Source organism: Demequina sp. (genome assembly GCF_016278765.1).
In the GTDB taxonomy this organism is placed as follows: domain Bacteria; phylum Actinomycetota; class Actinomycetes; order Actinomycetales; family Demequinaceae; genus Demequina.
On record NZ_JADQBE010000010.1, the window covers coordinates 1 to 57,269 of the forward strand.

At 66.4% G+C, this 57,269-nt stretch carries 56 protein-coding genes and 2 tRNA genes (1 of these 58 running past the window's edge); 16 read left to right on the forward strand and 42 right to left on the reverse strand.

Annotated elements, in window-relative coordinates:
* On the forward strand, positions 1-232 hold a 232-nt coding region (locus QZZ29_RS01635), incomplete at its 5' end, for a glycerate kinase (RefSeq protein WP_291380894.1).
* Between the two features lie 140 nt (positions 233-372).
* Here the strand turns inward: QZZ29_RS01635 and QZZ29_RS01640 are convergent.
* The 16 genes from QZZ29_RS01640 to QZZ29_RS01715 all read right to left on the reverse strand — a co-directional run bounded on the left by QZZ29_RS01640 (position 373) and on the right by QZZ29_RS01715 (position 15,053).
* On the reverse strand, positions 373-2,256 hold the full coding sequence (locus QZZ29_RS01640) for an ABC transporter ATP-binding protein/permease (protein WP_291380896.1): 1,884 nt from the start codon (positions 2,254-2,256) through the stop codon (positions 373-375).
* Between the two features lie 2 nt (positions 2,257-2,258).
* Positions 2,259-3,338 carry a peptidoglycan-binding protein gene (locus QZZ29_RS01645; RefSeq protein ID WP_291380897.1) on the reverse strand — a complete coding sequence of 360 codons (1,080 nt, stop codon included), beginning with the start codon at positions 3,336-3,338 and terminating at the stop codon, positions 2,259-2,261.
* A gap of 3 nt (positions 3,339-3,341) precedes the next feature.
* Positions 3,342-4,244 carry a hypothetical protein gene (locus tag QZZ29_RS01650; protein ID WP_291380899.1) on the reverse strand — a complete coding sequence of 301 codons (903 nt, stop codon included), beginning with the start codon at positions 4,242-4,244 and terminating at the stop codon, positions 3,342-3,344.
* Positions 4,245-4,715: a peptidase inhibitor family I36 protein gene (locus QZZ29_RS01655; protein WP_291380900.1), complete on the reverse strand. Its 471-nt coding sequence runs from the start codon at positions 4,713-4,715 to the stop codon at positions 4,245-4,247.
* 272 nt (positions 4,716-4,987) lie between these two features.
* Positions 4,988-7,291, reverse strand: a complete 2,304-nt coding sequence (locus QZZ29_RS01660) for a heavy metal translocating P-type ATPase (protein ID WP_291380902.1) — start codon at positions 7,289-7,291, stop codon at positions 4,988-4,990.
* The gene (locus QZZ29_RS01665; protein ID WP_291380904.1) at positions 7,288-7,434 is read right to left on the reverse strand and encodes a hypothetical protein; all 147 of its coding nucleotides are present in this window, start codon (positions 7,432-7,434) and stop codon (positions 7,288-7,290) included. The genes QZZ29_RS01660 and QZZ29_RS01665 overlap by 4 nt, the downstream gene beginning before the upstream one ends.
* Positions 7,431-7,661, reverse strand: coding sequence for a cation transporter (locus QZZ29_RS01670; RefSeq protein WP_291380906.1), 231 nt, complete (start codon positions 7,659-7,661; stop codon positions 7,431-7,433). The genes QZZ29_RS01665 and QZZ29_RS01670 overlap by 4 nt, the downstream gene beginning before the upstream one ends.
* A gap of 660 nt (positions 7,662-8,321) precedes the next feature.
* A complete protein-coding gene (locus QZZ29_RS01675; RefSeq protein WP_291380908.1) occupies positions 8,322-8,510 on the reverse strand; it encodes a YHS domain-containing protein in 189 nt (62 codons plus the stop codon).
* Positions 8,511-8,760: 250 nt separating this feature from the next.
* Positions 8,761-9,726 carry a prolipoprotein diacylglyceryl transferase family protein gene (locus tag QZZ29_RS01680; RefSeq protein ID WP_291380909.1) on the reverse strand — a complete coding sequence of 322 codons (966 nt, stop codon included), beginning with the start codon at positions 9,724-9,726 and terminating at the stop codon, positions 8,761-8,763.
* A 727-nt stretch (positions 9,727-10,453) separates the two neighbouring features.
* Positions 10,454-10,864 carry a hypothetical protein gene (locus tag QZZ29_RS01685; protein WP_291380910.1) on the reverse strand — a complete coding sequence of 137 codons (411 nt, stop codon included), beginning with the start codon at positions 10,862-10,864 and terminating at the stop codon, positions 10,454-10,456.
* 325 nt (positions 10,865-11,189) lie between these two features.
* A complete protein-coding gene (locus QZZ29_RS01690; RefSeq protein ID WP_291380911.1) occupies positions 11,190-11,354 on the reverse strand; it encodes a hypothetical protein in 165 nt (54 codons plus the stop codon).
* Positions 11,354-12,484: an ATP-binding protein gene (locus QZZ29_RS01695; RefSeq protein WP_291380913.1), complete on the reverse strand. Its 1,131-nt coding sequence runs from the start codon at positions 12,482-12,484 to the stop codon at positions 11,354-11,356. Before QZZ29_RS01695 ends, QZZ29_RS01690 begins: the two co-directional genes overlap by 1 nt.
* Complete coding sequence (locus QZZ29_RS01700) at positions 12,481-13,224, reverse strand: response regulator transcription factor (protein ID WP_291380915.1); 744 nt, start codon at positions 13,222-13,224, stop codon at positions 12,481-12,483. The genes QZZ29_RS01695 and QZZ29_RS01700 overlap by 4 nt, the downstream gene beginning before the upstream one ends.
* Positions 13,221-13,895, reverse strand: coding sequence for a hypothetical protein (locus QZZ29_RS01705; protein WP_291380917.1), 675 nt, complete (start codon positions 13,893-13,895; stop codon positions 13,221-13,223). Before QZZ29_RS01705 ends, QZZ29_RS01700 begins: the two co-directional genes overlap by 4 nt.
* Positions 13,895-14,164, reverse strand: coding sequence for an SHOCT domain-containing protein (locus QZZ29_RS01710; protein WP_291380918.1), 270 nt, complete (start codon positions 14,162-14,164; stop codon positions 13,895-13,897). Before QZZ29_RS01710 ends, QZZ29_RS01705 begins: the two co-directional genes overlap by 1 nt.
* A 484-nt stretch (positions 14,165-14,648) precedes the next feature.
* Positions 14,649-15,053 carry a DUF302 domain-containing protein gene (locus tag QZZ29_RS01715; protein ID WP_291380920.1) on the reverse strand — a complete coding sequence of 135 codons (405 nt, stop codon included), beginning with the start codon at positions 15,051-15,053 and terminating at the stop codon, positions 14,649-14,651.
* 247 nt (positions 15,054-15,300) lie between these two features.
* Here QZZ29_RS01715 and valS point away from each other — a divergent pair, with 247 nt between their 5' ends.
* Entirely contained in the window at positions 15,301-18,051 is a 2,751-nt protein-coding gene (gene valS, locus QZZ29_RS01720; protein WP_291380922.1) for a valine--tRNA ligase, read from the forward strand.
* Here the strand turns inward: valS and QZZ29_RS01725 are convergent.
* From QZZ29_RS01725 to QZZ29_RS01765, 9 genes are all read right to left on the reverse strand, one after another.
* A complete protein-coding gene (locus QZZ29_RS01725) occupies positions 18,034-18,345 on the reverse strand; it encodes a hypothetical protein (protein WP_291380923.1) in 312 nt (103 codons plus the stop codon). The genes valS and QZZ29_RS01725 overlap by 18 nt on opposite strands.
* Positions 18,346-18,690: 345 nt before the next feature.
* Positions 18,691-20,100, reverse strand: a complete 1,410-nt coding sequence (locus QZZ29_RS01730) for an NADH-quinone oxidoreductase subunit N (protein WP_291380925.1) — start codon at positions 20,098-20,100, stop codon at positions 18,691-18,693.
* Between the two features lie 12 nt (positions 20,101-20,112).
* On the reverse strand, positions 20,113-21,603 hold the full coding sequence (locus QZZ29_RS01735; RefSeq protein ID WP_291380927.1) for an NADH-quinone oxidoreductase subunit M: 1,491 nt from the start codon (positions 21,601-21,603) through the stop codon (positions 20,113-20,115).
* A 3-nt stretch (positions 21,604-21,606) separates the two neighbouring features.
* A complete protein-coding gene (locus QZZ29_RS01740; RefSeq protein WP_291380929.1) occupies positions 21,607-23,460 on the reverse strand; it encodes a proton-conducting transporter membrane subunit in 1,854 nt (617 codons plus the stop codon).
* Positions 23,457-23,759, reverse strand: coding sequence for an NADH-quinone oxidoreductase subunit NuoK (gene nuoK / locus QZZ29_RS01745; protein WP_291380931.1), 303 nt, complete (start codon positions 23,757-23,759; stop codon positions 23,457-23,459). The genes QZZ29_RS01740 and nuoK overlap by 4 nt, the downstream gene beginning before the upstream one ends.
* Positions 23,756-24,319: an NADH-quinone oxidoreductase subunit J gene (locus QZZ29_RS01750; RefSeq protein ID WP_291380932.1), complete on the reverse strand. Its 564-nt coding sequence runs from the start codon at positions 24,317-24,319 to the stop codon at positions 23,756-23,758. The genes nuoK and QZZ29_RS01750 overlap by 4 nt, the downstream gene beginning before the upstream one ends.
* Before the next feature lie 2 nt (positions 24,320-24,321).
* On the reverse strand, positions 24,322-25,257 hold the full coding sequence (locus QZZ29_RS01755) for a complex I subunit 1 family protein (protein WP_291380934.1): 936 nt from the start codon (positions 25,255-25,257) through the stop codon (positions 24,322-24,324).
* Complete coding sequence (locus QZZ29_RS01760; RefSeq protein WP_291380935.1) at positions 25,250-26,608, reverse strand: hypothetical protein; 1,359 nt, start codon at positions 26,606-26,608, stop codon at positions 25,250-25,252. The genes QZZ29_RS01755 and QZZ29_RS01760 overlap by 8 nt, the downstream gene beginning before the upstream one ends.
* Positions 26,605-26,931, reverse strand: coding sequence for an NADH-quinone oxidoreductase subunit A (locus QZZ29_RS01765; RefSeq protein WP_291380937.1), 327 nt, complete (start codon positions 26,929-26,931; stop codon positions 26,605-26,607). The genes QZZ29_RS01760 and QZZ29_RS01765 overlap by 4 nt, the downstream gene beginning before the upstream one ends.
* Positions 26,932-27,643: 712 nt before the next feature.
* On the opposite strand from QZZ29_RS01765, the gene QZZ29_RS01770 reads away from it, so the two are divergent.
* Positions 27,644-27,964, forward strand: coding sequence for a hypothetical protein (locus QZZ29_RS01770; protein ID WP_291380939.1), 321 nt, complete (start codon positions 27,644-27,646; stop codon positions 27,962-27,964).
* Here QZZ29_RS01770 and clpX read toward each other — a convergent pair.
* From clpX to QZZ29_RS01805, 7 genes are all read right to left on the reverse strand, one after another.
* Positions 27,903-29,225, reverse strand: coding sequence for an ATP-dependent Clp protease ATP-binding subunit ClpX (gene clpX, locus QZZ29_RS01775; RefSeq protein WP_291380940.1), 1,323 nt, complete (start codon positions 29,223-29,225; stop codon positions 27,903-27,905). The two genes, QZZ29_RS01770 and clpX, sit on opposite strands and share 62 nt — an antisense overlap.
* Before the next feature lie 71 nt (positions 29,226-29,296).
* Positions 29,297-30,004, reverse strand: a complete 708-nt coding sequence (locus QZZ29_RS01780) for an ATP-dependent Clp protease proteolytic subunit (protein WP_291380976.1) — start codon at positions 30,002-30,004, stop codon at positions 29,297-29,299.
* 11 nt (positions 30,005-30,015) lie between these two features.
* Entirely contained in the window at positions 30,016-30,645 is a 630-nt protein-coding gene (locus tag QZZ29_RS01785) for an ATP-dependent Clp protease proteolytic subunit (RefSeq protein WP_291380941.1), read from the reverse strand.
* 152 nt (positions 30,646-30,797) lie between these two features.
* A complete protein-coding gene (tig, locus tag QZZ29_RS01790; RefSeq protein WP_291380943.1) occupies positions 30,798-32,123 on the reverse strand; it encodes a trigger factor in 1,326 nt (441 codons plus the stop codon).
* Positions 32,124-32,253: 130 nt separating this feature from the next.
* On the reverse strand, positions 32,254-32,985 hold the full coding sequence (locus tag QZZ29_RS01795; RefSeq protein ID WP_291380944.1) for a GNAT family N-acetyltransferase: 732 nt from the start codon (positions 32,983-32,985) through the stop codon (positions 32,254-32,256).
* 49 nt (positions 32,986-33,034) lie between these two features.
* Positions 33,035-33,664, reverse strand: a complete 630-nt coding sequence (locus QZZ29_RS01800; RefSeq protein ID WP_291380946.1) for a cation transporter — start codon at positions 33,662-33,664, stop codon at positions 33,035-33,037.
* A gap of 125 nt (positions 33,665-33,789) precedes the next feature.
* Positions 33,790-33,863, reverse strand: a tRNA-Pro gene (locus QZZ29_RS01805).
* Between the two features lie 77 nt (positions 33,864-33,940).
* Here QZZ29_RS01805 and QZZ29_RS01810 point away from each other — a divergent pair.
* Positions 33,941-34,014, forward strand: a tRNA-Gly gene (locus QZZ29_RS01810).
* Between the two features lie 23 nt (positions 34,015-34,037).
* Here the strand turns inward: QZZ29_RS01810 and QZZ29_RS01815 are convergent.
* Complete coding sequence (locus QZZ29_RS01815; protein ID WP_291380948.1) at positions 34,038-36,992, reverse strand: aminotransferase; 2,955 nt, start codon at positions 36,990-36,992, stop codon at positions 34,038-34,040.
* Between the two features lie 68 nt (positions 36,993-37,060).
* Positions 37,061-37,480: a DUF1761 domain-containing protein gene (locus QZZ29_RS01820; RefSeq protein WP_291380949.1), complete on the reverse strand. Its 420-nt coding sequence runs from the start codon at positions 37,478-37,480 to the stop codon at positions 37,061-37,063.
* A 398-nt stretch (positions 37,481-37,878) separates the two neighbouring features.
* On the opposite strand from QZZ29_RS01820, the gene cysK reads away from it, so the two are divergent.
* The 4 genes from cysK (at position 37,879) to QZZ29_RS01840 (ending at position 41,424) form a co-directional block, all read left to right on the forward strand.
* Positions 37,879-38,814: a cysteine synthase A gene (cysK, locus tag QZZ29_RS01825; RefSeq protein WP_291380950.1), complete on the forward strand. Its 936-nt coding sequence runs from the start codon at positions 37,879-37,881 to the stop codon at positions 38,812-38,814.
* Between the two features lie 39 nt (positions 38,815-38,853).
* On the forward strand, positions 38,854-39,489 hold the full coding sequence (gene cysE, locus QZZ29_RS01830) for a serine O-acetyltransferase (protein ID WP_291380951.1): 636 nt from the start codon (positions 38,854-38,856) through the stop codon (positions 39,487-39,489).
* A 102-nt stretch (positions 39,490-39,591) separates the two neighbouring features.
* Positions 39,592-40,092: a CoA-binding protein gene (locus QZZ29_RS01835; RefSeq protein ID WP_291380952.1), complete on the forward strand. Its 501-nt coding sequence runs from the start codon at positions 39,592-39,594 to the stop codon at positions 40,090-40,092.
* Between the two features lie 69 nt (positions 40,093-40,161).
* Positions 40,162-41,424: a GNAT family N-acetyltransferase gene (locus tag QZZ29_RS01840; protein ID WP_291380953.1), complete on the forward strand. Its 1,263-nt coding sequence runs from the start codon at positions 40,162-40,164 to the stop codon at positions 41,422-41,424.
* Between the two features lie 19 nt (positions 41,425-41,443).
* On the opposite strand, the gene QZZ29_RS01845 is transcribed toward QZZ29_RS01840, so the two are convergent.
* The gene (locus QZZ29_RS01845) at positions 41,444-41,896 is read right to left on the reverse strand and encodes a ribose-5-phosphate isomerase (protein WP_291380977.1); all 453 of its coding nucleotides are present in this window, start codon (positions 41,894-41,896) and stop codon (positions 41,444-41,446) included.
* Positions 41,897-42,058: 162 nt separating this feature from the next.
* Here QZZ29_RS01845 and QZZ29_RS01850 point away from each other — a divergent pair, with 162 nt between their 5' ends.
* A complete protein-coding gene (locus QZZ29_RS01850; protein WP_291380954.1) occupies positions 42,059-43,993 on the forward strand; it encodes a M13-type metalloendopeptidase in 1,935 nt (644 codons plus the stop codon).
* Position 43,994: 1 nt separating this feature from the next.
* Here the strand turns inward: QZZ29_RS01850 and QZZ29_RS01855 are convergent, their stop codons facing one another.
* On the reverse strand, positions 43,995-46,103 hold the full coding sequence (locus QZZ29_RS01855; protein WP_291380955.1) for a hypothetical protein: 2,109 nt from the start codon (positions 46,101-46,103) through the stop codon (positions 43,995-43,997).
* Positions 46,104-46,556: 453 nt separating this feature from the next.
* On the opposite strand from QZZ29_RS01855, the gene QZZ29_RS01860 reads away from it, so the two are divergent.
* Positions 46,557-47,021, forward strand: a complete 465-nt coding sequence (locus QZZ29_RS01860) for a tRNA (cytidine(34)-2'-O)-methyltransferase (RefSeq protein WP_291380978.1) — start codon at positions 46,557-46,559, stop codon at positions 47,019-47,021.
* A gap of 6 nt (positions 47,022-47,027) precedes the next feature.
* On the opposite strand, the gene QZZ29_RS01865 is transcribed toward QZZ29_RS01860, so the two are convergent.
* Positions 47,028-48,941 (reverse strand): ABC transporter ATP-binding protein, encoded by a 1,914-nt coding sequence (locus QZZ29_RS01865; RefSeq protein WP_291380956.1) that lies wholly within the window; start codon positions 48,939-48,941, stop codon positions 47,028-47,030.
* Positions 48,942-49,098: 157 nt separating this feature from the next.
* Positions 49,099-50,475, reverse strand: a complete 1,377-nt coding sequence (locus tag QZZ29_RS01870) for an MFS transporter (RefSeq protein WP_291380957.1) — start codon at positions 50,473-50,475, stop codon at positions 49,099-49,101.
* A 101-nt stretch (positions 50,476-50,576) separates the two neighbouring features.
* Here QZZ29_RS01870 and QZZ29_RS01875 point away from each other — a divergent pair, with 101 nt between their 5' ends.
* Entirely contained in the window at positions 50,577-51,290 is a 714-nt protein-coding gene (locus QZZ29_RS01875) for a spermidine synthase (RefSeq protein WP_291380958.1), read from the forward strand.
* Here QZZ29_RS01875 and QZZ29_RS01880 read toward each other — a convergent pair.
* Both QZZ29_RS01880 and QZZ29_RS01885 read right to left on the reverse strand, forming a co-directional pair.
* A complete protein-coding gene (locus QZZ29_RS01880) occupies positions 51,269-51,610 on the reverse strand; it encodes a ClbS/DfsB family four-helix bundle protein (protein ID WP_291380959.1) in 342 nt (113 codons plus the stop codon). The two genes, QZZ29_RS01875 and QZZ29_RS01880, sit on opposite strands and share 22 nt — an antisense overlap.
* A 116-nt stretch (positions 51,611-51,726) precedes the next feature.
* Positions 51,727-52,968: an MFS transporter gene (locus QZZ29_RS01885; protein WP_291380960.1), complete on the reverse strand. Its 1,242-nt coding sequence runs from the start codon at positions 52,966-52,968 to the stop codon at positions 51,727-51,729.
* A gap of 277 nt (positions 52,969-53,245) precedes the next feature.
* Here QZZ29_RS01885 and QZZ29_RS01890 point away from each other — a divergent pair, with 277 nt between their 5' ends.
* On the forward strand, positions 53,246-53,710 hold the full coding sequence (locus QZZ29_RS01890) for a MarR family winged helix-turn-helix transcriptional regulator (RefSeq protein WP_291380961.1): 465 nt from the start codon (positions 53,246-53,248) through the stop codon (positions 53,708-53,710).
* 38 nt (positions 53,711-53,748) lie between these two features.
* Positions 53,749-54,321: a dihydrofolate reductase family protein gene (locus QZZ29_RS01895; RefSeq protein ID WP_291380962.1), complete on the forward strand. Its 573-nt coding sequence runs from the start codon at positions 53,749-53,751 to the stop codon at positions 54,319-54,321.
* Between the two features lie 25 nt (positions 54,322-54,346).
* Here QZZ29_RS01895 and QZZ29_RS01900 read toward each other — a convergent pair whose 3' ends face one another.
* Both QZZ29_RS01900 and QZZ29_RS01905 read right to left on the reverse strand, forming a co-directional pair.
* The gene (locus tag QZZ29_RS01900) at positions 54,347-54,871 is read right to left on the reverse strand and encodes a hypothetical protein (protein WP_291380963.1); all 525 of its coding nucleotides are present in this window, start codon (positions 54,869-54,871) and stop codon (positions 54,347-54,349) included.
* A gap of 71 nt (positions 54,872-54,942) precedes the next feature.
* On the reverse strand, positions 54,943-55,656 hold the full coding sequence (locus QZZ29_RS01905; protein ID WP_291380964.1) for an MBL fold metallo-hydrolase: 714 nt from the start codon (positions 55,654-55,656) through the stop codon (positions 54,943-54,945).
* 101 nt (positions 55,657-55,757) lie between these two features.
* On the opposite strand from QZZ29_RS01905, the gene QZZ29_RS01910 reads away from it, so the two are divergent.
* The 3 genes from QZZ29_RS01910 to QZZ29_RS01920 form a co-directional block, all read left to right on the forward strand.
* The gene (locus tag QZZ29_RS01910) at positions 55,758-56,282 is read left to right on the forward strand and encodes a TetR/AcrR family transcriptional regulator (protein WP_291380965.1); all 525 of its coding nucleotides are present in this window, start codon (positions 55,758-55,760) and stop codon (positions 56,280-56,282) included.
* 124 nt (positions 56,283-56,406) lie between these two features.
* Complete coding sequence (locus tag QZZ29_RS01915) at positions 56,407-56,646, forward strand: hypothetical protein (protein WP_291380966.1); 240 nt, start codon at positions 56,407-56,409, stop codon at positions 56,644-56,646.
* A protein-coding gene (locus tag QZZ29_RS01920; protein WP_291380967.1) for a hypothetical protein crosses the window boundary here: on the forward strand, positions 56,643-57,269 show its 5' portion. The gene runs 360 nt beyond the window's last position; only the first 627 of its 987 coding nucleotides appear in the window; its start codon is at positions 56,643-56,645; its stop codon lies beyond the right edge, outside the window. Before QZZ29_RS01915 ends, QZZ29_RS01920 begins: the two co-directional genes overlap by 4 nt.

Here is a 57,269-nt window from a genome sequence, read left to right on the forward strand (position 1 = left end):
CGAGGGTCAGTTCGATGCGCAGTCGCTCGGCGGCAAGGTGGTGGGCCAGGTGTTGCGGCGCGCGGCGAGCGTCGGGTCGGAGGCCGCGGTGATCGCGGGTGTGCTCGCGGAGGATCCCCCTGTACAGGGCGTGGGCCTGGCGAATCTGGCCGGTTCCGTGGAGGCGTCGCTCGCCGAACCCGAGCACTGGTTGAGGAGGGCCGGACAGCACGTGGCGGCCTCAAGGTTCTGATGGTGGCTCCGACGGGCGTCGATCCCGTGACCTCACGATTAAGAATCAGGTGCTAGCACACTCTGCCATGTTCATGCAACGTAGGGCGTATTAGCAGGGGCAAACCTCTGCTGCGGCAGACCCTTCTGGCGCGCGAAGCGCTAGGCGCGCAGCGCCTCGTGCGGTTCGATTCGCATAGCGCGCCGAGCCGCGAATAGCCCGCCAATCGCGCCGATGACCGCGCCGAGTGCGACGGCAGCAGGCGCGAGACGCAAGTCGAAGACGGGCTGCCATCCATTCACCACGGAGATCACCAACAGCGCGGCGAGGCCCACCGAAAGCCCGATGAAGCCTCCCAGTACCCCAGTTACCATTGCTTCCGATGTGACGAGACCAGCAACGTGAATCGACCGGGCTCCAACGGCTCGTCGAAGACCAAACTCGCGCGTTCTTTCGCCGACCGAGAGGAGCATCGCGTTCGCCAGTCCGCCCAGTCCGCCCAAGAACGCGACAATTGTGACGACAGCAAGCGTCGTCGCAACGCTCGCCTCGATTTCGTCGCGGAGCTCTCGCGGGTCTACGGGCGCAACGACATATAACTCGTTTGGCTCATACGGGTTGATCGCAATTGGCGCTTCGCGTGCGACTTGCTGCGCCGCGCCGACCTCGGTCAGGAGCACCGCAGTAATGGTTGTGGGTGCGATGCCCGGGCGCTCGGAAGCGGCGATGACAACGGCGGCTAACATCTCGGGCACCCTAGGCGATGTGTGTACGACTCCCACCACAGAATAGGTGTCGCCATCGACCACTATCGTCGGTCGCGCACTGATCGGGCCAAGTTCGAGTTGCTGTGCGAGATTGGCGCCAACCAAAGCCTCGTGGGTACCCACGTGCTCGTCCAAGTCAGATGCCCAATCGACCTCGGCGCGCGCTGCAGTGAGCAGATCGCCCTGGATCGCGTATTGGCGCGCCACTACAGGGGCGCGACCGCGAGCAACTTCAACGGATGTTCCGCCGAAGTCAGAGACAATCCCGACGACATCAACACCGTTGAGGAACCCCAGCGACGATAGCGTCGTCGACAAGCCGTCTGAATCCATGGGCCCCGCGCTCGGGTCCGCCCACTGAACCGAGACATCTCGATTGGTTCGGGCATCGAAGGCATCCGAGACTTGGGCGCGCGCCGTCAGGCCAACCCCCAGCGTGCCGGTCGCTAGAGCGATGCCGATCGCTACGGCACCAGCCATTGCCACCGTGCGGCGTGGTCGCGCCGCGAGAGTACCCAAGGCGTCGGCAATCAGTGCCAGAATGCGAACCCTCGACGAGGTCCCAGGCGGAGCCTCCGGTGGCGATCCGTCAATACTGGCACGCCCCGACGAGTCCGAGTCCATACTAATCGAGCCGTCCTCCAATAGGACTCGCCGACCGGCAGCGCTAGCGACGGTTTCGGAATGGGTCACAAGAATCACCGTCGTCCCCTGGCGGTTCAACTCGGAGAGCGCCTCGACAAGTTGCTCACTATTGCGCGAGTCCAAGTTTCCGGTCGGCTCATCTGCAAGCAACACCGGGGCTCCCGTTGCCAAAGCCCGCGCAATAGCCACCCTCTGCCGTTCCCCGCCAGAGAGCAAGCCCGCTGGCTTTTCGCCCAGAGCTCCGATGCCGACGCGCTCCAACGCCTCTCGCGCGCGTTGTCCGCGCACTTCGGATTCAACCCCCCGATAGGCGAGTCCTAGTTCCACGCTCTCAATCGCCGGTCGGTCGTCCAGGAGGTGGAAGCCCTGGAAGACGAAACTGAATGTATCAGAGCGCAGGCGTGCTGCCTCATTGGGCGACAGCCCAGATGTCTCGTGACCGAAGACCCGATATTCGCCCGCGTCCGGTCGGTCGAGCAAGCCGAGGATGTTAACCAGTGTCGACTTTCCTGCACCCGATGGACCTTCGATGGCGACGAACTCGCCGAGGGACACGTCGAGCGACACCCCACGCAGTGCGGGAAGTTCGGACGCGTTGCCGTAGTGCCGCACCACGTTCCTCAACGACAACATGGCTATTGCCCGCCCACGATAACTATGTCGCCTTCGTCAAGCTGCCCGTCGATGGGCATCACTGCAGTACGCCCATTCAGTGAGCCCAATTCACGAACTGCGATTGCGACAAATCCTCCGTTGCCGTCAGCCCGATATACTAACTGCGAATCGAGCCCCTGACTCACTACCGCCGCTGTCGGAACCACGAGCGCATCGGATGCCACTAGTTGGGTTGCATACGTAGCCGTGCCCGCGACTCCCTTCCAGGCCGCAGGAACGTCGCCACCGACCAGTTTGACTTCCATCACCGCAAACGCGTCATCCGTCGCGGGGGATCTCAAACTCTGGATGGTCGCCGCGCGATTATCGCCATCGAAAGTGACGGTCACGTCGACGGCCGCGAAGTCCGCGTTTGCTACAGAGTCTGGAGCCTCTGCCAACACTATCAACGGACCCGACGCCAAGGTGAGGTGATCGTCCGCTGTGAGCGTCGCCCCGATTGCCGGGACTACTTCGACAACCGTGGGCGCCGCAGGAGCGACGACAAACTCCGACGTGGCAGGGGTCCCGTCTCCCTGCAACTCGTAGCCCAGTCTCGAGTAGAGTACCTTCACCGCACCGGCTGTGGCCGGACCATAGTCACCGTCAACGCGAATGGTGGAGCCGCACCGACGCAAAGCTCTCTGAAGCTGACTGACATCGGGGCCAGTATCACCGAGCGCAAGGTCCCGGTAGAACGGGAACTGTCCGACGATGACCACGAGTGGGCGACCGTCAATTTCAAGTGCCTCCGAGCACTCGCCCACCGAGTCTCCAGGAGACAAAGGACTCGCGGTCACGACGCCCGATCCCACCGCGAGCGGGATGTCAATGTCATCGGTCCTGGCGACCTGCACTCGGGCACCGCCACTTGTTGTCTGTACAAGGTCTTCGCGAATAACCGGTGCGGTGAGGACTGACGCAGAAGGCGCTGCGGCGTCTGCGGCGCGCTGGTCGGGGGACACGAAGAGCGTCGCACCAAACCAACCGACGGCAAGCATCGCAAGCGCGCTGATGGCGAAGACGGCGACCTTCGCCGCCATGCGTTTCGGATGACTCATGCGCTAGTCCGTTTGACCCAAACTGAGTAACTCTTCGACCCGCTGGCGGCGCTCCGCGAACTGCTGTTGCGAGCGAACGAGATCATCAACGTTCTCCCGTGCGAGTTTGACCTGTCGGTCCCATTCAGCGTTGTACAGAGCAACCCTGAAACCCGATGATACCCGGCAATCGAAATCGCCCACGGCTACGCTGATCTCGCGGGGCGAAACGTCAGGATTTTCCGTCGGAGACGGATTTCGTTCGACACCCAGCGAATCAGGCGGCATCTGTCGTGGATCGCCGGGAAGATCGGGTATCCCGAAGGGCAACATGCACTCCCGCCAGTCCTTGGCCGCCTTAACCACGGAGTCATCCTCCAAAGCAGCTTGCCAAGCCGTCTCCGCGATTCCCGCGACTCGATTGGCTTCACCGTCGAGTGGCGGCAGGACCTTGTACGTCGCCTCGATGCAGTTGTCGAGCACTGCTTGCTCAGCCGCGTCGATCATGTTCAATTTGGTCGAGTACGCGAGCCAGTCACCAAGAGTCTCCTCCGGAGAGGGCGCTTGATGATAGCCGAATTCCTCGACGAGTTTGCGGTTGAACAGGACCCGACCGACCGCGTTAATGTGCGGCCGAGTTACGGGGCCTGTGAGGTCACGCCAGGGGACTTCGAGGTCATAACCTGCGGCACGCATGCACTTGGCGTCAAGTTGAGCGGTGGCATACTCCTCGCGAATGCGATCGACCCATTGAACTTGGTATTGATCCATGGGCATGACCCATTGGTCGATGTTTTTTTCGGGGAGATCATCGCCTGCCGTCGGAGCGGAACCGCCGCACCCGGCAAGTCCGAGTGCGGCGGCCGTCCCGATCAGAAGCGCTCGAACGCCGCGCCGATGCGCATCGCGATCAGGATTCGCGTGCAATTAGCACCATCCCGTGAAGCAGCCAGAGTCGATCGAGTCGTTGAAGCCGCCAGGCGCACCCCCAGAACTATTGCTGAGGTCATTGTCACCGACCGTCTTGGAGAGGCCAAACGCTTGACCACCGAAGTTTTCGTTCTTGTACACGTAGATCGACTGCGAGTTGCCGTTGTTGTATAGCGACGAGACGTTGTCGTGGGCGTCCTTGTTCGTGGTGTAATTCAGGTAGTTGAAGTCCGTGTAGTACATGTAGAAGCGAACCTCGTTGTACGGGCTGCCGTCCGTCACGTAACTGTGGTCCTCCCAGAAGCACGCGTAGCCGGATGCACAACCTGCAGGCGCGGCGCTCGCTACGGCCGTCACGCCTACCGTTGCAGCGAGCGTGGTGCCGAGTATCGCAAGCAACCTAGTTCCCTTTCCCGTGAGTCGGCTCTTATCCGATCCCCTTTTCCTTTCTGCAATCTTCCAGATCACAATCGACGCCCCGAATGCGAAAAGCGCGCAGAATCCTCGGGACGCAAGGAGAGGTGATTCCCCCCCCCCTCTCGAATGTCAAATTACCGCAATTTCAGACACTCCGCAGCGCTCAGGTTACCCCATTTGTGGGGGCATTCTCGGCAGTATTGCGGGGGTCAAACGGCTGGAGCCAACCCCGGATTTCCGGGCACTTATGTTGGGATGATGAGTCTCAGGGAAGGAGTTCGGTATGCCCACTGGACGCCGCGCCGGGCGCCCACCCCACTCGATCAGCCGACCGGCAGTGCCTCCTGCGGCGCGTGCACTTGGTGCGTCTCGCCCGCTGGGTTGACTGTGGTCGAGATCGCGCGGAACCGGCGAAGACGCAAGCTGTTCGTGACCACGAACACTGAAGAAAAGGCCATCGCAGCGCCAGCGATCAGAGGGTTGAGCAACCCCGAGACCGCCAACGGGATCGCCGCGACGTTGTACGCGAACGCCCAGAACAGGTTGCCCTTGATGGTCTTGAGCGTCTGGCGCGACAACCGCACCGCATCCACTGCGACACGCAGGTCTCCACGGACGAGCGTCAGGTCACTGGCCTCGATAGCGACGTCGGATCCCGTACCCATGGCGATGCCGAGGTCCGACTGAGCCAAGGCTGCGGCATCGTTGACACCGTCACCGACCATCGCGACCACGCGTCCCGCCTCCTGCAGGTCCCGCACCACTCGGACCTTGTCCGCGGGCATCACCTCGGCGATGACCTCCTCGATTCCCACCTCGTCGGCGATCGTCCTGGCGGCGCGGGCGTTGTCACCGGTCAGGAGCACCGGACGCAGACCGAGCGCGATGAGTTCGCGTACCGCCTGGGCACTGGTGACCTTGAGCGTGTCGGCGACCACGACCAGCCCCCGCAGCTGCCCGTCCCAGCCGGCCGCGACGACGGTGCGTCCCGCCGACTCCGCCGCGTCCAGCGCGGCCGTGAGCGCCGGATCCGGAGCCACCGACCAGCGCTCTGCGAGCCAACCCATGCGGCCGACGACAACCTGTCGATCGCCGACGGTCCCCTCGACGCCCAGGCCCTGAAGGCTGGTGAACTCCGTGACCGGGGGCAGGGCGCCCAGCCGCTCCCGTGCGCCGCCAGCGATCGCTGCGGCGATGGGATGCTCGGACGCGTCCTCCAGTGCCCCGACCGTCCTCAGGAGCTCGTCGCCATCGATGCCGGGCGCGGCCACGACATCGACCAGGCGCATCGTGCCCGTCGTCACCGTTCCGGTCTTGTCCAGCACGATCGTGTCCACGCGCCGGGTCGACTCCAGGACGTGCGGGCCCTTGATCAGGACCCCGATCTGAGCACCCCGTCCCGTGCCCACCATGAGAGCGGTCGGCGTGGCCAGGCCGAGCGCGCACGGGCATGCGATGATCATCACCGCGACGGCCGCAGTGAAGGCCATCTCCGTTCCGACACCAGCGCCCAGCCAGAAGCCCAGTGTCGCCACGGACAGGGTAATGACGATCGGGACGAAGATCGCCGAGATGCGGTCGGCAAGCCGCTGCACCGGGGCCTTTCCGGTCTGCGCATCCTCGACCAATTTCGCCATCTGAGCCAGTTGGGTATCGGCGCCGACACGTGTCGCACGCACGACGAGCCTTCCTCCGGCGTTGACAGTTGCCCCGGTGACGGAGTCCCCTGGGCCGACCTCGACGGGGACCGGCTCGCCGGTCAGCATCGATGCGTCGACCGCGGACACCCCTTCGATGATCTGCCCGTCGGTGGCGATCTTCTCCCCGGGACGGACCACAAAGTCCTGGCCCACGACCAACTCGTCGATACCGATGCGGGTCTCGACGCCGTCCTTCAGGACCGCGACGTCCTTAGCGCCCATCTCCAACAATGCCCGTAGGGCCGCACTTGAGTTCTTCTTGGCCCGGGCCTCGAACCACCGGCCCAGAAGGATGAAGACCGTGACAGCCGACGCCACCTCCAAGTAGATCTCCGCCGAGCCGCCACCGCGCTCTGGCACGAGGCTGAACCCCATCCTCATCCCTGGATCGCCGGCCGCACCAAAGAAGAGCGCGTACAGGGACCACAGGAACGCGGCCAGGACACCGACGCTGATCAGCGTGTCCATCGTTGCCGCCGCGTGCCGCGCATTGGTCCACGCCGCCCGGTGGAAGGGCCACGCACCCCAGACCACCACGGGTGCTGCAAGGGTCAGTGCCAGCCACTGCCAGTTGTCGAACTGCAAGGCCTCGACCATAGACAGGATGAGCACCGGTGCGGTCAGAACCGCCGACACAATCAGGCGATGGCGCAGCGCCGACACTTCGTCGGCAGGGGCCTCAGCCTCGCCTGTTTCGGTCGTGCCCCCACCGACCTGCTCGCGCAAGCGCGCCGAGTAGCCGGTCGCCTCGACCGAGGCGATCGCCTGCTCCACCGTTGCGCCCTCCGGAAGGTCGACCTTCGCCCGCTCGGTGGCATAGTTCACGCTCGCCTCGACGCCCTCGATGCGGTTGAGTCGCTTCTCGATCCTGGCGGCGCAGGACGAGCACGTCATCCCGCCGATATCAAGCTCGATGATGTTGCTCATGAGACCTCTCCGATCTGGACCACAGTGCCGGTCCCTGAGCCTTCAGCAGTGATTGGCCCGGCCGCTGTCCCGATCGCGAGACCGAGGCCCAGTGCGACGACCAGTGCCACTGCGAAGAGCACCAGCCGCGTGACGTCCGTCACGCCACGACCCCCGTCAAGACGTATCCGGCCTCGTCGACGGCCGCGCTGACGGCATCCCGATCTGCGGGAGCCTGCCCGCTGACCCGAACCAAGGATGTCCCTTCCGGCACGAGCTCGACTTCGACCGCGTTGACGCCGTCGACCTGGCCGACTTCCGTCGAAACTGCAGCCACGCAGTGTTCGCATGTCATCCCCGTGACGGTGTAGGTAGTGGTGATCGTCTCCATGGTTGTCCTCCTCGATCCAGCGGCGCGCGACCACTCGGTCGGCGCGATCTCCACTCTAAACCTTCCAGTGCGCTGGAAGGTCAAGGTGGTCCTTGCCATCGTTGCGAATGGCCCCAGCTGATAGGCGGAAGCTCTCCATCTGGCCGGGTTCATCATCGGCATCCAGTTGGCCGAGATCACCGAGATGAACAACCTGCCGCGCATGATGTGACGGACGATCAACGCGTCGATGATCGTCGGACAGCGGCTGGCGTCCGTCGGCCCCGCGACGAACAGAAAAGGCGTTGCCACACGAGTCGCCGACGCAATCGACCCCCAATTCGTCTCGGTCGGTTGACGCGCTCCGAACACGAAGCGATCGTGACCATGTGTGTGCCCTTCCCGTCTGTTACCGAGCTACTCGGGTGCGGCCACACAGGTCCCGTCGTCACTGACGATGCACCTCGGCCCGCGAGCCCACTTCACCGCAATCCTTCCAGACAACTGGAAGGTAAGCCGTCTCTACGCACCGCTCTTGAGGTGAGGACCCGGGGCGTGGAGGATGCCTCCGACCTCGCTGGCCCCTGCTGGTCGCTAGCGCACGGTGGGAGCACGTCATGGACGCCCGAGAACGGGCACCCATAACGCGTCCCACTATCGACGTGCTCCGTTGGCTGAATTTCAGGCGGTGGCGTATTGCGCCGGGTCTGCGTCGAAGGCTGCCGCGCACCCCTTGGAGCAGAAGCTGACCGTCTTACCGTCGTGCTCGCGGCTTGCCGCGGCGGTGGCAGGGTCGACGCTCATCTTGCAGACCGGGTCGACCGTGGTGCCTGAGTGCGTGGAGTGGTCGTGATCGTGATTGTCATGCATTTCGTTCTCCTCATCGTCGTATTCGTTTGCACACTCGACCATCAGTGTGATGGTCAAGACTTTGGGGTCGACCTTAGCGACTGGTCGGGGTGTGAAGTGGCGTAACCGGGCCGACGCTGGTGACGACCGACAGGGACGACAGCACCATCGCTAGAGCCGCCATCATCGGGCTGAGTGAGAGCCCGAACGTCGGGAACAGCCCGCCAGGCGCGATGGAGATGCCGTCGGTCACAACGCGGCGCGATGGCGATCATATGAGGGCAATCGCGGCGAGGGATGCAACGAGGACGACTGGTGCGACGATCAACATGACCGCGCGCCCATACCGCGTCGCCCGGGGCAACCCGCGTAGCGGAAACAGCACCTGACGGACAATGAGGTACGCGGAGAGCCCCCCCAAGAAGACGAAACCGGCTGGCTCCGGTTGGACGCGCCAGGCGATCAGACCCGTCGCCACAGCCAAGGACGCAGCCGCCGCCGACTCAAGGGCCTGGACAGGGATCCGCCTCGTGCCGATGCGGCGATCGGAGCCCCAAATCGCCCACCGCGACGTGGTCGGCAAGCCCGAACAGCACCCAGCGAATATGCACCCCAGTCGTCCGACAGCCTGTCCGACCAGCAGTGCCGGAATCGTCGCGTCGAGCAAGGATCCGATCGGAACACCGAACGCCCAGCCTCCCAGCACGAAGACCGCGATCGCTGTGATGACGAACCCCTGCAAACTGAGCCCGGCCAGTCCCGCCGCTCGTCCCTGCCCGCGATGCGTCAACCAGTAGTAGACCTTGGCCCCGCCGAGCCCTAGGGCGCCCGCGGCGGCCGCCAGAGCGAGGATGGTACCCGCGGGCATCCCGCTGTTGCGCGCCAGCAAGCTCAGCACGATCGTCGCGAGGATGAATCCCAAACCCACCAAGAGAGGCCATGAACCCGGCACGACCCCCGGCGCACGCATCGTGGCCACCGGCGCCAATGTCGAACGCCCGATGCCTTCGGCAGGGGGTAGACGAACAGCGTTTCGGTGATCGCCAGTGCGTGACGTTGCCATTGCTTCCGCAGTGACCTTCCAGCGACCCGACGCTTTACCGACGATGCGGTGGGTGAGTGCAATCGGCCCGCTGCCTGGCTGAACGTTGGCGTACGTCGCGGTCGCCACAAAGGCGTCGGCATCCGTGGGTTCGCCTTCGACATCGAGGCGCTGCCCAGAGAAGCGCACGGTCACATCGCGCGCCTCGGACCCCGCGGGAGCGGTGAACCAGTATGTGAGGCCGATGGCCTGCGGCTCGAGGTCCGCAAGGACCTTAAGGAGAGGGGGGGTGAACTCGAGCCCCTGTGTGGGGTTGCGCGACCCGCTGAGTCGTGCAAGCGCGGGTCGGATGATCGGCTGTCGCCGTGGGGCCGGGGCCGACGCGGGTGCGGGTGTGGGGCGATGTGCTGAGGACACGCCGAATGACGCACCACGAGCAGGGGCCGGACGCGATGCCGCCACCAACTGTGAATCCAGGGGGCGGATCAGAGGATTGGCCCGCCCGGAAGGCGAGGAGGGTCGCGGCTTCGGTGCCGCGCGCGGGCGCTTCTTCTTGGGTGACATCGAACCCTCCTAGGGCGTGTGGGGTCACACGAATTGCAGTGCAGTTTCGTCGGATCGGGTGCTTGCCGTTCGAGGTGTGGCGCACCGCCATCACCGGGCACTTCCCGTCTGATGGTGTTGTCAGCGTCGACCGCTGATCCATGTTCTTGCCTCCCAGTCTGGACTGGATGAGTGGCCGGTTAACTCGACGGTAAACCTTGCACCCCACTGGAAGGTCAAGGCCTATCCGGCCCGGCCGTGACGTCGCACCGGTACAACGTGGGCGTCGTCTGGCAACCCGGCATCTGCGGGATACCCAGGGAAGGCAGGCAGCGGCCGGACCCTTCGGTGAGTACATCCCGCACCGCGACTTCTTCCGTCACTCGTGATGGGAGTCGTGGTCCGCGACCCCCTGCTCGATGAGCGGGCGGTCGGAACCGCCGATGAGCGGTCCGATGACCAGTGAGGAGACCAAGAACATTGCGGTGAACACCGCAAGCGCGATCCCGGGTGCCCACCAGCTGCGGAACCGGCGGCGGAGCCTGAGGAGCATGGGCACGGAAAGTGCGAGGCCGAGGACGCCGAAGAGGGCGGTGCCTCCCGCGCCGGCGACCAACGCCGTCCCCACCAGGGGACCGACGTGGTGCAGGACATGCGGGGCAAGTCCACCGACGGCGCCCAGTGCGCCGGCGACGGCTGTCCACGCCGTGCGCCGCGGCCGGACGTCGACAGCAGGAGTCTCGTCTACCGCAAGGTCATCGACCTGTGGTGGATCTGCGGTGAGCGCCATGTTCAAAGCCTGGCAGGTGTTGCGGGACCGCTGATAGAGGATTGATCAAGAGTGGATCAAGATTTCGAGCCGGCGTGAGGAGATGTCCCGGCACTCGGTCCGCCAACGGCGGCTGCGTCCTTGGCTGTGGCGACGGGTCTGATCGCCTGGCGCGTCCAACCGGAGCCAGCCGGTTTCGTCTTCTTGGGGGGGCTCTCCGCGTACCTCATTGTCCGTCAGGTGCTGTTTCCGCTACGCGGGTTGCCCCGGGCGACGCGGTATGGGCGCGCGGTCATGTTGATCGTCGCACCAGTCGTCCTCGTCGCATCCCTCGCGGCAGTGGCCGTCACATGAGCAGCGAAATGCACCGTCGCGGTCGGTCCGGTCGATCGATGTCCGCCCTCGTGGTGATTGCGCCCACTTGCCTCAGGGCGTCGGCCTCGCCATGACCGTCAGTTGACTCGTCGGCGCCACCGCAGCCGTAGCCGTCACTGCGGTGACCGTACTCCATCAGCTCACGACGCCGCGTCGTCCCTGGCTCGCCGGGAGGGTCACGACGAAGTTGGCGCCCTCCCCTGCCCCGGCGCTCTCCGCTCGGATGCGGCCAGCGTGGGCCTCGACGAGCCCGCGAGCGATCGCGAGACCGATCCCGCTCCCACCGACACCGCGAGAACGGCCGTCGTCGACGCGGTAGAAGCGTTCGAAGACGCGCGGGAGGTGCTCGGCAGCGATTCCGTCCCCGGAGTCCCTGACGGTGATTGCGACCCCCTCCGCAACCGATCGCGCGGACAGGTCGACGTGCCCGCCTGCCGGCGTGTGGCGCAGAGCGTTCTCCAGGAGGTTGGCGAGGACCTCCTGCATCCGGTCCGGGTCGACGATGACCGATCGGGCACTGGCGTCAAGTCCGAGGGTGAGACGCACCCCCTTGGCCTCGAACGCCAGTTCCTCGGCGCGCGCGGCGACCCTCAGCAGGTCGCCCACAGCGACCTCGCTGAGGTGAAGGCTGAGCCCGCGCTCCTCAGCAATGGACACGCGACCGACGTCGTCGACCAACCGTTCGATCCTGGAGATCTCGGCTTCGATGCGCTCAAAGGTGGCTCGGTCGGCCGGTAGGACCCCGTCGGCGATCGCCTCGTGATATCCACGCACGGTAGTCAGCGGGGTACGAAGCTCGTGGGACAGGTCGCGCAGGACTTCGGCCCGCGACTTCTCGGTCCGGGCGATGCTGCCTGCCATCTGCCCGAAGGCGTCGGCGAGCGAGTCGAGTTCGGCGCCATAGCCCGAGCGACGGACACGCACCGTGTAGTCGCCGGAAGCGACCGCACCCGCCGCCTCGGACAGCTCCCGCAGCGGGCGAACGGCGCGGCGGGACACGAACCATCCGACCGCGAGGGCAGTGAGCGTGGCCACGGCCATCGACACGGCGAGAGAGACCAGGATCGCCCGAGAGAACGCCATGTCCAGGTGGGTGGCCAGCTCATTGGTGATCGGCCCTACCGCGTTCTCGACGTGCCCCCGGAACATCCCAGGGGCCAGCCCCAGGGCGACGACGAGCAGGGTGATCCCGCCGGCGAAAATGACGAGGGCTTGGCCGAGGAGCAGGCGTGCCGCAAATCCTGTTCGCCGACCGGCGGCCCTCAACTGCCCCCACCCATCCGGTAACCCACGCCACGGACCGTCCGCACGTATCGGGACTCGGCCGGGTCGTCGCCGATCTTGCGTCGAAGATTGGCGACGTGCACGTCGATCACGTGGTCGTCGCCGAACCACTCCTCACCCCACACGGCTTCTAGCAGTGCGCGGCGTTCGAGCACAACTCGCGGTCGGCTCGACAGGGTGTCCAGGATGTCGAACTCCGTCCGGGTCAACTCGATCCGCTCACCCGCCACCGAGACCTCCCGGCCAGCCACGTCGATCACCAGGTCTCCGAAGACTCGAGCGGGGGCGCCCGTGTCCGGGCTGCGGGGACGCCGTAGCATGGCGCGCACTCGCGCCGCGAGCTCGCGCGGGGAGAAAGGCTTGGCGAGGTAGTCGTCAGCCCCCACAGACAGCCCGATCACGCGGTCCAGCTCGTCGGTGCGCGCGGTCAACATGATCACATAGGCATCGGAGAAGCCTCGCACCTGTCGACACACCTCGATCCCATCAATCCCCGGGAGCATCAGGTCCAGCACGAGCACGTCCGGCTCCCACGCACGCGCCCTATCGACGCCCACCTCACCATCCGCGGCCACGTCCACCTCGAACCCTTCCACTCCGAGGTACTCAGAAATCAGGCGCGCGATCGGCGCGTCGTCCTCGACGACGAGCACGCGCCAGCGACGCCCGGCCGGTGCGTGAGCACCGACCAGGTTCGCCGAACTCGATCCGGGAGACGTCACGGCGCCTCGGACATCGCGATGAATGTTCCGTGCCACGAGTGGTACCAGACGTCACCGGACGTCGCGTTCACCGAGAGCATGCCGTCGACCTTCCCTTCGCGCAGCGTGTGGAGCGTGTAGTAGCCGGGAAAGGCATCACCGGTGGCCGCCGTGAGTCCTTCCCCGCCGTCCTGGCCCACGAGCCATTCGTCGGCGATCCGTTGGGCCTCGGTCGCGCTGATCCGCAGCTCTGAGCCGCCACGTCCCATCATGCCGTAGCGGGTGTTCCACATCCGTGCCGGCCCGAACTCGATCTGCACGTCGCCCGAGACGGGGTCGATGAGAACCTCCGTGGCCAGCGAGCCGTCCGCCTCGACGAGTTCGGCGTAGTACTGCCGCTCGAACTGCATCACCTCTCCGACCTCCAGACCCGGCCGGAGTTCCGTCGCGAACACCTGAGCTTGTTCGCGCGCTCCCACAAGGTCGACAACAGGCACGCGATCCCCGCTCGAGTTCGCACCACCGAAGCCGCCACCGCCCATCATCCCGTAGGACGCGCCGTTTGGCATTCCCGCGCCCCAACCGCCAACGCCCTGCCCCTGGATCAGCATCCACGCGCCCGAACCCAGGATCGCGGCGACTGCGACGATCGGAACGATCAGTGTTCGCAGCCGCCGGCTGATCGTGGCCATCACTTCCCGCTTCGGTTCGCGCGCAAGGTCGCACGCATCGACTCGTAGGTCGCGACGTCGATCTCACCGGCAGCGAAGCGGCGATCCAGAAGCTGCTCCGGGGTCTCGCCCTGCGCAACGCCCGGCTGGCCGCCACCCACACCGTCGTCGCGTCGGCTACCCGGGAAGGCACGGACAACGAGCCAGACGACCAGACCGATCACACCGATCCAGAACACCGCCATCGCGATCCATCCCCCGGCACCCATACCGAACCCATATCCCATCATGGTGACAACCTCCTCGTGAACTTCGCTTCGTGAACAACTCCCATCGTTCCCCTGCCGCCTCAAGAGGCCCCACGACGCCGCCTCAAGATCTCCTCAAGGCTCCCCGTGCCACCACTGTCAGTCGCGCGAGGCACCGTGGCAGCAGCGGGTCACCGACACGGGCGACGACGCGCCCGTGGTGGGCGGCGGACACGCCGGTGGCTTCCCCCTCTTTGCGAGTTCGGCTCAGGCGAGTGGGGGGAAAGTTCTTGTGGGTCGTTGACCATCCGCGGGGTCCTCGCCGCCGGCACTAGACAGGCACCCCTGCGGACCGGTGGCCGTGAGGGCGAGGGCGGCTCGGTTGAGGCCGCGACTGACTGGGGGGTGATCCTGGCGACCGCGTCCGCAAAGTCATGACTCTCTTCGAGCATGCGCAAAATGGCGGTCAGCCACTTCTGGGCGCGCTACCGGCGCCGGACTGTCGTTCCGAGCCCCGTCGGGGCGGTCACACCTTTGGTGGCGATTCCAGACGTCGAAGAGCCGCGCCGAGCCGAGTGGCTGCGTCGTCGGCGACTGCCTCGAGGTCGTCGTTGCCTGTGAGGGTGACCATCACGTGCGGGTCGAGGGCCTCGATCCGGGTGCGACCCTCGCCTACCGAGCGCACCACCACGTTGCACGGCAAGAGCATTCCGATCGACTCCTCCACCTGCAGGGCGCGATGAGCAAGCGGGGGGTTGCACGCCCCGAAGATCACCTGTGGGGCCATGTCGACGTCGAGCTTCGTCTTCATCGTGCCCGCCATGTCGATCTCGGTCAGGATCCCGAATCCCTCCTCGGCCAACGCGGCGCGCACGGCCGCGAGTGCCGGCTCGAAGGGTTGGTCGACGGTGAGGGTAAGTCCGTAGCTCATGATGTGATCCTTTCGATCAGATGGACGGTCGGAGCCAAACCCCCGCGCCGCGAGACCATCCGAATTCAGTCGGGCGCTGGTACATCAACCGTATAACTGTGAGCATTGCAGCCGTACCACTTCGCCCAGTTGTTCGGGGGGATCGCCGCCCACGGTCTCGCCCAACTCCTGCCACGACCTCAAGAAGTCTGCGGGTGCGGCGCCACCACGTCCGGCATCGGGGTCGCCGTCTGAAAGAATGACCACCATGACTTCGCGCATCCCTGACAAGGCCACGGTGGACGGTCTCGAAGACCGCTGGAACGACGCCTGGGCGGCGGACGGGGTCTACCGATTTGACCGCACCAAGACCCGGGACGAGATCTACTCGATCGACACTCCCCCGCCGACCGTCTCCGGGTCCCTTCACGTGGGTCACGTGTTCTCCTACACGCACACGGACGTGATCGCCCGCTACAAGCGGATGCGCGGCCTGGAGGTCTTCTACCCCATGGGTTGGGACGATAACGGCCTGCCCACCGAGCGCCGCGTGCAGAACTACTACGGCGTGCGCTGCGACCCGACGCTTGCCCACGTCGACGACTTCGAGCCGCCCCACGTGGGCGGCGAGGGCAAGTCCATCAAGGCCGCCGATCAGGTGCCGGTCTCGCGCCGGAATTTCGTCGAACTGTGTGAGCGCCTGACCGCCGAGGATGAGAAGCAGTTCGAGGCGCTGTGGCGTCACCTGGGCCTGTCAGTCGACTGGTCACGGACCTACCAGACCATCGCGCCCAACGCTCAGGCCGTCGCCCAGCAGGCGTTCCTGCGTTCGCTGGCTCGCGGGGAGGCGTACCAGTCCGAGGCGCCCACGCTGTGGGACGTGACGTTCCGGACGGCCGTGGCTCAAGCCGAGCTTGAGGACCGTGAACGCCCGGGCGCCTACCACCGGGTCGCTTTCGAACCCGCAGCCGACCTCGAAGAGGCCACCGGCTCCTACGAGTCCATCTACATCGAAACCACACGCCCGGAGCTCATCCCCGCGTGCGTGGCGCTTGTCGCACACCCCGATGACGAGCGCTACAAGCCGTTGTTCGGCAAGCACGTGCGCACTCCCCTGTTCGGCGTGGAGGTCCCGATCGTGCCTCACCGCCTCGCCTCGCCCGACAAGGGTTCGGGCATCGCCATGATCTGCACCTTCGGCGACGTGACGGACGTGATCTGGTGGCGCGAACTGAGTCTGCCGACCCGCCCGATCCTGGGATGGGACGGCCGTATCCTGGCCGACGCACCCGAGGCCATCAAGTCACCCGAGGGCCTGGCCGCGTACGCCGAACTTGCTGGCAAGACCGTGTTCTCGGCCCAGGAGCGCATCGTCGAGATGTTGCGCGAGGCTGGCGTCATGGAAGGTGAACCCAAGACCATCACCCACCCCGTGAAGTTCTTCGAGAAGGGCGACAGGCCCCTCGAAATCGTCACCTCGCGCCAGTGGTACATCGCGAACGGCGGCAAGGACGCCGCGCTGCGAGCCGAGTTGGTGGCGCGCGGTAAGGAGTTGGACTTTGTCCCCAAGCACATGCGAAAGCGCTACGAGAACTGGGTGAACGGGCTCACGGGCGACTGGCTCATCTCCCGCCAACGCTTCTTCGGTGTACCGATCCCCGTCTGGTATCGCCTCGACTCCGACGGCAACCCCAAGTGGGACGAGCCGATCGTGCCGTCCGAAGGCGCGCTGCCCGTGGACCCGTCGGCCGACGCCGCCCCCGACTTCGCGGAAGACCAAAGGGGTGTGCCCGGCGGCTTCATCGGCGAGAAGGACATCATGGACACGTGGGCGACGTCCTCGATGAGCCCGCAGATCGTGTGCGGTTGGCGGGACGACCCCGACCTGTTCTCCAAGACCTTCCCCATGGACCTGCGCCCGCAAGGCCAGGACATCATTCGCACGTGGCTGTTTTCTTCGGTGGTGCGCTCGCACCTCGAGCACGGCGTGCTGCCGTGGAAGCACGCCGCCGTCTCCGGCTGGATCCTCGATCCGGATCGCAAGAAGATGTCCAAGTCCAAGGGCAACGTGGTGACCCCCATGGCGCTGCTTGAGACTCACGGATCCGATGCGGTGCGGTACTGGGCAGCGAAGGCACGCCTGGGCACCGACGCGGCCTTCGACGAGGGGCAGATGAAGATCGGCCGTCGCCTCGCCATGAAGGTGCTCAACGTGTCTAAGTTCGTGCTGGGCGCGACAGGCATCGCCACAGCGGCCGACACGTCGCTTGCGGCCGGCGTTGCCGCGGCCGCACACGTGCGTTCGGCTACCATCACCGAGCCGCTGGATCGTGGGATGCTGGCGGGGCTGGCCCAGATCGTGGAGACCGCGACCGCAGCCCTCGAGGCGTACGACCACACACGCGCACTCGAGGTGACCGAGTCATACTTCTGGACGTTCTGCGACGACTACGTGGAATTGGTCAAGACGCGGGCCTACGACGGCGCCGCCCCGGGCGAGGCGATCGACTCGAACGCGCCCTGCTCCCCGGCCGCGGCGTCGGCGCGAGCCGCGTTGACGATCGCCCTTGACACCTTCTTGCCGCTGTTTGCTCCGGTGCTCCCGTTCTCGACCGAAGAAGTGTGGTCGTGGTACGCGGAGGGCTCGATTCACAGAGCGCGGTGGCCAGTGGCCCAGCCGTTGCATGCGGCCGCAGCCGGTGCGGATCCAGGGATCATCGCCGCAGCGGGCGCCGCACTCGGCGCTCTTCGCAAGATCAAGTCGGATGCGAAAGTGTCGCAGCGAACCGCGATCCTGTCCGTGGACTTGCTGGTGCCAGAGAACCAGATGGAACTCGTCAACGCCTCGAAGGCGGACGTCATGGCCGCGGGCCGGGTGAAGTCGATGCAGGTTGTCGACGCCGTGACGGCAATCGATCCCAGTGTCGATGGCTTGGGACCGGAAGATGGCTCGAGTTCCGCCCTGCTCGACGCGAACGTGGTGCGCACCGAAAACGTGGTGCTAGAGCCTGCCCCCTAACAAAATGGCTTCGTCCGTACTCGGTCGCCGTACCCGCTGCGGGACGGCATCCCAACGCCTGCGCAATACCACCTCAAGTACCCGTTCGCGGCACCTTTGAGGCCGCTCAGTGAGGTCCCAGTAGTTGAACCTCAGGGTCAGGACGCAGAGGGCCGTGAAGTCGGCGCCGACGAATACCTCCTGCATCGCATGAACCTCGAGAATACTCTCGGCCATCGCAGCCACGTGGGACGCAACCTCGACCATCCACCGGCGCCCGTGCAACACGGGGAGCTCTCGCGTGGCGGTGGCCACCCTCTCGATTGCGCGTGGCTGGGACGCCACTTCCAGGGACTTGACCGCTTCTCTTTTTGCCCGGCACCTCAGAGTTCGCGGCCGTTGGTCCCACGACCCGCTACCTTCGCATGCCAGAAGGGGATCCCGCGCACAAGGAAAGTGAGTTCCCAGCCTTTGTCGGGCACCGCGCTGTGCCCGATCCGGACTGAGTTTCGTGTCCCGTTGCTCGCACTGGGGGCAATTGTCGCGGTGCTGCAATGGTGAGCGTTCACGCACTCGGTGCGTCAGCACAGATCGCGACAGACCTCAGTGACTGCGTCGAGTTGAGTGCGACGAGGCGCGGTGCTCGCCGCACCACTCGGCTCACCCCAAGAGCGGCGCATCGAACGCTGCGAGCACTGGGCCTGCGGCGATCCCGATGATGAGAGTCACCAGTGCACCCATGACGGCGGCCCGAGAAGCCCAGAGGCCCCGAGACGCAGGTGCGCGCACATCCGCTCGACCCCGCGCGAACATCGGGGCGAGCCAGCGGAGGTAGTAAAACAGGCTCGCGACGGAGTTGATCGCGGCCACGACGACGAGCCAGGCGAGGCCACCGTCCCACGCCGCGGTGAAGGTAGTGAGTTTTCCGACGAAAACAGCGGTCGGTGGGGTACCGACGAGTCCGAGGAGGCTCACCACGAGAGCCCCAGCGAGCCACGGGTGCGCGGCCGCGACGCCGCGGTAGTCCTCGATCGAGCGGCGGGTCGGCAGCGCTGCAATGACCGCGAAGGCGGTGATGTTGGCCGCAGCATAGCCAGCGAGGTAAAGCAGCAGGGAGGGCAGGGCAAGATCCGCCCGTCCTGCGACTGCCACGGGCAGCAGGAGATAGCCCGCTTGACTGACCGTTGACCAGCCGAGAAGCCGCTTCACATCGGTCTGCCAGAATGCCGCAAGGTTGCCGAGTGTCATGCTCGCCGTGGCGAGGATGGCGACTAACAGCGGCCCGTCGACGCTACGGGGAAGCAGTTCGAAGAGACGATAGGCGGCGATGAGTGCGCCGAGCTTAGGAATCGACGCGAGGAACGCTGCTACCGCCGTTCCGGATGCTTGCGTCGCGTCAGGCACCCAGAAGTGGCCGGGAACCCCGCCCGCCTTGAACATCAGCCCCGCCGTCACCCCGACGACCCCGGCAAGGACGGCCGCGGGCGGGGCATCGCCGAGCGTCAACTGCAGTTCGGCATACGAGGTGCTTCCGGCGATTCCGTACAGGAGGGTCACCCCGAGCAGCATCGCGATGCCCATGAGCGCCCCGATCAGGTAGGTCTTCAGTGCGGCCTCAGCCGCACCGGGCGACCTGCTCATTCCGACAAGGGCATAGAGCGGGATGCTCGCAAGCAGGTATCCCGCGGCGAGCACCAGGAGATCGTTGGCTCCCGCCATCGCGATGGCCCCGAGTGCGGAGAGCATCATGAGCGTGTACGTCTCGCTCTCCCTGGCGGTTCCGCCGAGCTCCTCGACGCCGAGTACGAGCACGAGGATCGTCGCGAGCGGGATGATGATCCGCGCGGCCCCGGTCGCGACATCTACCGCAAAACTGCCCTCGAAAATCGTCACCGCGGGGGAATTGATTTCGACTACCGCCACAGCAGCAGCAAGCAGCAAAGCAACGATCGCAACGGATCGCGTCACGACCTGCCGATCTCGGGACAGGAATGACCCCGCAAATAGCACGATCACTGCACCTGCGAGAACAGAGATCTCCGGCAGGAGCGCGAGGGTATCCCGTTGCATGTTCACTGGACGCTACCTGCTGACGAGGTCGACGATTGCGGATGACGCGGGCGCGATGATATCCAGCAGGAAACGCGGCGCGATCCCGATGATCACGGCGAACAGAAGGAGCGGCGCGATCGCGAGGATCTCCCTCCGGTCGAGGTCACGGAATCCAATGGACAGCCCCCGTGTCTCGCCCGTGAGCATCCGCTGCAACGCCCGCAGGAACAACGCGGCCGTGATGAGGATGCCCGGGAGTGCGAGCGCGGCCAGCGGAACGGTTCCGATGCTGCCTGCGAAGATCTGAAATTCGGCGATGAAGCCGCTGAAGCCCGGGATCCCGAGGGAGGCAAAGGCCGCTATCCCGAAAAGGGCGGCGTAGCGGGGTGCTGGGGCCGCGAGTCCACCGTAGGAGCCAATGTCATAGTTGCCCTTGCGGTCGTGGAGCACCCCCGCGATGAGGAACAGCGCACCGGTGATGAGACCGTGGCTGACCATTTGAACGACCGCACCTGTCACAGCGACCTCTCTCGCCTGGGCCGCGCTGTCGCTCACGACACCGGCCGCACCAACGGCCAGAATCACGTAGCCCATGTGGTTGACGGAGGTGTAGGCGATCATCCGCTTGAAGTCGGTTTGGGCGAGCGCAACGAGTGCTCCGTAGAGGACCGAGACGATGCCGATCACGACGACGAACCACGCCCAGTCTCGCCACGCATCCGGCAGCATGGGCATAGCGATCCGCACGAAACCGTAGGTGCCCATCTTGAGCAGGACGCTTGCGAGCACGACCGAGCCGATCGCCGGAGCATCCGTGTGGGCGGGCGGAAGCCAGGTGTGGAACGGGAACGTCGGCGTCTTGATCGCGAGGCCGACGAACACCGCCGCAAGCACAAGACCGCCAGCCACCGGCTGGTCGCCGAACGGCGGGTTGCTCGCGAGTTCGGCCATGTCGAATGTCTTCGCCGCCGAACCCAGGTAGAGCCCAATGAACCCGACGAGCAATGCGAGCGATCCGAGGAACGTGTAGAGGAAGAACTTCAGCGCCGACCGAGCGGCATTGCCGTGCCCCCAGCCGGCGATCACGAAGTACATGCCGACGATCGAGAGGTCGAAGAAGACGAAGAAGAGGATGAGGTCCTGCGCCGCGAAGACGCCGAGGCTCGACGTCTGGAGGAAGAGGAAGAGGGCGGCCTGAGAGCGGGGTCTGTCGGTGTTGCGGAGCGCGAAGACGGCGCAGACGACGAAGATGAGCGATGTGAGCGCGACGAGCGGCAGCGATAGTCCGTCGACGCCGAGGTGATAGGTGCTGCCGGCGTTCGGTATCCACGGCACCTGCTCCTCGAAGGCCAGGTTCCCCGCGCCCGGGTCGCCGTAGACCAGCCACAGGCCAACCACCAGGGCGAGGTCGACGAGCGTGACGACAAGCCAGATCCAGCGGGCTGCGGCATCCGTGATGCGGGGCACGGCTGCCACCACGATCGCGGCGAGCACAGGGAGGAAGACGACAACGCTGAGCATGGGTTACCTCACGAGCAGGATCAGGGCGAAGACGACCGCCAGGGCGATGGTGGTCTGGGCGTAGTACTGATGAACCTTGCCCGTCTGCGGGCGCCTGGCTAGCGTGCCGAGTCCTCGTAGCTGGCGGGCGAGACCCTCGACGGCGCCATCGACGCCACGTTCGTCAGCGCGCGCCGCACGCGAGGCCGCGACAATGCCAGCCCGTGCGGTCCGATGCAGATCGCGGTCGAGGATGTTGTCGTCGAATCTCGCGAGCGCCTCGCTGAGCACGAGCGTCGGCCGAACGATGGCGACGTGTACGGCTTTCTCGAGACCGAGCCAGTTCACCGCCCAGGCTGGCTGCGGCACACCTCGCCGGAGTCCGATCGCGACCAGAGCGAGCATCGCGAGCGCGAGCACCGCCGAGCCGGCGAACTCAATCACGCTCGGTGTCGCGGTGCCGGCCTCGCCCAGCATCGCCTTCAGCGGCTCACTCACCGGCGGCAGCGCCAGAATGCCGAGCAGTGCCGCGCCGGTCGCGAGTACGACGAGCGGGATGCGTTCCCACCGTCCGATGGAGCGTGTGCCGGGTTGCTCGGTATCGTATCCCGCTTCGGTCGCATCATCCGCTCGCCCCCAGACGATGAAGAGCGCCTTGCCGGAGTAGATCGCGGAGAGCGCCGCCGCAGTGAGACCGACCATGTAGAGCGCGGGGCTCTTCTCGAGGGCGACGGCGAGGAGTTCGTCTTTGAGCGCCCAGAGCGACAGCGGAGCGATGCCCGCGAGCGACAGCGCGCCGACGGTGAACAGTACGCCGACGAGCGGCCACCGCCGAGCGGCGCCGCGGAGCGCCGAAAGTTGCTTGGTGCCAAGAGCAGCGAGCCACGCACCTGCGACGAGGAACAGCAGTGCCTTGGTGGAGGCGTGCGCGACGAGGTAGCCCGCGCCGCCGGCGGTTGAACCCACCCCGGCCGCCAGCACAACGAATCCCAGTTGGGCTACGGTCGAGGCCGCGAGCAGCTGCTTGAGGTCGCGTTGGGCAACAGCCACCGCGCCGAGCAGCAGGGCGGTGAGCGCTCCGATCCATGCCACGGTAGTGCCCGCCCAGCCCGACACCTCGAGCAACGGCGCCACGCGGAGGAGGAGGTATCCGCCCATCGCAACCATCGCGGCCGAGTGCAGCAGGGCACTGACAGTGCTCGGCCCTTCCATCGCGCGTGACAGCCACGAGCTGAACGGCAGTTGCGCGGCCTTGCCGAGGGCCGCAGCGATGATGCCTGCGGCGATGACGTCTCGCCAGGGCGATGACACTGCAGGCAGTTCAGCGAGCGTGAGACCCGCGCCGCCCATCAGCGCGGCGCCCGCGGCAAGGTACAGGCCAAGGTCACCGGCCCTCGTCATCGTGAAGGCGACGAATCCCGCCTGTACGCGTCGATCATCCCGCCACTGGAAGCCGATAAGCGCCCAAGACATGGCCCCCATGATCTCCCACGCGAACAGCAGGGCCGGGAGCGTCGTCGCTGTCACAGTGACCGCGACGGCGGCTGCGAAGATCAGCATGAGGCCGTGGAAGCGTTCCGGCGACTCTGTCCCCTCGGCTGCCGCAAAGATCAGCACGAGCAGGGTTACTATCGCGACGACGGGAAGCACCAAGGCGGAGAGACCATCGACGCCGAGCCCTAGCGGCGCGCCAGCAATGAAGGGGATCTCGAGCGCGGGGCGGGTGACGGCGACGACCACGGCGAGCGCGGCCGTCACGGTCGCTGTCGTGAGCGAGACCCGGATCGCGGCTGCCCGCGCACGTGGTCCGGCGAGGCAGAGCAAAACTCCGGATGCCGCAGGCAGCAGCACAACGAGAGCAAGGGCGAGCACGCTCATCCGGAAAGATCCGTCGCCGAGTCGGTCATGTCTGATCCGCGGGAACGATGCAGCAGGGTTGCCACAGCGAAGCCCATCGCCATCTCGACGGTCATCGCGGCGATGACGACGAGCAGTAGCACTTGGCCGTCCGGGGCTGGCGCGAGGAACCACCAGAAGGCGCCGGCCGCAAGGATGACGCCGTTGATCATCAACTCGAGCCCCATCATGACCATCACGACAACCTGTTGGGACAGCGCGCCGTACAGGCCAACGCAGAACAGCGCGGCGGCGACAAGGAGAACGGCTTCGAGTGTCACTGGCCGAGACCTCCTTGCATCGGATCGTCGGGCGTGCCACGTTTGAGGTCGTCGCCCCAGCGGTCGTAGCGCCCGCGTGGATTTGCGATCACGAGCCCAGCGATGATCGTGGCGAACAGCACGGGGCTGATGGTGAGCATCACCAGCATCTTCGGGCCCATGATCGCCTCGCCGAGCGAGGCGGTGAGGTCGGCGGCGGGGGCACCGATACGTGCGGGCCAGGGGATAAGCAGGACTCCTGCGGCTAGCAGCACGAAAGTTCCTGCCGCCAAAACCGCCGACCAGCGTTTGTTATGCGTCATATCCATCGGCATGAGGGCCGGATTCATCCCCATGTACATCACCATGTAGACGGCCATGATCGCCATCTCCATGACCATCATGAGAATCGTGATGATGCCGATGTACTCAAGGTCGACCATCACGAGCATGATCCCGACGGCGACGAACGAGACCGCAAGCGCGTAGGTAGCCCGCGCCATCGAGTCGACCATGAAGACGGCGACACCGGATGCGACGGACACTAACGCGAGCACCCAGAACAGGATGTCAATCAGCATCGTCAACTCCCCTTTGCCATCATCGCGACGATGAGCACCTGCAGGAGAGTTACCGGCAATACAACGATCCAGGCGACCTCGGCAAACCGGTCAGGGCGGATCGTCGGCAAGCGGTGACGGATCGCGATGAGGGCAGCGAGCACAAGCGCAGTCTTGACGATCGTCCAGAGCCAGGCGGGCAGCAGCGGACCCGCTCCGCCGCCGAGGAAGAGCGGAACGGCGAACGCGGCGCCAGCGGTGAGCACCGCGTAGCGCCCGGTGAGGATGAGCAGCCGATCGATGCCGGAAACGTCGGTGAGAAGACCGCCAGCGATGTCTCGCCCCACTGCGGCGGAGAACGGCCCCCAACTCGAGAACCCGATGACGCTGCCGCAAAAGACGATAAAGGCGATGGGCATCCAGATCACGAACCACAGGTCCTGTTGGGCCGCGACGACGTCGCCAACTCTCAGACTGCGCGCGGCAACTGCTGGCGCGGTGAGCGCGAACATGAGCGGCAGCTCATAGGCCACCGCGAGCGAGAGGAAACGGTAGCCACCCACGAGCGCGTGTGCACTGTTGGCCCCCCAGCCGATAAGCCAGAACAGCGCCCAGATCATCACGTCCATCGTGTTGAACCACACGACGCCGGCGTCCAGGTCCGCAAGGGTCCATGAACCGAGCGGGATGACCAGGATCTTCAGAAGCGCGACGACCACGAGGCCGCCCGTGCCGACCCGCCAGAGCAGCACATCCGCAGCCACGGTCACCTGTCGTCGCTGTCGCAACAGCCGAGCCACCTGGGCGAGCGGCGCACTCGCTCCAGAGAGAAACGGTCGACCAGCGGATCGGGCCGTGAGAGCACTGTTCAGCCCGGCTCCCGCAAGCGCGAACAGCAGCAGGCCGGGTGGAGCCAGAACTGCCCAGGCGGGGCTGACCTGCACGATAACGTCAGCCATGAACGACTCCGCCGTCAGCCTCGCCGCCATGGCTAGCACGGCCGTGGGGCTCGTCGCCGTGACCGGCATGGCGCGGAGAAACCTCGTATGAAGCGACGACCGCGGTGTCGAGCCCGAGACCGGCGACGAGCAGCCGAGCCGTGGCGAGATCCGTCCCGCGGAGGAGTTCCGGCAGGGCGGCGAGACGATTCTGCGACTCCTGTGCTGCCTGAGCGTCCGTCAGCGGCTGCACCCGGAATTGCCCCGTGTCTGCAAGGTCGGTCGCCTCTCGCAGCCATTCGATCAAACGAAGGCGGATGTCACCGCTGGGCTCATTGCCAGACATAGCGAGCGCATCAGTGCCCCCGCTCGCCACGTCCACAGTCAACCCTTTGAGGGACCAGCGCAGCGCCACCGAACGCTCCACGCGTCGACGCAGCCGATCGAGTGCCCCTGCCTGATCGGCGATGACGACGCCGCCAGCGGCGGCGTCGCGGAGCTGGCAAGCACTCCGCGCAGCAGAGCCCCACCCTGCAAGCGCCAGCAGCTGCACTGCCTGGTCGCAGAGCCGGATGAGCCTGCGCCGAGGAGCATCCGCCATGGGCGTCTTGAGTTCCGTGGGTGCCGATGCTGCGGCGAGAATCCGGACATCTGCGCTGACGATCACATCGCCCTGTAGCACGCACTCGACAACGAGCCCGGCGGGCCAATGCGATAACACCGGGCCAAGAGGAACGGTGAGCACATCCATCTCAAGTCCGTCCCGGTCGTCACCGCCACCCGCAAGAGGGATGCCGTGAACCAGCATCTCCATTCCCTCGTGGCCCATTCCCTCGTGGCCCATTCCCTCGTGGTCCATCCCCCCGTGGCCCATTCCCTCGTGGTCCATTCCCTCGTGGTCCATTCCCTCGTGGTCCATCCCCGCTTCGTCAGCACCGGAGTCCTCAAGATCGGCATCGGCGGGGGCCGCCTCATGGGCACCGTGCTCGTCGTGGCCGACGGCATCCGGTGGAGAGTCTTCGGGTACTGAGGATCGAGACCTGGATGCGGCATCGTGGCGCTGGCGGGCATCATCGACGAGGTCCGCCACCGCAGCGTCAAGCAAAGCGGGTATCCGGGCCGACGCGGTGAGGTTCACCCGAGTCCGTGGCCCGGGAAGCTGATCCCAAACTCGGTCACAGACTGCCCCGAGTTCCTCTCCAGGAATCCCGCATATTGCGAGCAGGTCGGCATCCGCCGGAGAGAGAGCACTAGTCCAGCCGCGCCGGTCGAGTTCGGCCTCAAGCAGCATCCGTGTTTCGCCCCAACCGGGTACCTCGACAATGAGAACGTGCGTAGCAGTGGCAGCGAGTCGCGCGACCTGCGCGGTCACACCCATCGCAGAGAACCTTCCCGCCATGCCCAGACGACACCCACCATGAGCAGCCCGAGGAAGACGAACATCTCGATGATCGCTGAGGGGCCCTCGTTGGCCACGACCACCGCCCATGGATACATGAAGAGCATCTCGACATCGAAGGCCAGAAACAACAGGGTGAGTGGGTACCAGCGGACGTGATATCGAGAGAGAGCGTGTTCCCGGGGCTCCCACCCAGACAGGAACGGCATGACCTGGATCGGGTCTCGCGCCACGGCCGTGAATCGTGCCACGAGGTAGAGAATGCCGATACCGGCCATCGCCAACCCGAGGATCACTGCGATACTGATGTAGGCTGAGATCTTCGCTCGCCTCCCTGGGTTCTTGACGGAAGCGCAACACCTTGTGTGGTGGTTATTCAGATGCCTCGTAGAGGGGTAGCGCTTCCTTGACCACACATTACCGACACGGAATCAACTGTCAATCCCCGGACCCGAGACTCACGTCATGTGCTCGCGAAATGGGGTGCGTGCCTCATTTGGGTCTTGCTCGCGAAACTGTGGCCACGTGTCGAGCACTGCGGTGTGCTGTGGGGATGGGTTCATTATCGATGGCGACCAAGCGTGAGATCACCAGGAAGTACGCCCGCGAGTACGCTCCGGCGTGCAGGAAGACGCGGGGGCGGATGTTGGACGAGTTGGTGGCGACGACGGGGTGGTCGCGTGCGAACGCTCGTCGTCAGTTTCGTGCGGCTGGTGAGCACAGGGGGCCACGGCGGGCGGTGAAGCGGGCACACCGGCCGCGCACCTGTGGGTATGACACGCTCAAGTCACTGATCAGCGTATGGATGCTCGCCGGGCAACCCTCGGGGAAGTATCTTGCCGCGACGATGAGTATCTGGTTGCCCACACTGATCGAGCATGGCGAGCTTGACGTGACACGGCTGAATGATCACACCCGCGCGCACTTGCTGGCCGTGTCGATCCCGCCATCATCTCCGCCGCAGGCGCGGCCCTGGGAGTCCTGCGCAAGATCAAGTCGGACGCCAAGGTGTCTCAGCGCACCGCCATCGTCTCCGTAGACTTGCTGGTGCCCGAAGGACAGATGGAGCACGTGAACGCCGCCAAAGCGGACGTGATGGCCGCGGGCCGGGTGAAGTCGATGCAGGTTGTCGACGCCGTGACGGCAATCGATCCGAGCGTGGATGGCTTCGGTCCAGAGGACGGGTCGTCCACCGCGCTCCTGGACGCCACCGTGGTGCGTACCGAGAATGTGGAACTCGAAAGAGTCGTAACTGACGAGCGTCGCGCTAGGCGGTCTTGGCGACGGGTTGCGCTGCGGGGCGACCGCCATCTGAGGCCTCATCAGTAGCCTCGTCTTCCCCACGATCACGCTTAACCATATGTGCCTTCGACAGGATCGACGGGGCAACCCGCTCCATCACGGTAGCGCGGCTGATGCGCACCTGGCCCACATCCGCCTGGCCGGGAACTTCGAACATCGTGTCCTGAAGCACCTCTTCGAGGATGGCGCGCAAGCCGCGCGCACCGGCGCCACGCGAGAGCGCCTGCTCAGCGATCGCGCGGACGGCGTCTTCGTCGAACTCGAGTTCGATGCCGTCGATCTCAAACATCCGCTGATACTGCTTGACCAGCGCGTTGCGCGGCTCCGTCAGGATCGACACCATCGATTCCACGTCGAGTGGCGACACTGTCGCGATCACCGGCATGCGGCCCACAAACTCGGGGATCAGACCAAACTTATGCAGGTCGGCGGGCGTCGCCTGCGCGAACAGGTCGGTATTGTCGGCTTCCTTGAGTTGCGAGCCAAACCCGATGCCCTTGCGCCCCACGCGCGCCGAGATGATCTCCTCTAGCCCGGCGAAGGCTCCTCCGAGGATGAACAGCACGTTGGTGGTGTCAATCTGAATGAACTCTTGGTGAGGGTGTTTGCGCCCGCCCTGTGGCGGCACCGAGGCGGTGGAGCCCTCAAGGATTTTCAGCAACGCCTGCTGGACTCCCTCACCGGACACGTCGCGCGTGATCGACGGATTCTCCGACTTGCGCGACACCTTGTCGATCTCGTCGATGTAGATGATTCCGCGCTGCGCCCTTTCGACGTCATAGTCGGCGGCCTGGAGAAGCTTCAACAGAATGTTTTCGACGTCCTCGCCCACGTAGCCGGCCTCGGTGAGCGCGGTGGCATCGGCGATAGCGAAGGGTACGTTGAGCATCTTGGCGAGCGTCTGCGCCAGGTACGTCTTGCCCGTGCCCGTGGGGCCGATGAAGAGCACGTTCGACTTGGCGATCTCGACGCCGTCGTCGCCCTTCGAGTCGCGCGCACGCACCCGCTTGTAGTGGTTGTAGACCGCCACCGACAGCGCGCGCTTCGCGGGTTCCTGACCCACGACGTATTGGCCCAGGAAGTCGAAGATCTCGCGGGGCTTCGGCAGCTCAGTGAGTTCGGCCTCGGCCGCTTCCGCGAACTCCTCGTCCAGGATTTCGTTGCACAGTCCCACGCACTCGTCGCAAATGTACACGGCGCCGCCCGCGATGAGCTTGCGCACCTGCTTCTGCGTCTTACCGCAGAAGGTGCACTTGAGCAGGTCACCACTGTCCGTGGGCCGGGTCATGCGGCGCTCCTTCCCTGGGGGCTTCGATCCAGGCTAGCCGCGCGACGTTCGCGGCGCGCGCCGACGCGCCGCTAAGACTTGGTTGGCGTTGCTGGAGGCGAATCCGCCGCTCCCTTACGGGACAGCAGCACCTGGTCAACCAAACCGTAGTCCTTCGCCTGCTGAGCGCTCAGGAACGTGTCGCGTTCGATGTCGTCACGCACCTTCTCGGCCGTCTGACCCGTGTGATGAGCGAGAGTGGCCTCAAGCCAGTCGCGCATCCGCAGGATTTCCTCGGCGTAGATCTCGATGTCGGAGGCCTGCGCACGCGATCCGCCCTCAAGTCGAGGCTGGTGGATCATGACGCGAGCGTTCGGCAGCGCGAGTCGCTTCCCGGGTGAGCCCGCCGCGAGCAGCACCGCGGCCGCGGAGGCGGCCTGGCCAAGGCAGACCGTCTGAATCTGCGGCTTGATGTACTGCATCGTGTCGTAGATGGCGGTCAGCGCCGTTTGCGATCCGCCGGGCGAGTTGATGTAGATGGTGATGTCGCGCTCGGGGTCCTGCGACTCCAGCACGAGCAGCTGCGCCATGATGTCGTCGGCCGACGTGTCGTCGATCTGGACGCCAAGGAACACGATGCGGTCCTCGAACAGCTTGGAGTACGGGTCGCGCACCTTGGTGCCGTACGACGTGCGCTCCTCGAATTGCGGCAGGATGTACCGCGCGCCGGGAGCATCGGGCGCGCTCCCGCCGAATCGGTTGAAGCTGCCGGCGGTCCGTGCGGCCGCCTGCAGGGCCATGTAGTTGTCGCTCACGCCTTGCCTCCCTGGGTCTTGTCGCCAGCTTCTTCGGCGTGCTTGATGACCTTGTCCACAAAGCCGTACTCCAGCGCCTCTTCGGCGGTGAACCACCGGTCCCGGTCGGCGTCCTTGGTAATCTGCTCGAGCGTCTTGCCCGTCTGGGCGGCCGTGAGCTCGCTCAGCACCCGCTTCATGTGCATGATCAACTCGGCGTTGATTCGAATGTCGGTAGCGGTGCCCGCGATGCCACCGGATGGCTGGTGCATCATCACGCGGGCGTGCGGTGTAGCAAAGCGCTTGCCGGGCGCGCCCGACGACAGAAGGAACTGACCCATCGATGCGGCCATGCCCATCGCGAATGTCGCAACGTCGGGCTTGATGTACTGCATCGTGTCGTAGATCGCCATTCCCGCGGTAATGGAGCCGCCGGGACTGTTGATGTACAGGTAGATGTCTTTGTCTGGGTCCTCGGCCGCGAGCAACATCATCTGCGCGCAGATGACGTTTGAATTGTCGTCACGGACCTCGTCGCCCAGCCAGATGATGCGCTCTCGAAGCAGCCGGTTGAAGATGGAGTCATTGAGCCCCATGCCGCCGCCTTCGGTGCGCGCGATGATGTCATTCACGTGGTGCCTCCTCATGGACGATGCCACGACACTAACGCGAGCGACGACCCCCGAGACGCCGTTTCGCCCCTCGTTTCGCTACGGGGTGAACACGCGAAGGAGCACGTTCGTCGAGAGCAAAAGTGCCGACGCTAGCGGCCCACGTCCGGGCCGATGTGAGTCGTGGACTACTCGGCGGCTTCGCCAGTCGCGGGAGTCGACTCCACCTCGTCCTCGAGGCCACCGACGATGGCCTTGAGGTCGACGGGGTTACCGACGGTGTCCCGGACGGTCGCGCGGCGTAGGGCATAGGCGGTCGCCTTGGAGCGGGCCACGTCGGCAACGATCGCAGGGATCTGACCGGACTGCTGCACCTGCTGGATGAACGTGCTCGGGTCCGTGCCGTACTGCCGCGAGGCGTTCACCAAGTAGTCGACCAGTTCGTTCTCCTGCACCTCGATCGCGAGATCCTCGGCGAGCTGGTCCAGCAGCATCTGCGTGCGCAGGGCCTGCTTGGCGCGCTCGGCCACCTCCACGCGGTGCTCCTCGTCCTCGAGGCGGTCTTCGTTCTCCAGGTGGCTGTGCACCTCGGCTTCGATGATCTTGCCGGGCAGGTCGAACTCGCCCACCTTCTCGGTGAGGACCTGGAGCAGCTGCTCGCGTGCTTCCATGGCCTGGTTGTTGGTCTTGATGCGCGCAGCCTGCTCGCTCAGGTCCGCCTTCAGCTCCTCGACCGTGTCGAACTCGGAGGCCAGCTGTGCAAAGTCGTCGTTCACTTCGGGAAGCTCGCGGCTCTTCACTGCAGTGACGGTCACCGCGATCGACGCGGGCTCGCCCGCGAAGTCACCTGCGGCCAACGGGCCGACAAACGTGGTCGACTCGCCAGCCGACAGGCCGGTGACGGCGTCGTCGAGACCCTCGATCATCGTGCCGGAGCCCACTTGGTAGGACGTGCCCTGAACGGCGTCCACGGAGTCGCCGCCAATCTCGGCGTTGAGGTCGAGCGTCACGAAGTCGCCGGATTCCGCCGGGCGGTCGACCGCGACGAGAGTGCCGAAGCGCTCCTGCAGCGCGGTCATGCGCTCCTGGATGTCCTCGTCGCTGACCTCGATGGGCGCGACCTCGATGACCAGGTCAGCCGGTGCGGGCAGCGTGATCTCGGGGCGCACCTCGACGGTCGCGACGAATTCGAGTCCCTCGTCGCCTTCGACGATGCCGGGAAGTTTGGTGACCTCGATCTCGGGCTGTCCGTAAGGGCGCACCGACTGCTCCTCGATGGCCGCGGCGTACCAGCCGGGCACGCCATCGTTCACCGCGTGCTCAATGACGGCACCCTTGCCGACGCGCTGCTCAAGGATCTTGGCGGGCACCTTGCCCTTGCGGAATCCGGGGATCGTCACCTCGCGACCGATGTGCTCATAGGCGTGCTTCATGGCCGGAGCGACATCCTCCTCCGTCAACGTGACCGTGATCTTCACGGTGGTGGAGTCGATCTTCTCGAGGGCGCTGGTCACTGACTTCTCCTGGGTGTCGATGGGGGCCCGGGTGTGTGCGGGTCATTCCTGCGTTCGGGCAACCCCACGATCGTACTCGTTGCGGCGCGTCGACCCCAATCGTGCGGTGGCTATGCCTGTCGGTTCGCCGTCAGTCTTCGTCGGGGATGCCGATCGGGACGTCACCCACACGGTCCGCACGCAGCAACGGAAGCGTGGGATTCTCGGCGGCCGCGGCGATCAGTTCCGTTCGCGCGTCGTCGTGGTCCTCGATGTCCCCTGCCTGGAGGTGAAGCACGGTGGCTATGGGTTCCGATGCGATCTCCTCATCGTTGTCGCCCAGCAGGTCTGGGTGCGCGTGCAACACCGCCAGAATCATGCCGCCCACACGCACCTTGTGCTCCCCCACGCCCGGCGTGAAGTAGGGAAGCGGCAGCAAGCGCGCACCCTCGCGGGCATAGAAGCGCAGTCGCGCCTCCGGGTCGCCGTGCTGAGGGTGGGCGTCGTGGTGATCCGGGTGCTCGACTTCAGCCAGAACGATGCAGGGGGCGTACTCCTGCGACCACGCGGCGACGCTCGAGTTCAGCAGCGCGCCGCCGAGCCCGCCGCCACGGGCGCCGGGCCGCAACGCAAGGTAGTCAAGCAAGAGAACCCGGGCCTCCTCGTACCAGGTGGCGATGGCGCACCCGGCCAAGTCACCGGCGTCATCCCTCACCACCCGCACTGAGGTGTTGCCGTGTTCGACCTCACCCTGGAGTCGCTCCAAAGTCATCAGTTCGTCGGCGGGAAAAGACGGTGTCAGGATCTGCGCGTGGACGGCGGCTATCTCATCGGTATGAGCTGGCTCGACCATGGGCAAGGACGCAGATATTGAGGAGGTCATGCCTCCAGGATACGTGGTCGCCCATCCGGCGCCCGGGGCAGGCGGTGGTCTACGGCCGCGCCATGCGTGCTTCGAGACGCTCTTTGGAGGCAGCGCGCCACACCTTGACGCCGGCGTCGGCGTTGACCGCGCCGATGCCAATCCCGACCACAATGTCGGGCCATCCGGACGCCCATAGGAGTGTCACCGCTGCGGTGATCAGGATCGCGACGTTCGCCAGCGCATCGTTCCTAGCCGACAGCCACGCCGCCTTGGCAAGAGACCCCCCGGCATGGCGGTGTCGTACCAAGATCGCGGCGCACGCAAGGTTCACGATGAGGGCGCCGAACGCAGTGACCGACAGGGGCACGACGCTGGGAGTCGACGGATTGACGACCTTGACGGTGGCAATCCAGATGGTGGCGACCGCCGGAACCAAGATGATGACCGCGAGTGCGTGCCCCACCCGTGCTCGCCGCTGCACCGACCACACCGCCGCGAAGAAGATCAGCAGATTGAGAGCACCGTCTTCGAAGAAGTCGACGCTATCCGCCACGAGCGACACCGAGCCGATGACGCGGGCCACCGCGAACTCGACCACAAAGTAGGCGAGGTTGAGTAGCGCGACCACCATGACTGCGCGGCGCCAGGGGGGTGAGACGGGGTTGGTGCTTCCCTCATTGAGATTCGACCCCGGCATGGCGCTCCACTGTTTGCATCGGGGTGATCGCTCGGGGCCGCGGTCGCGGCGCCTCGCTCAACCCCTCCTCGTTCGCTCGCGACCGAGGAGGGGCATCCGCCCGTCTTCGTCGCTCACTCTCTTCGTCGGGGTGACAGGATTTGAACCTGCGACCCTCTGCTCCCAAAGCAGATGCGCTACCAAGCTGCGCTACACCCCGTTTCGCCCCGCGGGCGCTACCTACATGCCCCGGGCTCGGCTACTCTAGTACGCGCCGAGCAGGTTCATGCCTCTCGTGCGGGCGTAGCTCAATGGTAGAGCCTCAGTCTTCCAAACTGATGGTGCGGGTTCGATTCCCGTCACCCGCTCCAGGCCGTTCCCTTCCCCCATCACGTCACATCGCGGCGCGAGACTGTCTGCGCTCCAGCACTCCGTCCAGCGCCGCCAGGAACCGCCGCACTGCCTCGACGTCAATCGTGAGCGGAGGCTTGATCTTCAGCACGTTCTTGTGATCTCCCGTGGGCTGCACAATGACGCCCTCCTCAAGAAGGTCCACGCAGATCGCGGCTGCCGCCTCGGGGTCCGGTTGATCCGGTCCCCCGTTGACCACCTCGACGCCCAGGTAGAGGCCCATCCCGTGCACCGCGCCCACCGCCGGGTATCGCGCCGCCAAGGCGCGAAGCCCGTGAGCAAGGACGGCGCCGACCACGCGGGCGTTCTCCTGCAGGTCGTCGTCGTCGAGCACCCGCAGCACGGTCGAGCCGACCACGCAGCTCACAGGGCTGCCACCTGCCGACGAGAAGAACGATCCCTCGGCCGCAAATGCCTCGGCGATCTGACGCGTCGTGATGACGGCCCCGAGCGGATACCCGTTGCCCATGGCCTTGGCCACCGCGATCACGTCCGGGACCACTCCCTGCTGCTCGAAACCCCAGAAGTGCTCCCCCAGCCTCCCGTAGCTCACCTGGACCTCATCGGAGACACACACGCCACCCCGCTCGCGCACCGCCGTCCACAGCCCGCGCAGGTAGCCGTCGGGAAGCAAAATTCCGCCGCCGTTGCCGAAGATCGGCTCGCTCACCATCGCCGCAAGAGAAACACCGTCCGCATCCAGGGCGTCCAGCCGGGCAAGAGCGTCGGTCAGGTACAGGTGGGCGTCGGCGCCACGATGCCGGCCTCGATACGTATTCGGGGCGTCGAGAAGGTGGACCCATTCGGGCCTGGTCGCCAGCGCGCCGGGGTTGTCGCCGATCGACGTGGAGATCGCATCGGCGCCCACGGTCCAGCCGTGATACGCCTCGGTGAGCGCGAGGATGTCGCTTCTGCCAGTGGCCGCGCGCGCAATTCTGATTGCCAAGTCCACCGCCTCGCTGCCGCTGTTGACCAGCAGGACCGCGTCGAGGCCGTCCGGCGCGCGGGCCGCGAGCGCCTCCGAAAACTCGACGACCGCCTCATAGTGAAAGCGCGAGTTCGTGTTGAGAAGCCCCATCTGCTGGGCGACGGCGTGGGTGAGGCGTGGCTCCGCGTGACCCAGAATCGCGACGTTGTTGATCATGTCGAGGTACGCGCGCCCCGCGGTGTCGACGAGGTGGTGACGCCACCCGCGCTCGATCTGCGGTGGTGCGTCGTAATAGCGCTCCTGAACCGCCGCGAAGACCGCAGCACGGCGAGCGATCAGATCCCCCGGGGCTTGTTCGGGGTCGTGGCGGGCCTCCCGTCCCACGAGTGCCGACGGGTCCGGGCAGGCGGCTCGCCACAGCGACTCCGCGCGCGGTGCGACAAGCCCAGGCGGCTCGAGTTCCGCGGCGAGACACCAGCCGATGCCTACAACGGCTTGGGGCGCGGCGGCGGCGTGCCCGTCTGAATCCGACGGACGCCCTGCGGTGACACGCGCGATCACGTCTCGGGCTCGCACCCGCTCCCCTGCCGCACGAAGCGGTTCGATTCCGCGAGCCCACGCGGTCGCCCCGCCGTCGAGCACGACGCCGATGCTCGCCCTGACGTCCCCGCTCGCTGACCGGGCCCCGCCGCCGGAGACGACGATCCCGTCGGCGGGCGCGCGGACAAGGGCGCCCTCGCGCACCACCGCATCGATGCCGATGGCGAACGATCGCGGCAGAGTCTCGACGATGGCACGCGACGTGAGCCGATGCTCCGCGTAGCGGGTCACGGTCGTGCCCGCGGAGTTCCCCCACCGCAGAAGGGTGACCTCGAGGTGGCCCTCCTGCATCCAGCCGTCCGCTTGGTGCTGCACCGAGGTCACCGAGAAGTCAGCTTCGTCGGCGCCGTCGAGCCCCGCGACCATGGGGCTCACCGCCACGGGAGGTGTGGCGAGGCGTCCGAGCGCCGCGCGCGCCAGAATCTCCGCCTCGTCGAAACTCAGCGACAGCGCCCGGGCGAGCATGCGGCGTTCCAGGGGTGCGCGAGCCACGGCGTACTCGTTCGTGGGGTCCTCTGCGAGCATCCGCGCCGCGCTCGCCACCAGCACGACAGCTCGCGACACGACCAGGGGCCACAGCGCGACGATGTCGGCGTCGTCAAGCCTGCATTCCTGATCGAAGGCGGCCGCCGCGTGGAGGGCCTCCGCTATGGGGTCTCCGTCATGCTGGAGCAGCGAACATGCGAGCACGGCGATCTCGGCGGCGAGCCACCCTCGCCCTACGTCGCCAAAGTCGATGACGCCGCGCGCGTCACCCGCCGGGTCGAACACCACGTTGTCTGCGGTGAGGTCACCGTGGATCGGCTGCACCCTCAACTCGCCGACCACCGGACCCATGCGCGCCTCGGCCGCGGCGAGCGTCGCCGCGAGAGCGTCGGCGGTGGTGTCACCGTCCTCCCCGACACACTGCGCGGCGTCGTCCAGGACGCGCCTGGCACTGCGAAGGTCCCACGGGCCACCTTCGGGCAGGCCCTCATGCTCAAAGGCTCGCAGCGCCAACGCGACCCGGCCTGCGGCGCTCCCGAGGCGCCGCGAGTGGCCCGCGGGGGACCGCACGGCCGGGGAGGGCATCTCACCCTCGACAAACGTCAGCACGCGCGCAAGTCGCGCCGCATCAGTCCAGGGTTCCACATCGTGCCCCGCGGTCGACTCACACGGAAGCGGCACCTCAAGACGAACGTCTGGGCTCGCGGCGAGCCACCGCAAGGCCGCGTTCTGGGCCTCGAGAGACCCGCGCGAAACCCCGGGGTGGGACACCTTCAGCAGAACACGACGACCATCCGCGAGCGCCGCCAGCACGTTGATGTCCTCGTTGCTTCCGATCACCGACGCCTCGACAACACCCAGCCCATACCGGTCACGCAGATACGACGCCGCTTCGGCGACGGAGATGGACAGTTCAGATGTCATCGTGCGCGAATCGTCCCACGCCACGCGCGCACCCGCCAGGTGCCGATGCCCGTCATCGGCGTGTCGTCCTAGCCGAGCGCGCCCAGAACGGCGCCGGCCAGGGCCAGACCGATGGTGTCGTGGGCCGTGTCGATCAGCGTCACGCCAGGGTGTCGTCCCGCGAAGCCATTGTGAATCGCGTGTGCTCCTCCACGCAGTACCAGGCCCAGGAGCGCGCCACACGCGAGGCCCCCAAGCCATCCCTCGATGCCGAGAGCGGGAATGAGGACTGCGACAAGGACCACTCCCAGCAGGTTGCCGGCCGCCGTTCCGCCGAACGCGATGCCCATGTTCGCGTCTTGCATGTCCTGTTCTGAGATCTTGTCGAGGCGCCTCCACAGCGGAAAGAAGCCGCGCGGCGAGTACCAGAACCATCCGAAGATGAAGGTGACGACAAATGCGACGGCCACGGCCCACCAGGTGACCGCTCCAAAGTCGATCCAGTCCACACGAACCTCCTGCTGCGGTGCGCGATGCGCACGCCGGGAACAAGGCGACCGATACCTCGGACGCGTGTTCAGTGTGACAGCAGCGTGTTCGGGCACCAGACCCACCGCGTATCAACTCACGTCGGCTGCTGCTTGCCCGATGCCCCAGACGGCGCTAGCCTGTCACCGACCCTTGGAGGACCTGATGCGCAGTGAGAGCACCGTCGCCGTTGCGACCGCTCCCGCCGTCATGCCCATGGGCGTCATGCGCTGCTGTGCATGCTGCTGTCTCTAGAGCGCTGACATGGCCCCACGCCCGCGCGGGGGCACCGGACAGCGCTCGCCCCGGTATCGAATCTTGTTTCGCGCGTGTTTGCACGCATAGACCCCTCCCACCACCCCACGTAAAGGAACTACTCATGGCCCGCATTTACGATGACGTGACCAAGCTCATCGGCAATACCCCCCTCGTCCGCATTAACGCCCTCAACGAGGGTTCGAGCGCCACCGTGCTCGCCAAGCTCGAGTTCTACAACCCCGCCAACTCGGTCAAGGACCGCCTGGGTGTCGCGATCGTCGACGCCGCCGAGGCGTCCGGCGAATTGAAGCCGGGCGGCACCATCGTCGAGGCCACGTCTGGCAACACCGGCATCGCGCTCGCCATGGTGGGCGCTGCCCGCGGCTACAACGTGGTGCTGGCGATGCCAGAGACGATGTCGAAGGAGCGTCGGGCCTTGCTGCGTGCCTTTGGCGCCGAACTGATCCTGACGCCCGGCCCCGGAGGCATGCAGGGTGCCGTTGACGCCGCCACCGAGATTGCGGCTCAGCGCCCCGGATCGGTCCTGGCTCGCCAGTTCGCGAACGCGGCCAACCCCGAGATCCACCGCAAGACCACGGCCGTAGAGATCTGGGACGACACCGACGGCGAGGTCGACATTGTGGTCGCGGGCATCGGTACCGGCGGCACCATTACCGGCGTGGGCGAGGTCCTCAAGGCCAAGAAACCCGGCGTGCAGATCATCGGCGTCGAGCCAGCCGAGAGCCCCATCCTCAACGGCGGCAAGCCCGGACCCCACAAGATCCAAGGCATCGGCGCCAACTTTGTGCCCGAGGTGCTCAACACAGAGATCTACGACGAGATCATCGACGTCGACTCGGAGACCTCCGTCGCCACGGCTCGCGCGACCGCCCGCCAGGAGGGGCTGCTCGTCGGCATTTCGTCCGGAGCGGCGATCCACGCTGCCCTCGAGGTGGCGAAGCGGCCCGAGAATGCGGGCAAGACCATCGTGGTGATCGTCCCGTCATTCGGCGAGCGATACCTCAGCACGATTCTCTATGCCGACTTGATGGACTAAAGTTCGCCCCCGCCGCGTTACGCCACTCGGAGGAACCGCATGACTGATCGCATGACCGCTTGGGCCCTGGCCCGCGAAGACATCACGACGGCTAACCGTCGCGACCCCGCGTGCCCCGGACCCCTGGTTGTTGCGCTCAGTTACCAGGGAGTTCACGCCCTGTGGTACCACCGGCTGGCGAACCGCTGGTGGCGCAAGGGACACCAATCCTGGGCTCGCCTGCTCTCCCAATTCGCGCGCCGTCGCACGGGAATCGAGATTCACCCTGGCGCGCAGATCGGGCGTCGGGTGTTCATCGACCACGGCATGGGACTCGTGATCGGTGAGACCGCTGTCGTGGGAAATGACGTGTTGCTGTTCCACGGCGTGACGCTCGGCGGAACCACCATGAGCCACGGCAAGCGTCACCCCACCGTGGGCGACCGCGTGGTCCTGGGTGCCGGCGCGAAGATCCTCGGACCCGTCTACATCGGGTGCGACGCGAGGATTGGCTCAAACGCCGTGGTGGTCAAGGACGTTCCGAATGGCGCGACCGCAGTGGGCATCCCCGCGGTGATTCGCGAGCACCCCAACTACGTGGAGGCTCACACGGCGGCATCGAGCGTCGACGGCGGCGACGCCCATGTCCGCATCGAGGAGAATGAACAGCGCGAGCCTGCCATGTACTACATCTGACGGGCTCCCGTACTGTGGGATGGGGGTTCCCGTCCTCGCAGACCGTGCGCCGCCACCTCGCCCCGTGGAATGGCGGGGCATTGAACGGAGTTGACCGACTGTATGAGCACTGACGAGCAGATGCGCGGCCCAGGCGACGCCTGCCCCCTGCCGAGCGCAGAACAGGCGCCTGACGACGCGGTCCTGGCCAAGATTTTGGCCCAATCGCGTTCCGTGGCGGTGGTCGGGGCGTCCCCCAACCCGCTTCGCACCTCTCACGCCATTGCCACGTGGCTGATGAACAACACGAGCTACCAGCTGTACCTGGTGAACCCGAACGGCGGCGACGCCGACATCGAGGGACACGGCTTCTACCCGACACTGTCAGACCTGCCCGTCGCCCCGGACATCGTGGTGGTGTTCCGTCGCAGCGAAGACGTCCCGCCCCTGGCCGATGCCGCGATCGAGGCCGACGCCAGCGTGCTGTGGTTGCAGCTGGGCATTGTCAACGACACGGCAGCCGCCAGTGCCCGAGCTGCGGGCCTTGGGGTGGTGCAGAACCGCTGCATCAAGGTCGAGTACGCCCGACTCGCCAACCGCATCGAGGCACTGCAGGCGTCCTAGGCGCACCAGGTCAACCGAATGCGGTCACTCAGCATGGCGTCGGCACGCGACCGGTGGCAGGATCAAGCCATGACAATCCCCGCTGGCTATCGCCGCGTAGACCTGCCTTTCGAGCGGCGCGCCGAGATGTTGTCCGTCGACCAGTGGGCATTCGCCATGACGCATCCGGGTGACGTAGCGCGGGAGATCGAACCCACCCTGGACTGGGACCGATGTCGAGGGCTTGAGGTCGGTGACGGTCTGGGGGGCGAGGCGGGCGACGTGGCCGCCGTTCACTCCTCGTTCCCCTATACGCTTCGGACTCCCGGCGGTACGATCGCGGCTTCTGGCCTGACCTGGGTAGCCGTGCACCCCGCACATCGACGGCGCGGCCTGCTGCGGTCGATGATCGACGACCACTTCGCGCGCTCTCGGGCCCGAGGCGAAATCGTCAGCACGCTCGTGGCCGCCGAGACCACGATCTACCAGCGCTTCGGCTACGGACTCGCGTGCCCCGCGTACAAGATCACGATGTCCCGAGACCTGACCTTCCGTGAGGTTGCCGGGTCCGAGGACCTGATCGTCCGGTTCGAGGACGCCGACCTCACGCGACACGCCTCGGTGGTGCGGGCCGTCGCGGCTCGGGATCAGCGCCCCGGCGCCATGGTCGTGATGAGCGACGCCCTCCTGGCAGCTCAGTTCACGGACCCCGAGGCCTTGAGGGACGGCCGGGAGCGCAAACGGATCGCCATCGTCGAAGACGAACACGGCCCCGCCGCATTCGCACTCTTCCAGCGCAGGCTCGCCTGGGACGACACGGGCCCCGCCGGCACCGGGGTGACCGAAGCCTGGGCGGCCGCCACGCCCGCGTCGTCGCGGCGCCTGTGGTCGGTTCTTGCTGACCTCGATCTGATGCGGTCGTTCACCGCGACGGGCCTCCCGCTCGACGATCCCGCGATCTTGTTGGCTCGCGACCTGCGTGGACTGGACGTCAGGCTCAAGGACCACGTGTGGGTGCGGATTCTTGATGTTCCTGCGGCGCTCACGGCACGGACCTACGCGGCCGACCTTGACCTGACGGTCGACGTCGCGGACGCGACGATTGCTGAGAACTCACACCCGTGGCGCATCGAAACGCGCGACGGTCGGGCGACCGTCACTCACGCGGAGCCCGGCTCCGCCGTCGACCTCCGGATGTCAATCCAGGATCTCTCCGCCGCGTACTTGGGCGGCACCACGATCGCCGCCCTTGCGGGAGCCGGACTGGTCGACGAGGTTCGCCAGGGAGCGACTTCGCTTCTCAGCGAAGCGCTCCGCTCCCCCGTGGCGCCTCGGAGCACATTCTCCTTCTAGGCGAGCACGGGTCGGTCGGCTAGGAGCGATCCGCCTCGTAGGCCGCAAGCTGGTCGATGCGTCGTTGGTGTCGCTCATCGCCGCTAAACGGCTCGGCGAGAAACGCCTCCACCAACTGCACCGATTCCTCGAGCGTGTGCTGACGCCAGCCAATCGCGACCACGTTGGCGTTGTTGTGGGCCCGGCCCAGCTTTGCTGTGTCGATGCTCCACGCGAGCGCGGCGCGTACACCCGTCACCTTGTTGGCGGCGATCTGCTCGCCGTTACCGGATCCGCCGATCACGATGCCCAAAGAGCCCGGCTCTGCCACGACGGCCTCCCCGGCGGAGATACAGAACGACGGATAGTCGTCGAGGGGGTCATAGGAAAACGCGCCGTGGTCGACAACCTCGTGCCCCTCTGCCTTGAGGTGCGTCAGCAGATGCTCCTTGAACTCAAAACCTGCGTGGTCCGCCGCAATGTGAATCCGCATCATCTCATCATGCCAGGCTTGCGTGGCGGATGCGCGTCGCACCGCGAAACGCGGCCACCGACTCGCCGACCGGCGCCATGGACCTCATGAGACGCGACAGCGAGTCCTCGCCATGAGCGAAACCTTCGCACCACGCGTAGCGCCGCCGCCTAGGGTGGGCACATGACTCAGCGCGGCATCGACCCCTCGACCCTGTCCGACACGATCCGACCACAGGACGACTTCTTCCGTTACGTCAACGGATCGTGGCTGAAGACCCACAAGATTCCCGACGACCGGGCGGCCGACGGCGCCTTCCATGCTCTTCACGACCAGGCAGAGAAGCACGTGCGCGCCATCATCGAGAAGTCCCCGCGTGAGAAACTCACCGGCGCCCTCTATGCGAGTTTCATGGACACGGACACGGTCGACGCCCTGGGCTCTCAGCCGATCGACGAAGACCTCGCCGCCGTGGACGCCGCGAGCACCTACGACGAACTCGCCAGCACGATCGGCGCCCTGCAGATGTCGGGAGTCGGCGGCGTCATCGGCTACGAAGTCTTCGCGGACAAGTCGGAGCCCGACCGCAACGTCGTGTACCTCTTCCAGTCCGGCATCGGGCTTCCCGACGAGGCGTTCTACCGCGAAGAGGCGCACGCCACCGTACGGGAGAAGTATCTCGCGCACCTGAGGCGCATGTCGGAACTGACGGGAGTCGACTTCGACGCCAAGACGGTGCTCGCGGTGGAGACGCAGATCGCCTCCCACCATTGGGATGTGGTGACGTCGCGTGAGGCGGACCTGACCCACAACCCCACCACCCTGGCCACTCTCGAAGAGACGGCGAGTGGCTTCCCGTGGCGCCGATGGGCCGATTCAATCGGGATGCCGCAGGCCGCTCACGACCTCCTGATCGCCTACGAGCCCAGCTTCTTTGAGGGACTGAGCGTCGCGTTCCCGGCCATCAGCCTGGACCACTGGAAGCAGTGGCTGCGGTGGCGCGTCGTCGCGTCCCGATCCGCCTACCTGAGCCAAGAGATCTCGCGTGCGAACTTCGAGTTCTACGGCACTGTGCTGTCCGGAGCGCCGCAGCAGCGCAAACGCTGGAAGCGCGCCGTTCAGTTTGTCGAGGGCTGCGTCGGCGAGCTTGTGGGCCAGTTGTACGTCGCTCGCCACTTCCCGCCCGAGTACAAGCAGGAGATGGACCAGTTGGTGGCCCATCTGATCGCCGCCTATCGCGAGTCGATCACCTCCCTCGAGTGGATGACACCCGAGACGCGTCAGCGGGCCTTGACCAAACTCGACCAATTCACCCCCAAGATCGGCTACCCGGAGAAGTGGCGCGACTATTCGGCGTTGGTAGCCACCGCCGACGACCTCGTGGGCAATGTGCGGGCGTCGTCGCGATTCGATCACGAGTGGGAATGGTCCAAGGTGGGCCAGCCGGTAGACCGCACCGAGTGGCTCATGACTCCCCAGACCGTCAACGCCTACTACCTGCAGACGGCCAACGAGATCGTCTTCCCCGCGGCTATCCTGCAGCCGCCGTTCTTCAACCCGGACGCCGATGCAGCCGTCAACTTCGGGGGCATCGGCGCCGTCATCGGCCACGAGATCGGCCACGGCTTCGACGATCAAGGTTCCAAGTACGACGGCACCGGCCGGCTCGACAATTGGTGGACGGAGGCGGACCGCGAGGCGTTCACCGAACGCGCCAAGGTGCTGATCGACCAGTACGACGGCTACTCCCCCGCCCAATTGGGTGACGAGCACACCGTCAATGGCGCGCTGACCGTGGGCGAAAACATCGGCGACCTGGCGGGCGTCGAAATCGGGCTGAAGGCCCTCAAGATCGCGGCAGGTCAACCCCTTGAGGAGCTCCCCCTCATCGATGGCCTCACCGCGGTGCAGCGCTATTTCATCGCGTATGCCCTCACGGAGCGCACCAAGCGCCGAGACGAGGCACTCATCACCCAGATCAACACCGACCCGCACTCGCCGGAAGAGTTTCGGATCAACGGCGTGGTGCGCAACATGGACGCCTGGTACACCGCATTTGGCGTGGGAGAGGACGACGCTCTGTGGCTTGAGCCCGAACGCCGGGTTCGCATCTGGTAATTCAACCTGCCGCGTAAGGTAGCGCCCCGAAGTCCGTGGACAGTTTGCGCAGGGCGTGCTCGCGACGCACCAGTTCACGGGGTCGGCCGCGACCCTCGTCGCCTTGCCGGGTGACCCGCCGCACTCGGCCGCCCGATGAGGTGACGACGCGCTCGTCCGCGTACAGCGGCACCATCGTCAGCGCCGCGAGCAGGCGACCCTTGTCGCTTGGGGCACCCCCCGCGTCGGGCGCATCCGTGCTGGCGCTGTCCGCAAGGCGCACGGCGGGCACGGCGGGCACGGGAGTTCCTTGAGCGTCGGGACCTGCCAGCGCGGCGAGATCCGGACGGCACCCGCGGCGGCCCGACTGACTGTGCGCCGCACCGCCAGCGTCGGACGTGATGCACGGCGTGGGGGAATCCACCACCCGCGGCGTGGCGACCACCCACGCTGATGCCACCGAGGCCGAGCCTCCCGGCACCGCCACGCGCACGCTCACCCACCCCTGCACCACCTGGCCTGAATCGACTCGCACGTGGGGACCGTCCGCTTCGGTTTCGAAGACGCCATCCCCGTTGAGGTCCCATGCGTAGGTGAGGTCCCCGGGTCCGTACGAACCCTGAGCGTTGAGCAGGAGTCGCGTCCCCTCCGTCACGTAAGGACCACCCGCCCATGCGTGCGGCGCCGTTCCCACGTCTTTCAGCGCCTCAGTCAGTTGCGCCTGCGTCGCGTCTACCGCTCGAGCGTCCACCGAGACGGCATGCCCCTGTTGACTGCCGCTCCACACCGGCGCCCGGTCGGCCATGCTCAGCGCCGTGTCGCCAACAAAGACCGACTGAGCGGTCGCGTTCCACCTGGCTTGGAGGTGAACTGAGTTCGCCGGAACCCACGGCGATTCCGCTGTGGCGCTGAGGGCAGTGAGCGCGTCGGCAGGATCGGCGGCCCGAACGATCACGCGCCGTTCGAAGTGAATGCCGTCGCCCGCAACACGTTGCTCCACCACCGCCACCTGAGCGCCTGCCCACAGGCCGGGTTCCGCGAGCGCAGATCGCACCGCGGACCTGGACTGGGGGTCCGCGTCGATCACGAGTGCAAGATCGCGCGCAACCCCGTTGTTGTCGTTCGCCCCGAAGTCTCCAAAGCTCGCGGCGTAGGTGGCGATCCGCTGTTGACCCTCCGGCTTGAGGTGATACCACTCGTCGCGGACCGTGGTCTCCAGGAACTCGTACATCCACCGATCCGGGTTTGCCACCCCGGGGCGAGCATCCGGTTCGTGTCCGCGGAACAGCTGCGGCACGTCATCCATCAGCGTCACAAAGCCTTCACCAAAGCGGGCGTTGGCCCGATCCACCGCCTCGCGCTGCGCCTCAAGCCCCTCGTGGTTCAACGCGGCCAGCTCTTCCGCGACCGGGTAGATGCTGACGCCGGACGCCCCCACTGATGTCATGCGGAGATCGTTGCTCACTTCGAGTCCGGGGTACGCCGCGTAGCCCACCTTGGCATGCCCCTGCGTGGTGCGGTTGATGTCCCCGAACACCGTGAGCAGGTCACCTGCGAACTCGTCCTTCACGTAGGCACGGGCCGCGGCAATCGTCTGTTCGCACCCGCTGGCACTTGCCATGATGAGGCACTCGCGGGCGATGTCGGGAAAGTGCACATCGTTGCCGCCCACCGTCATCAGCACCAGGTCAACGTCGCGGTTAAGCGAGGCCAATTGCGCTGGCAGCCACCGGTCGCACGCCACCGACACGTGTGCCACACCATCCGCCTGCGCGACCCGCTGCACCGATGACACGAAGTACTCCTCGCTCGCCGGCGCAGAGGTGCAACGCGGGTTCGTGGCTGCCCAGTCGACATAGAACTGGTCGTCTCGCGGCGCATCGGCCGGTTCGGGTTCGGGGTATGCGATCACCCGGGTGTCATTCATGCGGCGGTCGTTCACGATCGCGTCCGTGGTGGCCGCCGAGCAGGCACGGTTCAGCAGGGTGATCGCATAGCCGTTGCTTTCCATGATGCGGGCGTACTGCTCGCCCCAAGTGTTGGTGCTTCGCATGCACCGTTCCGGCCCGTAGTAGGCGGGCTCACCGGCGTCGTCACGCGCGCCATTTCCCGCAGTGTAGGAGTCTCCCATGAGGAGCACGGTCAGGGGCTTTACGTCGCCAGGAGCCGTCGCAACGCTCACCGCGCGGGCCGCTTCGGCATGTTCGGGGGCACCAAAAGTCGCGGCGGATGAACCGCCCAAAATGCCGAACACCGCCACTACCGCAGCGCCGCCGACAGCATATGTAGCCCGCAACGCTTTCTACCCCCGACTCGGTGACCCCAAGGGGGTCACTTCGACGGTAAGAACATGCCCCCCAAACCGGTAGCCCCACTTGTGGGGTATTTCTCCTACGTGTGGCACATGTCACACGTCGGCGTGTCGACCCGTGTCTTGCCTGATACCGGTCACACAGGTTGCCCATACTCGGCGGGTCTTCGATCGTGATCTCTTGCGGTGCACCGCCACGGCGGGTATCGCGCGCATGCAAGGCATCGGCGCCGCGCCCGTGACACACTGTGGGCCGTGAAGCCTGTCGTCTCCATGCCATCGATTGCGTTCTTCGAGCCACGCATCCCCGAGAACACCGGCGCGGCCATCCGGCTGTCCGCGTGCACGGGTGCTCCGCTGCGGCTCATCGAACCCCTCGGGTTCTCGCTCGAAGAGTCCCGGCTCCGGCGCGCGGGCCTGGACTACCACGACCTCGCGACCGTGACCGTTCACGCCTCGTTCGACGCCCTCTGCGACGCGCTTCCCGACGCCAGGATCTTCGCCTTCACCGGACAGGCGCACGTGCGTTTCACGGATGTCGAGTACGCGCCGGAAGACGTGCTGCTGTTCGGCCCCGAACCCACCGGCTTGCCTGACGACGTCCTTGCCCATGCACGCATCACCAAGTCCGTCCGCATCCCGATGCTGCCGCAACGGCGCTCGCTCAACCTGTCGAACTCGGCGGCCATCGCCATCTACGAGGCCGCGCGGCAGCTGGGCTTCACGGGGCAGGTCTAGCGCGCGTCAATCGAGTTGTTGTGCGGCCAACCTGGCATAGAGGCCCCCCGCCGCAATCAGTGCCCCATGCGTGCCCGATTCGACAATGCGTCCGCCGTCAACCACGTGGATCACGTCGGCGTCGGCCACGGTCGACAGCCGATGCGCGACCACCAGCGTGGTGCGGCCCTTCGCGGCCCGATCGAGCGCCACCTGCACCACCCGCTCGCTCACGGTGTCGAGCGCGCTCGTCGCCTCGTCGAGCAGCAGCACCGGAGGGTCCTTGAGCAGCACCCGCGCGATCGCGATACGCTGCTTCTCACCGCCGGACAGACGATACCCTCGCTCCCCCACCACCGTGTCATAGCCATCCTCGAACTCTTGGATCGCATCGTGAATGTTTGCGGCCCGGCACGCCCACTGCAACTCTTCGTCGGTCGCATCGGGCCTGGCATAGCGTAGATTTTCGGCGATCGTCGCATGGAAGAGATACGTCTCTTGGGTGACCACGCCCACATGCTCGACCACCGATTCGGAGGCGAGTTCGCGGACATCCGCGCCCGCGAAGAACACCGCACCGGACGATGCCTCGTGCAACCTCGCCGCGAGGTACACGATCGTGGTCTTGCCCGCGCCCGACGGCCCGACGAAGGCGTGACTTTCGCCCGGCCGCGCCGAGAACGAGACCCCGTCGAGCGTCGGCCGGGAGTCGTCCTTCGCGTCGGGATAGCGGAAGCTCACCTCGCGAAACTCGATGGCACCGAGCGGGCCGGGCGCGTCGGCGACGGGGTGCGCATCGGGCCGATCCGCGATGGCCGGGGCGAGGTCCAGATACTCGAAGATGCGGGCGAACAGGGCGCGCGAGGTCTGCACCTCGAGCGCGACGCGCATGAGCGCCATGAGCGGGAACAGCAACCGGGCCTGGATGGTCGTGAAAGCCACAATGGTACCCGCGGTGATCGCCCCGCCCCCCGCCTGGCCGTTGCGTGCCAGCAGCCATCCGGACGCCAGGTAGATGACGGCCGGCACCGACGACATGATGACCGTCACGAGCCCAAAGAACCACTGACCGCTCATGGCCTGCTGGACCTGCAGGCGGATGAGCGTGCGATTCTCGGCGGCGTAGCGCTCGGACTCGAATGCGCGCCTGTTGTAGACCTTGCTCAGCAGGATTCCGCTGACCGACAGCGTCTCTTGCGTGATGGCCGTCATCTCCGACAGGGACTCTTGAGTCTTGGCGGCGATGCGCTGACGCACCAGCCCCACGCGCCGTTGCGCCACGACCAGCGCCGGCATCAGCATGACCGCCAGCAGCGTGAGTCTCCAGTCGAGCACAATCATCGCGACGAGCGACGCGATGACGGTGGCGGTGTTGCCCACGATGCTCGACACGAAGGTGGTCAGCACCCCCGCGACGCCGCCCACGTCGTTCTGCAGGCGGGACTGGATGACGCCCGTCTTGGTGCGTGTGAAGAATGCGAGCTCCATGCGTTGCAGACGGTCGAACAGGGTGACCCGCAAGTCCCCCGTCACGCGGTTGCCCACGGTGGACGTCACCCAGGTTTGCCACACGCTCAGCCCGGCCGATGCGATGAAGATCGCCACCATCACCGCGACCAATTCGGTCAGCAGTCCGAGCTGGGGGGGCGCGACGCCGCCCTGTCCGTCGGAGGGGAAAAGCCCGTGGTCGAAGATCCGCTGCACGATGAGCGGCGGGATCACCGTGGCCGCCGACGTGGCGAGCACGAGGACGGCGGTGAGGACCAGTTGCGACCGGTACGGAACGAACAGGGCGCCGACGCGTCGCCACAGGTGCTCAACGGCGGGGGCCGCTGCGTTCTCCGCGCGGAGGTCCTCCGGGTCACGACTGCCGGTGAGGCCGCGGCCGCGCACGGGGCCGCCAAGGGCGGCGCGGCGAGAGCCCGTGGGCGGGTGGGACATGGGCAACAGCCTAGGTGCGAGCTTTCCCGCTCACGAGCTCGATTCGCCGCGGGCGTAGCGCGAGGGTGCGGCCATCCGCGCCGCGACGCGGTGTTGCGGCGAGTCGCCCTGCCCCTCACCTAGCATCCAAGCCAGGCGCGCGGTCTTGGTGGCGTAGCTACGGCGTCGGCTGACGCGCGTCGTATTGCCTGAAGGACCGCTGCGCGCGGGTGATGACGGCAATCAGCGCCATAATCGCGAAGCCGCCAAACAGCGGTGGGCTCCACAGCGCCAGCGCGGTCGCGAGCAACCCGACATACATGTCGCCGATGCGCGGACCGCCCGTCACGACCACGATGAACACGCCCTGCAGCCGTCCACGCATCTCGTCGGGAGCGGCCTGAATGATCATCGACTGGCGGAAGATCGCGCTGGCCTCGTCCGAGGCGCCCATGCCCGCGAGCGCCAATCCCAAGAGGATCAGCGCCGCCCAGTGGATGCCGTCCCACCCGGGTGCCGCCACGTGATCGCTCGCGCTCATGACGAGCGTCACCACGCCGAAGAAGGCCACGAAGCCGCCAAACACCGTGATCGCCCTCGCGATCGCAATGCCGTGCCGGTGCACGCGCGCCACCGGCCCCGAGAACAGGCTGGTGAGAATCGTGCCGGCCGCGCCGGCCGCGGTCAGCGCGCCCACCGTGAGCGAGCCGCCTCCCACCACCGTCGCGCCCAGCGCGGGAAACAGCACGTAGGGCCGCCCAAACGTCATCGCGACGATGTCCACGATGAAGCTCATGCGGATGTTCGGCGCGCGCGTGAGGAACTGGAGCCCCTCGCGCAACACGCTCCACCCTGCCTGGATGCGCTCCCCCGCCCGCGGCAACGACGGGAGCATCCAGATGCCCAGGAACCCCGCCGTGAACAGCACCGCATCGGCCGCGAAGGTCCACGGCAGGCCCACCGTCGCGGCCAGCACCCCCGCAAACGCGGGCCCGATGGTGAGCATCGCCCCAAACGAGATGCCATTGAGGGCGGTCGCACGGGAGATCATGTCCGCCGGAACGATGCGCCCCACGACGGCGCCATTGGTGGCGGAGCGAATCGTGGCGGCGACTGCAGTGACCGTGGTCGCGAGGTAGAACGGCCACAGCGGCGCGTGACTCCCGTCGCGGCCGAGGATCGCCTCCCAGGTGGACAGCGCCAGCAACGAAAGGGTGCTCGCCCACCCGGTGAGGGAACTGACTATCAACACGCGCCTGCGATCGAAGACGTCCGCGATCATGCCTCCCCACAGGCCAGCCACGATCATCGGCACTAGCGCGATCCCGCCCACCAGCCCCACGGCGAAGGTGGACCGCGTCATGGCATAGATCTGCAGGCCCACGGCCACGATCGACATCTGTGCGCCGATGCCCGAGATCAGGCTGCCGATCCACAGGCGCGCAAAGACGCGGTTGGTGCGTAGCGGCGCGAGGTCGACGAGGCGGCGATGCTTGACGGGCGTGGGCGCCGCCAGGGGGTCCGACTCCGGGTGAGTCGGGTCGGGGATGGTCACGGGGAGAGGATACGGCCAGTGGGCCCCGATCCTGGTGCCAACGGCCCTGCCGCTAAGGTTGGGTCCGGCGAGCAGACCCGTTCGCCCCGTCGGAGGTTGTCATGAGCGCCACGTTCGAGGAGCTCGACTGGAGCCCCACACCCATCGGCGAGGTCAGTCTGCGCCGCAGGCTCGACCCGGTGACCCGCCAGGACGTGTTCGAGGTCAAACTCAACGACGAATGGCTCATGTCGAGCCAGTTCACGGCCGCTGAGATCGCGCTGGCGCGGTTGGGGCTGGCCCGGTTGGGGCCGACGCGGCTCGACGTCACGGTGGGCGGCCTTGGCCTTGGCTACACGGCGGCACGGGCGCTGGAGGACGAGCGAGTGTCGGAGCTCCTGGTCGTCGAACTGCTTCAGCCCGTCATCGACTGGCACGAGCGCGGCCTAGTCCCCGAGGGGCCAGCCCTCACGGCTGACCCGCGCTGCCGGTTCGTCCAGGGCGACTTCTTCGCGATGTCTTATGGCGACGGCTACGATCCCTCGTTTCCTGGGCGACTCTTCGACGCGGTCTTGCTGGACATCGATCACTCCCCCACGCACGTTCTCGACGACGGCAGCGCGGGCTTCTATGGCGTCGACGGCATGACGGCCGTCGCCTCGCACCTGCGCCCCGGTGGCGTGTACGCCATGTGGTCCAACGACCCGCCCGATGCGGACTACATGCGCATTCTCGAGGAGGTCTTTGCCTGCGTCGAGGCCGAGGTGATCACGTTCCCCAATCCGCTCCAGGGGCGCGACGCGACCGCCACCGTCTACGTGGCGACCAAGGCGTAGCACCCACCGCGTACTCGGGCGCGCGAAGTTTGCACTGTTTCCAGGGCGTGCTCGACTGACGTTTCGGCGTGCCGGTCGCGGATGTCGACGTTCAAGGGCGCGTAGTCCTTCCACGTATACCCGTCCGGCAAGAACGGCCGTTCGTCTCCCGCGAGATTCGCCCCCACCCACTCGGCCAACAGCCGATGCCAGTCATGCAGGTGGATCAGCACGTCGCGCACCTTGCGGTCGCGGTCCTCACATGCGAACTCGGCCTCGATCTGCTCTGGGGACAGCGGCCCCACCAGCGCCATCAACTTGTCGAAACTGGCGGCGCTCACTCCAACAACTCCGGCTTGGAGGTCGGCTCGGTCATTGCCACGTCCCTCCTCGCGCACCCCACATGGCTCCGCCGCGGGAGTCGATCCCCGGCTAGCGTGAGGCGCTGCTCGGGCGGTTACCGCAGGGCCGGCTCCTGCTGCCGCGTCTGCTCCCTCTGCCGCGAACTAGCCCGCGTCACCGTCCACCCCGCGAACGCGAACGCCGCACCGGGCACACAAAGCGCGAGCCCCACCCAGGTGGGCGCCACGTAGCCCCAGCCGGCCGCGATCACGACGCCTCCGAGGAACGCTCCCAGCGAGTTGCCCATGTTGAGCGCCGCGTGATTGACGGCTGCGGCCATGGTCTGGGCGTCGCCCGCAACATCCATGAGCCGGGTTTGAATCGCCGGGGAGATGGCCGATGCGGCCAAGCCGACGAGGAATAGGCCCACGAGCAGCCCTGGGATGGTGCGCGCCAACAGCGCAAGCGTGAGCAACGCGAACGCGAGCGCGCCAAACAGCCAGAACACGGCGGTCATGGCATCACGGTCCGCCATGCGGCCTCCCACGATGTTGCCGATGGTGGTGCCAATGCCGAGCACGATCAGCGCGATGGGCACGAACCTCTCCGGCGTTCCGGCCACCTCAGTCGCCAGCGGCGACACATAGGTGTAGACGGCAAAGAGTCCCCCAAATCCGAGGGCGCCCGTCAGCAGCGCCAACCACACGGCTGGTCGCGCGAAGGCCCCGAGTTCGCGGCGGATTGTCGCGTGGGGGTCGCCGTCGTGTTCCGGCACAAAGGTGAGAATCGCGGCAGTGCACAGGAAGAAGATCGCGGCGACTGCCAGGTAGCCCACGCGCCACGAGGTGTGCTGCCCCAAGAGGGTGATCGCGGGAACGCCGACCACGTTGGCGACGGTGAGTCCCGTCAGGACGTACGCGACCGCCCGGCCCCGCTGGCCCTTCCCCATCAGGTCGGCGGCCACCAACGCGGCCACGCCAAAGTACGCGCCGTGCGGCAGGCCCGCGAGGAAGCGGAACGCCACCACCGTCTCGAACGTCGGTGCCAAAGCCGACGCGATCGTGCCCACCGTAAACGCGACGGTCAGCCACGCGAGCAGTTTCTTGCGCGGGAAGCGCGCGGCGATGGCCGCGATGGTGGGGGCGCCCGCCACAACTCCGGCCGCGTACGCGGAGATCATGAGGCCCGCTTTGGCAAGCGCCTCCTCGTGGCTGGACGCATACAGTCCCGGAAGCAGGTCGCGCGCGATGTCGGGGAGCAGCCCCATGGCCACGAACTCGGTGGTGCCGATGCCGAAGCCCCCGAGCGCAAGCGAGAGCAACGCGAGGCGGGTGCGTGCGGGAGTGAGGTGCGTCATGGTGTGGGGGTGCCATTCGTCGAGGCGAGCGGGTGCGCGCTCATCATCGAGCAGGGACAGTTCCCCACCATCGTACGGCGGCGCCCTCCCCACTCCCGGGCTGGCCGTGTCATGCCCGTGCCGGCCGTGTCATGCCCGTGCCGGCCGTGTCATGCCCAGGCCGCACCGTGTCGTGCCCGTGCCGGCCGCGTCGTACCCAGCCCGGGCGCCGGGTCCCCTTCCCGCATCGGCGACTGCAAACGCCGACAACCCCCTCCAATTGCTCAACATATTGACTATGGACGAACAGAAGCTTCCTGACCCGCTCGACGCCCTGCTCCGCGAGACTGCCCCGTTGAGCTTGGCGCTGATCGATGGCGCCCGCATGGTGGCCGCGCGACTCGACGCGCTGACCAGCGGACCGCACATGACCGCCGCCCAGGCACGGGTATTGAGACACATCGAGCACAAGACCGTCGGGATGTCTCTAGGCGAACTCGCCTCACTGGCGGGCATCAGCACCACAGCGACGTCGACCATGATGCAACGCGTCGGCCGCTACGGGCACGTGACACTGAGCGAGGGGCCGTGGGATACCAGAGCGCATTTGGTGGCGCTTCGGCCGCGGGGACGACGCGAATACCAACGCATCATGCGCGGTCATGCCCGCTTTGACCGCCTGCTAGGCGTGTGGATCGGCACTGAACGCGTCCCCGACGTGCTCGCCGGCTTGCAGGCCATCCGCGCGCATACGGGCACCTAGCTGCTCCTCCGGGCCCAGGGTCGACGTACCGTGGAGACATGTCCACCGCTAGCACCATTGCGTACCTCGCCACGTCGGTCGACAGCCTCATCGCCGGCCCGGACGACGACCTCGCGTGGCTGGCCGAGGAACGCTCCTCCGGCCGCCCGATCGCGGCCGCCGCATGGGCTCGGCGAGCGGACGGCGGCCTGGGTTCCGACGAGTTGCTCGGGCGCCTGGGCTGCATGCTCATGGGCCGGTGCACGTACGACGCCGTGATCGCCATGGGCGCGCCGTGGCCCTATCGCGACCTCCCGGTCAGGGTCGCGACCACCCAACCGTTGAGCGTCGAGAACCCCGCCATCACCCCGGTGGAGGGCCGCATCGACAGCCTCGTCGAAGACGCGCTTGCCGCAGTGGCAGGCAAGGAGGTCTATGTCGATGGCGGCAGGATGGTGCGCACCACGCTCGCCGCGGGCCTGCTCGACGTGCTCGTGGTGACGATGCTGCCGGTCGTGCTCGGCGAGGGCACCCCTCTCTTCGACGCGACCGTGCCGCGCACCGACCTCACGGTGGTGGACGTCGCGAAGTACGGCGACGGCTTAGTGCAGATTCACTACCGGTGCCGCTGAGCGCACTCCCCCGCGCGCGGTTCGGTCAGCCCCGGATACCCCTGCGGCCGCCCGCCAACGCCCGAAATGCCGGCGAAACCCCGGACAGGCCGCGCCGTGGGTGGCGCGGGAACGAACCAGGCACGAGCATCGCGAGCACATAGCCGATCACCAGCGTGGGTGGCAGAAAGAACATCGCAAGTAACGCGAAAGTTTCGAGAATGTCCCTGTTGAACACGGTGGAGACCAGGGTCATCACGGTCATCGTCACCACGAAGGCCGCGATGCAGCCGATGGCGTGAACGAGGGCCAAGGCGAGCGCGCCGTATCGGCTGAGGTGGTGGTCGAGCACCGCGCCCACCGGGATGCACCACACTGCGGGCACGATCAGGAGCGCGGCAAGGGTCGTGGCGAGGGCCGCACCGAACGAGGGCACAGTTGCGGACTCAGATGAACTCCCCGACCAGGCCCACGCCAAGAGCGTCGCGGCGAGAGCGAGCCACCCCACCACGACCGCGCCTCTCACGATCGAGGCGCCTCGTCGGCGTCGCCAGACTTCAGCATCGGCCATACCTTTCAACGTACGCACGCCGGAGGCTCCGTAATGGGGGTCCTAAGTCCCGCATCGGGAGCGCGCGTCCGCTACTGGACCCCTGAGCGCACGTGCTCCTCGACCTCTCCTGGCGCCACCCGCCATGGGGTGCCGTGACCGGGCAACACCCAACTCGCCTCGATCCCGGCAAGCCGTGCGAGGGAGTCGAGCGCCTCGTCGGGAGCGTCGGTGAAGGGCGCCGGCTGGGGGCCCTCACGGCCGGTGAGGACGTGGCGGGTGGTGAGGGCATCGCCCACACACACGGCATCGGCGACGGGAACGTGCACGGCGATGCTGCCCGGCGAATGGCCGGGCATCGAAATCACCGCGGGAGAGCCCGGCAACGGCAGCACGTCGCCGTCCTGGACCTCGCGGACCTCCGTCAGGTAGTGCGTGCGCAGGCCGCCCTTGCGGAGCGCGTAGCCGAAGAACCCGAGCGCGGCGCCCAGTTTCATCGACCCGCCGGAAGCCTTCGGCTTGTCGCCGCCCTTGGCGCGATCCGCGTCGGCGGCGTGGACGTAGACCGGGACTCCGGCCTCCTTGCGTAGCCGTTCGGCGAACCCCACGTGGTCGCTGTCGCCATGGGTGAGGACGATGCCGCGCACGTCCGCCGTGGTGCGACCCATCGCGGCGAGTTCACGCTGCAGGTCGCGCCAGTGGCCGGGCATGCCGGCGTCGATGACGGTGACGCCCTCCTCGGTGTCAATGAGGTACGCGGCGACGATGTCGTTGCCGATGCGGTGAAGGTGGGGACCAATCTTCATGGGAGTTCCTAGGATTCGTATCCGGTGGTGTACATGGCTACGCTACATAGGTATCATGGCTACCGTCAATAGTTTTCAGTAGCCACGCTGAGGAGCAAGCCATGCCGACGCCGTCCCGGACCTCGCTCGACGCCATCACGACGGCCGGCGTCGAGATTCTCGAGACACGTGGTCTACCAGGGCTCACGATGCAGGCGGTCGCGCGGGCGGTCGGAGTCAAGGCCCCTTCGCTCTACAAGCACGTCAGGGACCGCGAAACCCTCGTGGGCCTGGTGGCCGACGCCGCCGCGACCGATCTCGCCGCTGACCTTGAGGAACACGAGGGGCTGGCAGGCCTCGCTCACGCGTTGCGCTTCTGGGCCGCCGCACACCCAGAGATGTTCCGCCTCGTGTTCTCGGGTCGGGGCTCGCCCGAGGTGGCAGTCGCCGCGGGCGCGCCCGTGGTGACGGCGGCGCGCGACCTGGTGGGGCCCGCAGACAAGCTGTCGGCTGCACGCCTCGTCACCGCGTGGGCCACGGGCTTCATCTCGATGGAACTCGCAGGCGCGTTCCAACTGGGCGGGGACGTGGACGAGGCGTTCGAGTACGGAATCGAGCGGTTGTCGGTGGCGCTCTCAGGTCGCTAGGTGCGTCATCCACAGCGGCGACCAGAGCCAGGCACGTGCGGGTGGGCTCAGACCACCGTAGAACGGCACGCTCCCCCACTGAACTCCCCCGGCGCCGCAACCGCTGCGGGGTTAGAGTAGAAGCGTGGCCCATGAGGGCGAATTTCATGAGCCCCTCAGCGACGAGGAGCGCCATGTCCTGCGGGGGCTCGCGAGCGCCTCAGCGCACCCTCCCCACGACCTCGTCGTGACCCCGTACCTGGAGTCCACGTCACCCAGGCGTCCGTCGTTCGCCGTGCTGCCCGCGCCCGTAGCCCTGCGAGGCCAAAGGCGCCTGCCCGACACCGATGCGGCCTCACACCACCCCGAAAGGAAGTTGTCATGAAGAAGGCACTGAAGGGATTCAGCGAGTATGACCGCTTTGGACCGTGGATCGACGAGGTCAAGCGAATGGACGACGTGCCGCGCCTGTATCGCAGCTACCCGATCGATTTCAGCGTTGAGCGCCTCGTGCTGAAGGTGCCGCGCGACATCACGCACAGGAACGCCACACCAGAGATGGACCTGTATGACCATCTGATCATGGTGGGGCGGGACCGGCTGACCGTGCTCAGCCGACGCAATGGCAGGTCCTTGCGCGCGGAGACTCACGCAACGACATCGGACAAGGCCAGGGGGTACGATGTCGTCGAAATCCAGTTTGCCGACATTGTCGCCATCCGCAACAGCCTCAACCTCTTGGATGGCCGTCTGACAGTCTCGACGTCCGAGGGAACCCCAGTCAAAGTGTCGTACAACGGATCCGCAGTTAACGTGATGCGCACGTTGGTCAGCGAACTCAGGGATGTCGCCTGCGCGAAGCCCGCAAGTCCTGTCGGCGAGGCACTCCTCGCAGCGGGCAGTCCGCTTGCCCGACCCGCTGTGGAGCCCGAGCACGGCCCTGTCGACACGTTCTTGGCGAGCGCCTTCCTTGAGGCCCACGGCGCCAACCCCCGCCTCTCCGCGTGG

Bases quoted from the DNA above. Each gene is read 5' to 3' on its own strand.
- QZZ29_RS01640 (WP_291380896.1), bottom strand. From the start codon at position 2,256: ATGTTGTCGTTGAGGAACGTGGTGCGGCACTACGGCAACGCGTCCGAA.
- QZZ29_RS01645 (WP_291380897.1), bottom strand. From the start codon at position 3,338: ATGAGTCATCCGAAACGCATGGCGGCGAAGGTCGCCGTCTTCGCCATC.
- QZZ29_RS01660 (WP_291380902.1), bottom strand. From the start codon at position 7,291: ATGAGCAACATCATCGAGCTTGATATCGGCGGGATGACGTGCTCGTCC.
- QZZ29_RS01670 (WP_291380906.1), bottom strand. From the start codon at position 7,661: ATGGAGACGATCACCACTACCTACACCGTCACGGGGATGACATGCGAA.
- QZZ29_RS01675 (WP_291380908.1), bottom strand. From the start codon at position 8,510: ATGCATGACAATCACGATCACGACCACTCCACGCACTCAGGCACCACG.
- QZZ29_RS01685 (WP_291380910.1), bottom strand. From the start codon at position 10,864: ATGGCGCTCACCGCAGATCCACCACAGGTCGATGACCTTGCGGTAGAC.
- QZZ29_RS01690 (WP_291380911.1), bottom strand. From the start codon at position 11,354: ATGGAGTACGGTCACCGCAGTGACGGCTACGGCTGCGGTGGCGCCGAC.
- QZZ29_RS01705 (WP_291380917.1), bottom strand. From the start codon at position 13,895: ATGGCCACGATCAGCCGGCGGCTGCGAACACTGATCGTTCCGATCGTC.
- QZZ29_RS01710 (WP_291380918.1), bottom strand. From the start codon at position 14,164: ATGATGGGATATGGGTTCGGTATGGGTGCCGGGGGATGGATCGCGATG.
- QZZ29_RS01715 (WP_291380920.1), bottom strand. From the start codon at position 15,053: ATGAGCTACGGACTTACCCTCACCGTCGACCAACCCTTCGAGCCGGCA.
- valS (WP_291380922.1), top strand. From the start codon at position 15,301: ATGACTTCGCGCATCCCTGACAAGGCCACGGTGGACGGTCTCGAAGAC.
- QZZ29_RS01730 (WP_291380925.1), bottom strand. From the start codon at position 20,100: ATGCAACGGGATACCCTCGCGCTCCTGCCGGAGATCTCTGTTCTCGCA.
- QZZ29_RS01735 (WP_291380927.1), bottom strand. From the start codon at position 21,603: ATGCTCAGCGTTGTCGTCTTCCTCCCTGTGCTCGCCGCGATCGTGGTG.
- QZZ29_RS01740 (WP_291380929.1), bottom strand. From the start codon at position 23,460: ATGAGCGTGCTCGCCCTTGCTCTCGTTGTGCTGCTGCCTGCGGCATCC.
- QZZ29_RS01750 (WP_291380932.1), bottom strand. From the start codon at position 24,319: ATGCTGATTGACATCCTGTTCTGGGTGCTCGCGTTAGTGTCCGTCGCA.
- QZZ29_RS01755 (WP_291380934.1), bottom strand. From the start codon at position 25,257: ATGGCTGACGTTATCGTGCAGGTCAGCCCCGCCTGGGCAGTTCTGGCT.
- clpX (WP_291380940.1), bottom strand. From the start codon at position 29,225: ATGACCCGGCCCACGGACAGTGGTGACCTGCTCAAGTGCACCTTCTGC.
- QZZ29_RS01780 (WP_291380976.1), bottom strand. From the start codon at position 30,004: ATGGCCCTGCAGGCGGCCGCACGGACCGCCGGCAGCTTCAACCGATTC.
- QZZ29_RS01785 (WP_291380941.1), bottom strand. From the start codon at position 30,645: ATGAGGAGGCACCACGTGAATGACATCATCGCGCGCACCGAAGGCGGC.
- QZZ29_RS01795 (WP_291380944.1), bottom strand. From the start codon at position 32,985: ATGACCTCCTCAATATCTGCGTCCTTGCCCATGGTCGAGCCAGCTCAT.
- QZZ29_RS01800 (WP_291380946.1), bottom strand. From the start codon at position 33,664: ATGCCGGGGTCGAATCTCAATGAGGGAAGCACCAACCCCGTCTCACCC.
- QZZ29_RS01815 (WP_291380948.1), bottom strand. From the start codon at position 36,992: ATGACATCTGAACTGTCCATCTCCGTCGCCGAAGCGGCGTCGTATCTG.
- cysK (WP_291380950.1), top strand. From the start codon at position 37,879: ATGGCCCGCATTTACGATGACGTGACCAAGCTCATCGGCAATACCCCC.
- cysE (WP_291380951.1), top strand. From the start codon at position 38,854: ATGACTGATCGCATGACCGCTTGGGCCCTGGCCCGCGAAGACATCACG.
- QZZ29_RS01835 (WP_291380952.1), top strand. From the start codon at position 39,592: ATGAGCACTGACGAGCAGATGCGCGGCCCAGGCGACGCCTGCCCCCTG.
- QZZ29_RS01840 (WP_291380953.1), top strand. From the start codon at position 40,162: ATGACAATCCCCGCTGGCTATCGCCGCGTAGACCTGCCTTTCGAGCGG.
- QZZ29_RS01845 (WP_291380977.1), bottom strand. From the start codon at position 41,896: ATGCGGATTCACATTGCGGCGGACCACGCAGGTTTTGAGTTCAAGGAG.
- QZZ29_RS01850 (WP_291380954.1), top strand. From the start codon at position 42,059: ATGACTCAGCGCGGCATCGACCCCTCGACCCTGTCCGACACGATCCGA.
- QZZ29_RS01855 (WP_291380955.1), bottom strand. From the start codon at position 46,103: ATGGGAGACTCCTACACTGCGGGAAATGGCGCGCGTGACGACGCCGGT.
- QZZ29_RS01860 (WP_291380978.1), top strand. From the start codon at position 46,557: ATGCCATCGATTGCGTTCTTCGAGCCACGCATCCCCGAGAACACCGGC.
- QZZ29_RS01865 (WP_291380956.1), bottom strand. From the start codon at position 48,941: ATGTCCCACCCGCCCACGGGCTCTCGCCGCGCCGCCCTTGGCGGCCCC.
- QZZ29_RS01875 (WP_291380958.1), top strand. From the start codon at position 50,577: ATGAGCGCCACGTTCGAGGAGCTCGACTGGAGCCCCACACCCATCGGC.
- QZZ29_RS01885 (WP_291380960.1), bottom strand. From the start codon at position 52,968: ATGACGCACCTCACTCCCGCACGCACCCGCCTCGCGTTGCTCTCGCTT.
- QZZ29_RS01890 (WP_291380961.1), top strand. From the start codon at position 53,246: ATGGACGAACAGAAGCTTCCTGACCCGCTCGACGCCCTGCTCCGCGAG.
- QZZ29_RS01895 (WP_291380962.1), top strand. From the start codon at position 53,749: ATGTCCACCGCTAGCACCATTGCGTACCTCGCCACGTCGGTCGACAGC.
- QZZ29_RS01900 (WP_291380963.1), bottom strand. From the start codon at position 54,871: ATGGCCGATGCTGAAGTCTGGCGACGCCGACGAGGCGCCTCGATCGTG.
- QZZ29_RS01905 (WP_291380964.1), bottom strand. From the start codon at position 55,656: ATGAAGATTGGTCCCCACCTTCACCGCATCGGCAACGACATCGTCGCC.
- QZZ29_RS01910 (WP_291380965.1), top strand. From the start codon at position 55,758: ATGCCGACGCCGTCCCGGACCTCGCTCGACGCCATCACGACGGCCGGC.